Source organism: Ensifer sp. Root558 (genome assembly GCF_001427045.1).
Lineage (GTDB): Bacteria > Pseudomonadota > Alphaproteobacteria > Rhizobiales > Rhizobiaceae > Ensifer > Ensifer adhaerens.
Window position 1 is genome coordinate 1 of record NZ_LMGC01000005.1, and the last position, 55,941, is coordinate 55,941.

The window sequence follows — 55,941 nt, forward strand, 5'->3', positions numbered from 1 at the left end:
CCAGGCAACCGGAATTCGATCGCACCCGTTGTCCGCGACTTAGAGCCAGGCAACCGGAATTCGATCGCACCCGTTGTCCGCGACTTAGAGAAACGCTTGTCCGCGACTTGCTGAAATGACTGTCCCGATCTAGCGAAATCCGCAGAGTGTCGAGAGTGGAACGGCAATGGCAAGGTCTGAGGACGCCGGTTGTTCGGCGCCGGGTTGACGGGCCGTTTGCCTGTCGGGTCCTACCAGAGCCTGGCTTTTCGCCGTTGGAAGTGACGCTGTCGCAAGCGCAGAGGAGGCTGATAATCGTTCGAACGCGACGGACCGGTTAAACTTGCGGCCGCAAAGGAGGTCGAACTCACCCACGCTCGTAGTGTCGTGGAGACATTGTATTCCGGAAGCGGCTTCACGTCGGCCGGAACATGCAAAGTCTTGCCATTCGGGAAGATCTCGACCAATTCCTGGCGCGACATGCGCGGTCACGCGCGCACTAGCCCCACATCGGAGATGGACGAAAGGGCGCGCCCGATGTGGGATGGTAACCAACGCCGCCGACCTGCATCTGCAATGCCGCCAGTTTGGTGTCCCTTGGAGGAAGAAGTGCATCGCGGTGCCGAGCGTATGCTGGCCGTTTTTGGCGACACCGGAAATGCGCGAACGTCCGCGGAGCATGTTGTCGGTGGTCGGCGACCGGTAGGCGGAGACGACATCTATGTAGTATGTCGCGCCGTTGGGCAGATAGCCTTCCCAGACGAGATCAAGCAGACGAGCAAACATGCGGGCCGGCTCGTTGCGGCGCCTTGAAGTGTCTGAAGGAGTTGCGGGGCGGCGGCATTGGGATGCGAGTGCCGAGGATTTGCCGGGCAATCGCTTCGCGTACCGGGGCAAACACTGCGCATGGCCGACCCAAGCGCTAGGCCGACCTAAGCGCCGGCCGGCAAATGAGGTTCCTTCTGCCGGACCCGGTCTTGCCGGCCGGCGCACAGATGAGGCCAGACCGGCCGACGGCACATCGCGCCGCCGGAGACGCACCACGATCCCGATTGAGGGCGGTATACAACCGAGACGGGACGTATTCTCCTAAGCGCGCCGGCGATAAGCGACGTACATTCCCAGCAGCCAGATAACTGACATGACGATATGGGCGATATTGGCTCCCATAGCACCTAATTGTGGGATAAAAATCAATGCCGTGGCGTAGAATCCGACAACCGCGACGAGTACGCTCGAGAGGATCTTGTTCTCCTCACCCATCGCCAGAAGCGCCGAACGAAAGACGGCCCCGACCAGCGTAAGGGTTACTGCAATGGACTGAACCATCACAAGGGGTGCGGCGCCGGCGAATTGTGGCCCCGCCGTCCATTTCAACACCGGTTCAATGCCAAGGTAGAAACCGATGATCATCGCGACGCCAAATGCAAGAAGTAGCCATTGCGTCTGCGACACCGCGCGACGGAACTCGGAATGGACGCCTGAGACCCACACACGAGCGAGCTCAGGATAGAGGACGGCCTGGACCTGCACCCCAGCCTGTTGTGCAAGTCGGCCGAGACGCTTGGCGATATGAAACATTCCGGCTGAAGTCGGATCGGCGAGATAGCCAACAAGCAGCGTGTCGAGCTCATTGGCGCTGGCGCGAATGGTAAGCGACACATTCGCCGAGATCGCGAAACGCCACAGCCCGGGAAAGCGCGTTCGGAGCCGCGCCAGCGAGACCGATGCCAGCCCGGAAAGCAGGCCTTCGCGTTTGAGGGCAAGGAGACAAAAGGCAACCAGCGAGATGGAGTTCAAGATCTGTGTGGCCATCCAGATCAATGCGAACTCGAAGAGTCCCGCCCCGGCAATATAGCCGAGAAAACAAAGGGCGACACGCAAGAGGCTGGATATTACCTGGCCATAGGCAAGTGACGCGTACCTACCGAACAGCCTGAGGACGGCGGTCGGCATGCCGGAAATCTGGAAAGGCAGGACAAAGCAATAGACAAAAGCCAATCCCTTGATTTGCTCCGAAACGCCCATGAAAGGAGCAGCGAAAAGAACCAGCATGATCGCTATGAGGCAGGCTGCGATTGCAGCTGCCACATCAAGCAGCAACCCGAACTTCAGGATTGCTCGCAGATCACCGTCGCGCCCGGCCTCCTTCGCTTCGGCTCCGAACTTGATGAGCGGCTGCCAGGACTGAAAGCTGACAAGTCGCTCGACCGCTCGGGTGAAGGCAAAGCATAGCGCCAAGGTGCCGTAGTCGGCCGGGCCGAGCGCCCGTGCGGTCAAAGCGAAACCGGCGAGCCCTACTATTGAGCCAAGGAAGTTGCCGGCCAGCAGATGCGCAACCGCCTGCAGCCTATCCTTTAGGCTCCTTTCTTTACTTAAGACTTCTTTGAACGCCTGCCTGGCGCGTCGGAGTTTCTTGCGGATGGTCACGCGCGTTCCAGAGTGCAATACCAGCCATGCTGGCGAGCGACAAAAATTTTCGGTAAGCCGTTAGCAGTAATCCGCTAGGATATTCACAAATGCAATAATCTATAAATTCGTAGTTGTACTATGGTGTCATCAGGCGCCGAAATCATGAGATCATTCTCCAGAGTAGCGCGGCATCCGAATATATACTCGCAGTGATGCGATTTGGAGCATCGTGACAGCGCCTATAAATGTACCCGCGCGATCAAGTCGAGCGCAAGTCGAGGCCTGAATGGGAAACCAGGTCTTTTGCACCCGGTGAAAGCCGTAATCGACATAGTTGGAGAATACGCTCCGCCTGTTTCGCGCTTAGATAATCCATAAACCCATGCGCTTTTCCTCGACGCATGCGCAGGCTTTCGTCATCGCTGCGGTCGTAATCGTGAGCGGGTATTCCCTCAACGCGCTCGCGGCTTTGCATCGCATCAAACTGCGCCGCACGCACCGCCTTTTCGAGGTTGACGTCATCGACCGTGCAACCTAGAAACTGAAGAACGTTGCGCGTGTGGCGGCTTGGATCTGCAGAAAGGTCCTCGTAGCTGAGAATATGGTGCCTCCGGCGCTGCAAGCCGCTCGCCCAGCCGTTAAGGTAATCTATCAGGCTAGGAGCACCTTGGATGGCATCTTCAATAAACGCGTCAATATTACCGTCGAAGCGATGCTTGTGTCGCGTCGCATGAAAGTAGGCTGATACCAGCACGTCGCGAGGGTCCCTGATCATCAAGATTGCTGGACGCATGAGGAAATGGCTCGTTCGGTACTCGAGATGGCTGACCAAGATTTTCGGGATCTGACCATTTTCGAAGCGAAATGCGGGAATGCCTCTTATCCCATCGAGATCATAGTTGGGGATAATCGAAAACATGTTGTGAAGATTTACGGCTTCGCCTTCGCCGGCGACCCCAGCGAAGTATTGAGACAGGAGGAAGCGAAACCAAGTCCTTCCTGATTTCGGGTAGGAAATCAGAAAAGCGTCCGCCGATATCGCATGAGAGGTTAGGCTCATACGCTTGCGTATTCGCCTGGCAACACGCTTCAGAATGCTGCTCATCCGCATCCCCCTGATCGCGCGCTGAAGACCGTCCCCGCAGCGGCTAAAACAGAATGTACTTCAACAGCGATCGGGAATCTAGCTGCGGTTCTAGAATTGAATGCGACGGGAAATCACAACGGAATGGCTATGCGACGATCGGTCAGCTCGGAGACCAGGGCTGGACCGTCACGGGCGCCGAAAAGCTGCCGCCCCGACAAGCAGGAAAAGACACCAGAGGGCAACAAAGCAAATGGACCGCTCAAGTAACGCTCGTTTGTTCGGTGGCATAGATCATTCTTGTCATTTGAGGCTTGCTTGCGCAGCCTGCTCTGTATGTTGCCGGGCTGAGCGCGGCATCGGTTGAGAAAATACGACCGTGACAACAGAAAATCCAGACAGTCGCTTCAGTTCGGCTTTCGCACGACGACGAGCTTCGCCTTGAGGATCTGCACGACCTCGTTGCGCTGGTTGATCGTCTGGCTGACGACGACGGCGATGCCGCGGTCGGGTTTCGAGCGCGAGGGAATGATCTCGACCACCTCGCTTTCGACATGCAGGGTATCGCCGGGCCGCGTCGGGGCCGGCCAAGTGATGTCTCCGCCCGCGCCGATGAGGCCACCGGCGAAAGGCAGGCCGGTCTCCACGTTCAGCCGCATCGTGATCGCCGCCGTGTGCCACCCGCTTGCGGCCAGGCCCTTGAAGAGCGTGTCACTGGCGGCCGCCTCGTCCAGATGAAACGGCTGCGGGTCGAACTGTGCGGCAAAAGTCTTGATCTGCGCCTCGTCGACCGTATGCGTCGCGCTGGTAAAGCGCTGTCCGACGTGAAGATCCTCCAGATAGAGACTACCCGGTCTGGAACCTTGCATGGGCCTTCCTCCCTCCATCGTATCTTCAAATTAGTGTGCGCCACCCGCGCCGGCGCCGCCGAGTTGGATCTTTCGGGTAAAGAGCAGCGCGATGGCTGCAAGCGCCAGCACGATCCCGATCACCGCGAAGGTATCACTGAAACCGAGGATCAGCGCCTGCCGGCGAACCGTAGCACCGATCACGGCGATCGCCTTGTGCTGTGCGACGGCGGCATCGGTGACGCCATGCGCCATGAAATGCCGCGTCAGATCGCCGATCCGGTCGCGGACTTCGTCGCGATAGACAGTCACCGACTGGCCGATGATGTTCGAGTGAAACTGCTCACGCTTGGTCAGCACCGTCGCAAGAGTGGCCGTGCCGACGGCGCCGCCGAGATTGCGCAGCATGTTCGACAGGCCCGAGGCGGCTGCCGCATCGCTTGGAGCGATACGGGCGGTGGTGATCACCGTGATCGGCGTCAGCACCAGCGCCTGACCGATGGCGCGTACGATATTCGGGATGAAGAACTGGTCGCCGGCACTGTCCAGCGACAGCGTCGTGTTCATGAAACAGCTGGCCCCGAAGATGCTTATGCCGACGAAACCGATGTAGCGCACGTCGAACCGCTTCATCAGCGCCGGCACGAGCGGGATGATGAGAAGCTGCGGCAGCCCGGTCCAGGCAAGCACGAGGCCAATCTGCTCGGCATTGTAGCGCTGCACCTGGCCGAGATACTGCGGCAGGATGTAGACCGTGCCGAACAGGGCGACGCCGACAAGCACGTTGACGAGAACGCCGACCCCGAAATTGCGCTGCTTGAGCAGGCGTAATTGCACCAGTGGCTTTTCGACCTTGAGCTCTATGATGATGAAGGCGATCAGGAACACGGCCGCCGTCAAAGCGAGCTTGACGATGAACGGCGATTGGAACCAGTCGTCCTTGTTGCCTTCCTCCAAAACCGTCTGTAGCGCCGAAAGGCCGATGGCCATGGTAATAATGCCGGCCCAATCGCCCTCCTTGAGCAGGGACAATTGCATCGGCTTCTTCTCAAGGGTGAAGTAGAGCGCAATTACCATCACCAGGCTCGGCGGGGCGTTGACGAAGAAGATCGACTGCCAGCCATAATTCTCGGTGAGATAGCCGCCGATCGTCGGGCCAATCGCCGGGGCGAAGGTGACCGAGAGCGCAAACAGCGCCAGGCCGAGCGGCTGCTGCGCTTTGGGCAGGCGGGTCAACACCATGGTGAAGGCCATCGGAATGAGCACGCCGCCGGCAAAACCCTGCAGACCGCGCAGCGCAATCATCGAGCCTAGATCATGGGCAAACGCACAGGCCGCCGAAAACAGCGGAAACAGGATGGCGTTCGTCAGCATATAGCGCCGGAACGAGAAGACGCGGCTCAAATAGTCGGTGAGCGGGATCACGACGATTTCGCCGATGAGATACGAGGTCGATATCCAGGCGCCGTTGTCGACGCCGGTACCGATGCCGCCTTCGATATCGAGCAGCGAGGCGTTGGTAATCTGGATGTTGAGGATCGCCATGAAGGCGCCGATCAGGCCTGCAAGAACGGAAATCCAGGCCGTCGTACTTGCCTTGTCGGGCGACGTTGCTGCGGGCTCACGCACGCCGGGTGAAAACATGGGCATCGTGGTGGTGGACATTGCATCCTCCTGCCAGCCCTCAAAGCTGGGAACGGCGCCTGAGCGTCCTTCAGTTTATGCTTGCCGACACGGCGGCCACCGCCGTTCCTGCGGTTCGGGTGTCGATCGTCGGGTAGACGGACATGCCGGGCCGCAGCACCACGTCGAGCGGACTGTCGCGATTGATCACGATCTTGACGGGGATGCGCTGCACCACCTTGGTGAAGTTTCCCGTCGCATTGTCGGGCGGCAGCAGCGCAAATTCCTGGCCGCTTGCCGGCGAGATGCTGTCGACGTGGCCCTCGAAGACCTGGCCCGGGAAGGTGTCCACCTCTATCGCCACGGTCTGGCCGGGAACGACATCGGCAAGCTGTGTTTCCTTGTAGTTGGCAACGATGTAGGCCGCGTGCGTGGGAACGACTGCCATCAGCTGCGTTCCGGCCTGCACATATTGGCCGACGCGCAAGGTGCGGTTGCCGATCACGCCGTCGATCGGTGCTGCGAGCGCGGTGTAGGATAGGTTGAGCTCGGCCTGATGCTCGGCCGCTTTCGCGCTGTCGAGCGCGGCCTTTGCCTGTGCGACTTCGGCTTTGATCACGTCGAGCTGCTTGACCGCGCTTGCGAGCGCTGCCGTGTCGCGCGTCACCGCGGCCCTTGCAGCGGCAATGCGTGAGGCCGCCTGTTGCGCGTTCTGCAGGGTGCCGAAGCCTTGCCTTGCGAGCTCCGAATAGCGCCTGTCGTCCTGCTCGGCGAATGTCTGATCCGCCTTGTCGGCCTCGACCGTCGCCTTGGCCGAATCGATCACGGATTGCTGTGCGATGAGAGCCGATTGCTTGTTTGCGATATTGGCCTCGGCGGCTTCGACGCCGGCCCTGGTCTGTTCGAGGCTGACCGTGAAGTCGCGATCGTCGATGCGGGCGAGAACCTGTCCGGCCTTGACCTGCTGGTTGTCGGTGACCAGTACCTCGGCGATATGGCCCGAGACCTTCGGGGCAATGGTCGTGCTATCGGCCTTCACATAGGCGTCGTCGGTCGACACCTCGAAGCGACCCGTCGTCCAGTAAGCCCAACCGAAATCGGTGGCGCCGGCGACGGCGGCGATGGCAACGGATGCGAAAAGCACATTGCGAAGCCAGCGCCTGCGGGTTCCGATAGCGTTCGTGGCGTTCACAGTCGGGATGACAGGCAGCGTCCGCTGTGCCTCCACGCCGGGCACGGACTCCATCGGTTCCACGGGCTGGGCATTTTCGATGCTGAATGACTGCTGGCTCATTTCCGGTTCCTTTCACCGGTGCGGCGCGCGTCGAAATGAACGGTTGGCCAAATAAGGAAACGTTATACTTTCCAAAATATTCGCGCCGCCGATTGCTGTCAAACGAATTTGGAAAGTTTGGCCGTTCCATAATCTGAGCTGTCACCCAGGTAACATGATTACGAGGCGTTCGGGATCGACGGCGCCCGCGCCATCTTCAGTTGGCCGAACATGACCGCTATCTCAATGCGGCTACCGGGGCGCATATTCCGCGTGAACCTCACGACTCGGTTCTGAGGTATTGTCACGCCGAGCCCTTAAAGCCCGGCCTGTCGCATCTCGCTTGCCAGAAACTCGGTGAAGGCCTTCACCTTCGGCAGCAACAGCCGATTGGTAGGATAGACCGCGTAGATGCCGCGTTCGGCGAGCTTGTGACCAGGCAGCACCTGGCAGAGCTTGCCCTCGGCAAGCAACGGCGTGGCGATGAAGGAGGGCAACACGCCAATGCCGATGCCCGCCTGAATCATTTCGCTGAGCATCAGGCTGTTGTCGGCGACGAAACGTGCCGGCAGGTCGATCATGACGGCGCCGTCAGGCCCTTCCAGCCTCCAGCTGCCGGGCTGGTCGGCCAGGCGATAGGTGAGGCAATGGTGACTCTTGAGATCGGCAACGGTCGCGGGCGTGCCATTGTCTGCGAGATAGGCCGGGGCGGCGCAGATGACTTGGCCAATGTCGCCGAGCCGCCGGGCGATCAGCGATGAATCCGTCAGAGCCGCGCGCACCCGGATGGAAACGTCAAAGCCTTCCGAAACGACGTCGAGCACGTGGTCGTCGAGCGTCATGTCGACCTTCAATTGCGGATGAAGTGTCATGAAGCGCGCGAGCATCGGCGCAAGCACGGTCAATCCGAAGGAGAGAGGCGCATTGAGCCGGAGCCGGCCGTTGATCTCGCCTGCCTCGCCGGAGGTGGTGCGCTCCAGATGATCGAGCTCGTCGAGAAGCCGGCAGCATTCGGAAAAATAGGCGCGTCCGTTTTCCGACAGGCTCATGCGCCGGGTCGTGCGCACGATGAGCACGGCCCCGAGCCGTTCTTCCAGTTGCCGGACCTGCTTGCTGATCGACGCGTTCGACTGTCCTAGCTCCTCCGCCGCCTTGTTGAAGCTCTGAAGTTCGATGACGCGCCGGAACGAACGCATGGCGGAAAGCAGATCCATATTTTCTCCAAAGTAAATTATGTTTTCAATTCATCGCTGATTATGCGCTGCAGCGCCAGCAATAAGGTGAGCCCAGCTTCCTGATGTCGTTGGAAGATCAGAAAAAGGAGTTCATCATGTTCAACACCGCAGTCCTGGAGCGTGTCTTGATCGCTTCTCTTGTCGTCAGCCTCGTCGGCGGCGCGGCCTTCGCGCAGGAGGTCGGCAAGAGCCCGTGGGGGCCGAAGGACGAGATCGGGCGCCTCAACCTCATCACGCCGGAATCCCGGGCCGCCATTTTGTCGCGGATCGAGGGAAGCAAGTCCTACGACCTCGCGGTCGAGTATTTCATCGGCATGCCCAGCTGGGAGGCGGCCGGCGACCCACCCTACCAGATGTGGATGACGCACACGCCGAATGGCACTCTGGTCTCCGATCCGATGAAGGTCGGCAAGGAGATGAACGCCCATGTCAGCTACACCGGCTCGGCGGTTTCGATGTATGCGCACATGGGCACGCACATCGACGCGCTCAATCACTTCGGCCTGAACAGCAAGATCTGGAATGGCTATGCCGCCGCCGACCACCTTGGAGATCAGGGCTGGACGGTCACCGGCGCCGAAAAACTGCCGCCGATCGTCGCGCGCGGCGTGATGATCGACGTCGCGGCAGCCAAAGGCATGCAGATGCTGCCCGACAACTACCGGATCACGCGCAAGGATCTCGAAGACGCGCTGAAAAGCCAGGGCGTGACGCTGGCGGAGGGCGATGTCGCCTTGATCCGCACGGGTCGCATGCAGAACTACGAAGACAAGTCCGCCTATACGAGCAACCCTCCCGGCCTCAGCATCGACGCGGCACAGTTCCTCGTCGAGGACGGCGGCGCCATGGTGGTGGGCGCCGATAACCTGAGCTTCGAAGCCTTCCCGGCCGAAACGGGAAACAACTACATTCCCGTTCATACCTACCTGCTCGCGCAGCAAGGCGCTCCGATCATCGAGCTCATCAATCTCGAACAACTGTCCAAGGACAGGGTCTACGAGTTCGCCTTCGTTGGTGCGTCCTTGAAGTTCCGCGGCGGCGACGCAGCTCCGATCCGGCCGGTCGCCTTCCCGTTGCGATAGGCAGATGCCGTTAGGCCATAATCGGCTGACCCGTGTGCCGCGGGATTGCCCCCGCGGCACTCGCCGTTTCCGCAACAAACACCGCCCGATATCCCTGCCGTATTGCGACGTCCGTACACGAAAAATCTTGACATTGCACACAAATGCACGAAATTGCACGACCGCATGACAGCCATTATCAATGGAGGGCGCATGAGCATTGCACACCGAATTCAAGTGGAAGACGTCACTATTCTCTCGGATGATTGGTACGTCCTGAAGAAGACCACCTTTTCCTTTCTGCGCGGCGACGGGAGCTGGCAGCGGCAATCACGGGAAACCTACGATCGCGGCAACGGCGCGACGATCCTGCTCTACGATCCGGTCCGCCGCACCGTGATCCTGACCCGACAGTTTCGCTACCCAGCCTTTGTTAACGGCCATGACGATCTGCTCGTCGAGGCCCCGGCGGGACTGCTCGACAACGCCGAACCGGAAGCGCGCATCCGCGCGGAAACGGAGGAGGAGACGGGCTTTCGCGTGCACGACGTGCGACAGGTGTTCGACGCCTTCATGAGCCCAGGCTCGGTGACCGAGCGCCTGCATTTCTTCGTTGGCGAGTACCAGCCCGGCGACCGCACATCGCAAGGCGGCGGCAACAAAGACGAAGGCGAGGATATCGCAGTTCTCGAACTTGGCATAGACGAGGCGCTTGCCATGATCCGCTCTGGCGCCATCCGCGATGGCAAGACGATCATGCTTCTGCAGTACGCCGCCTTGAACCTGTTCTCCAGCTCAATGCCCATTGGGGTCCCGGCAGGCTGAAGCGATGGCGGTCGCCCGAACCGGCGGTCGGGACACCTCCCAGTAACCGACTACCTTGCCCTTGCCCTTGCAGCAGCGTCTGCGGATATCCATGCCGCTCCTGTCTGACGGTGGTGGAAACCATTGGAAAACGGCCTGTTTGGGTAAACGCCACCAAGATCCGCCTGTGCTTCACGTGGTGAGCATCGCCCGGCGATGACATCGTCGAAGATGCGGGCCACGGCCGCCATGTCGCAATCCTGCGGCGACAGCCGAATGCGGGAAACGCCGCCGGCGGCAAGCTCCGGCAGTTCCTGCAGCAGCGCCTGGCAGGTGTGCGACATGGTCTGTACGCCGTTCAGCGCCAGAAAAGGCTGGCTGTCGAGGGTCTCGACGGTCAGGCCGTCAGGGTCTTCGCCGCAGATGAACTGGCAATTGTCCTTGATCAGCCCCTTGGAGCGGGCATGGGCGCAACGCGCCGAAATCGCCAGCGGTACGCGGCCGAACGCGAAGACCTCGAAGTCGACCCCCGGACTTTCCTCGATAATGCCGCGCACCGACGTCATCGGCAGTTCAGGCGGCAGACAGATGCTCGTCGCGCCCCTCGACCCCAAGAGCCGGGCGGTCGCGCCGTTATAGACGTTGACCAGCGGCCCGATCGAATGCGGCTTGCCGGCAAGCAGGTGCAGCGCGGATAGGTCATTGACCTCGATCGGATGGGCGCTGTCACGCACAAGCCCGCGCACCAACTGGCTTTCACGTTCCAGCGTCACCAGCGCGAGCGAGGCGAGGCTTACTTGCTTGCCGGCATTCTCCAGCCGTTCGATGACCTCGCCGACAAAGGGCTCGATGAAATGCAGCCGCTTCGAGCAGACGGCCTCGCCGATCGTGACGTGGGCGATCGGCGCTTCGTCGGCAATGCGGAAATAAAAATCGCGCCATTTGGGGCCATCCCAGAGATAGTAGACCGGGCCGAGGCTCAGGACGGGCTTGGATGGGCTTGTCGATATGGTCATGGGCCGATTACCTCCAGCGCTTTTCGTAGGCGCCTGTTGTCGTCTTCTGGCCTTCGCTGAGCGCCTTCAGCCGCGACACCAATGCGGGCCGCTCGGTGGCGCTGGCGGTCAGTGCCCGCCGCATCACTGACACGACCTCGGCGACATAGGCTTTGCCGCGCTGCCGGCCCTCGATCTTCAGCGCGCTGACGCCGGCGCTGCGCAGGGCATCGATATGGTCCATGACGTCGAGTGAAACCGGGTCCTCGAAGGCGTAGCCGCGGTCCTCCGCAATGTCGAAGCGCCCCTTGCAGAGCGTCGGATAGCCAGCGGCTTCGCCCGCCGGGAAGCGGTTGATAGTGTAATCGCCGAGCTCAGACACCAGCTCGCGTCCGTCCTGGCGATAGCGCACGTGGCTTGCGGGCGAGCAGACACCGTTCATGTTGGGCGACTTGCCGGTGGCGTAGGAAGAAAGCGAACAGCGCCCCTCGGCCATGACACAGAGGCCGCCGAAGGCAAAGACCTCGATCTCGCAATCGATCTGTTTGGCAAGGCGAGCGATGTCGGCGATCGTCAGGGTGCGCGGCAACACAACGCGTTTTGCCGCGAAGGTCTCGACGAGGAAGCGCACGGCGTCGGCATTCGAGGCCGAGGCCTGGACGGAAACGTGCAGCCGCTGCTGCGGATGGCGTTCCACCGTATAAGCCATCAGGCCGAAATCGGCGAGGATGACGGCATCGGCACCAAGCGCCACGGCGTCATCCACCGCCTGATGCCACAGCGTCTCCTGGCCGGCGCGCATGAAGGTGTTGATCGCAACGAAGGTCATCACCCTGCGCTGTTTGGCATAGCCAATTGCCGTTCGGAGTTCGTCGCGTGAGAAGTTCAACCCCGGAAAATTGCGGGCGTTCGTCTCGTCGCGAAAGCCGCAATAGACCGCGTCGGCGCCGGCATCGACGGCTTCGCGGAAGGCAGCGGGTGTGCCGGCGGGGCAGATCAGTTCCATTGGGGAGCCTCCTCCTTGAGAACGCGGCCAAGCGCCCGTTCGCGGATCTGTTCTCCCGCGCGACGCACGAGCGGCGCCAGCGGTCCGGCCATCTCAGCGAGATCGCTTGGAAGGTCGATCTCGCAATCGTCGAGTGCGTTGCGCAGCGCCAGCATCGCCTCCATGTCGCCGCTGACGGCAAGATCGCGCGAGAAGAACACGGCGTCGCCGTCGATGCGGCCCTCGAGCAGCGCCAAGAGCAGTACGAGCTCGCCTTCCATGCAGGCATCGGAAACCGGCGCGCGCTCCTTGCGATGTACGGAGATGCGCGGCACGGCCGGTTCGACAAGGAAGCCGATCGGCAGGTCAGACGGCTGGAAGGCGTAGCGCTTGGCTGCATGATCCGCGAGACGGTCGAAGAGGCCCGGATGGCTCGCGATCACGCGGGCAAAGACGCGCTGCACCACGCTTTCGATGGCGATGATGGGAACGAAGCTAAGGGGGGCGGTGATCGCGAGCGGAAGTGTCATTTGCTACCTGTGGAGCGTCGGAATCGAACGATGCGGCGCATGCTAGTCGCCTGCTGCCGGTCGTTGTTTGCGCCACGTCAAAGACAAGGACCATTCGCCGCCACAAACAGGCTCCATGAACAGGACCTTTCGCCCGTCAAAGGGCTTTGCAACGCTTCAGGATTTTATCGACGCGCTCGAGCGCGAAGGCGATTTGAAGCGGATTTCGCGACCGGTTTCGCTGGTGCATGAGGTGACCGAAATCCACCGCCGCGTGCTTGCCGCCGACGGGCCGGCGCTTCTCTTCGAGCGGCCGGTCGATGCGACAGGCGCCGCACAACCGATCCCGCTTCTGACCAATCTCTTCGGGTCGGAACGCCGGATCGAGCGTGGTTTCGGCCTGGCGCCGGGCGGGCTCGATGCGCTTGCGGGTGAACTTGCGGAGCTGCGCGATCCGAGAGCGCCGCAGTCGCTGCGCGACGCCTGGGATCGGCTGCCTCTGCTCCGATCGGCGATGTATATGCGGCCACGAAAGGTAACGCGTGCGCTGTGTCAGGAGGTCGTCTGGCGCGATCAGGAAATCGACCTTGGGCGCCTGCCGGTTCAATGGTGCTGGCCGGGAGAGCCGGCGCCGCTGATTACCTGGCCACTGGTGATCACGCGCGCGCCGGATGATCCGTTCGATGTCAATGTCGGGATCTATCGCATGCAGGTGCTGGGGCCCGATCGCGCCATCGTGCGCTGGCTCGCCCACCGCGGCGGCGCCCGCCACCAGCGTCTCTGGCAACGCCTGGGTCAGGACATGCCGATCGCGGTCGTCATCGGTGCCGACCCAGCGACGATCCTTTCTGCGGTCATGCCGCTGCCGGACGGACTGAGCGAGCTGAATTTCTCAGGCCTGCTTCGACGCGGCAGGACGCAACTCGTGAAGGCGAAGACCGTGCCACTTTCAGTGCCGGCCAATGCGGAGATCGTGATCGAGGGTACGGTCTCGGCGAGCGAGACCGCGGAGGAGGGCCCCTATGGCGACCATACCGGCTATTACAATTCGGTGGAGCCGTTCCCGGTCATGCGTCTGTCGGCGATCACCATGCGTCGGAATCCGCTCTATCTTTCCACCTATACCGGCCGACCGCCGGACGAGCCTTCGCGGCTCGGAGAGGCGATGAACAGGCTGTTCGTGCCACTGGTTCGCAAGCAGTTTCCGGAGATATCCGATCTCTGGTTGCCGCCGGAGGCCTGCTCCTACAGAGCCATGGTCGTCGCGATCGACAAGCGTTATCCCGGTCAGGCCAAGCGCGTGATGATGGGGCTTTGGTCTGTCTTGCCGCAGTTCAGCTACACCAAGCTGATCATCGCCGTCGACCCGGATATCGACGTGCGCAACTGGTCCGACGTAATGTGGGCTCTTGCGACCCGCTTCGATGCCAGCCGCGACGTGACCGTGATCGAGGGCACGCCGATCGACTATCTCGACTTCGCGTCGCCACGCTCCGGCCTCGGTGGCAAGCTCGGGCTCGACGCCACCAACAAGATCGGCGCCGAGACCGACCGTGAATGGGGGCGGGTGCTCGAAATGTCGCCGGAGGTCGTGGGTCAGGTCGATGCGATCTGGGCCGGTCTCGGGCTTGGAGGGCTGACCCGATGAACCGGTTGAAGATCGTCCTCGGTGTCACCGGGGCTTCGGGTGCTGCGATTGCGGTGCGCATCGCGGAGCGGCTCAGCGAAATCGAAAGCGTCGAGCTGCATCTGGTTCTGTCGCCGGCGGCGCACCGCACGCTCGCGCATGAGGTCGGCGCAGGCGCTCTTCCATCCCTGCTGCGTCTGGCCGCGCGGACCTATGACCACGCCGATATCGGCGCGGCGATTGCGAGCGGATCGTTTTCGACGGCCGGCATGATCGTCGCGCCGTGCTCCATGCGCTCACTTGCGGCGATCTCTGCCGGCATGGCCGATAACCTCGTGGTACGGGCAGCCGACGTGCATCTGAAGGAGCGGCGCAGGCTGGTGCTGATGGCACGCGAGACACCGCTGCATCTCGGTCACCTGCGCAATATGTGCACCGTCACGGAAATGGGGGCGATTATCATGCCGCCGGTGCCGGCCTTCTATCATCGGCCTGAGAGCGTCTCGGCCATCGTCGACCATCTGGCGGCCCGAGCGATCGACCTGCTGGCACTGCCGATCACCCCGCAGGCTATGGCCTGGCAGGGTGAGGACCAAAAATCATCGTGATCTAGGAGACGGTGGCCTGAAGCAGCGGATCGGCGCCGAACAGGACCTCGTGACCGCCAAGCAGCAGCCACACGGCAATCGCGACGGTGGCAAAGGCGGCGATGATCATCACGGGATCGGCGCGCAAACGGGTTTCGCCTCGAATGATGGCCGCAAAGGGCCAGACTGACGTGCCCTTCGAGGCCGCTTGCCAGTTGTCACCCAAACGCCGGCGGGCACGCTTTTCAAGCATGAAGAAGCCACCGGCGGAAAACAGTGCGAAACCGCCGAAAAGAACCAGCGCGCGCAAGTCGCCATTGGGCACGATGTGACCGGCGGCCCAGAGCAGGAAGCCCCAGAGCACCGGGTGACGGGTGATCGTTACGATGGCGCCGGGCCGCTCGTTTCCCTGATAGATGGAGATCGACAGCGCGTTTTCGCTGAAGAGGCCAGCCAGCACGAGAAAGATGCCGAGTGGCGCCAGCACGAAGGTTACCCAGGCCTGCCAGGCCGCCGGTTCCCAAAGCGGGATGAAATCGAGCTGAAGGGCCGCGTGAAAGACGAAGCCGAGAGCAAGCACGGAAAGAAGCGAATACACCGCGAAATAGGTCGAGCGACCGAGCCGGTCGATCAGGCCCTGGCGTAACGCCGGCCAGGCCGGCACCAGATGGAGCAGCAGGAAGACGGCGAAGGCGAGGAGAAAATAGGTCATATCGGTTGTCTCACGCATGGCGCCAGAGAAGCAGGCGCTCCGTTGCGACATGGCGGCGAACAGTTTCGAAGAAGCCCCGCAGCATGTAGCCGATCGCATCCCAGCTGAGCGATGGCCTGTTGTCGAGAACCGCCTTCAGCACACGTACCAGCTCGACGGCTGCCCGATCGTCCTGGTCATGCTCGGCGCGCAGCCGTGCGATCAAGGCGTAACGGCCGTCGTCTGCCCGCTGAATTTCGACTGCTGGAAACAGGATCATTTCCTCCAGCGCGTGGACGCGCCTGAGCTTTTCCGGCAGCTCCGTCAGGATCACGCGGCAGCTCGTCAGGTCGATGCGGCGCGGGATGGAATCGGCCAGCGTCTCGAGGCGATCACACAGGGATAAAAGCTCGCGGTAAGCCTGCCCCAGCTCGTGATGTTCTGAAAATTGCTGCTGCATCGATCTGCTCCGTTGAGTGTTGGTTCGAACTACACCCGACGGCAATGATCCTCTTTGACATTTCTCAAAGTCTGCAGATCAGCGATCGAGAAACAGAACGATGGCGATCGCAACGGAGGAGAGGATCGCCGACAGCGTCGCGCCGCGCTGAAGCACGCCCATGCGATAGAGCACGAGGGCGAAGACGATGATGATGGGGGTGGCGACGGAAAGGCCGATCTGTGCGTCTGTCATCGGAAGGCTCCTTTGTTGTCAGCCAATAGCCCCGCCCCCTGCCGGCTTCTTTGCTCAATCGCAAAGACAGGGTGCGCGCTCGCGCCTAGCTCGAACGATGTTTTTTGAACGGAGGCGCTGACATGGATGCCCGCAGTCATCCGATTGCCGCAACGGTGGAAGAGGATACGACGGACGCCTTGCTGCTCTGGGTGCTCGTCTGGAGTGAACTTGCCGCGTTCGGTATTCTGCTTGTCGGCTTCCTGATTGTGGGTCTTCTCCAGCCGGACGCGTTTGCCGCCGCCCGCTCGCATCTCGATCCGCTGCTTGCCGGTATCAACACGCTTGTTCTTTTGACAAGCGGCTGGCAGGCGGCCTTGGCGACGAGGCCGAGTGCATCGCTTAAGCAGCGTCGGCGGGCGCTGGTGAATGCAGCACTTTTCGGCTTCGCCTTCGTGGGGATCAAGCTCTTCGAATATAGCGCCGAGGCCGGCGTTGCCGGCGATCCTCAGTTCGGCTCCTTCTTCGAGCTCTATTTTCTCGTCACGGGCTTCCATCTGCTGCACGTCGTCTTCGGTGCCTTCGTGCTCATCATCGTTGCCTGGCGACCGAAACCCGGCAATGTCGAGCTTATCACCACGCTCTGGCACGTGATCGATCTGGTCTGGATCGTGATGTTCCCGCTCGTCTATCTCGTGTGAGTGCCATGACCGATCGCAATCCCAGACAATTGTTCAAGACCTGGCTGCTGCTTGCCGTAGCCGTGATGTCGGGCATGGCGCTGATGGCGGTCGCCGGGCCGGCCACCCTCGTCATCGTCGTGTTGCTCGGGCTCGCCATCGTCAAAAGCCGGTTCGTCGCGCTCGATTTCATGGGGCTCCGGCAGGCGCCGTCGGCCCTTCGTCTTGGCCTTTTGATCTGGCCCGCAGCACTCGTCCTCGTCGCTGCAGCGAAGCTGGTCCTGAGCACTGCTTTCATCAGCTGAGGCTAGCCGCGGACTTGTTTGCCGAAACGCAAAGAAGCCGCCGCCGATTTCCCTAGACATGAGGTCGCCCCGATTGTTGCCGGCTGCGCCGCACGGGGAGGGATCAGATCAGCCGGCCGCACTCTCAGCGGCCAACTGAAATCGAAAGGACCACGTGATGGCAGAACGCCTCACCAAAACCGGGGCCCGTAACGTCTTTTACGGCGGGTCCTTCTTTTTCTTCGCAATCTTCGTCGGGCTGACCGCCCACAGCCACTATTACATGCGGACGACTTCGACGGATGAGTCGACGCTGACCGATGCGGTCGCCCGCGGCAAACACGTCTGGGAAAAGAACTCCTGTATCAACTGCCACACGCTTCTCGGCGAGGGCGCCTATTTCGCGCCTGAGCTCGGCAACGTCTGGAAGCGATTCGGCGGCGAGGCCGATCCGGATGGCGCCCGCGATACGCTTAAGGCCTGGATGGCTGCCCAGCCGACCGGCATCGAGGGACGGCGGCAGATGCCGCAGTTCAATCTCACCGAACAGGAACTCAACGACCTCGCTGACTTCCTCGAATGGACGAGCCGCATCAAGACCCAGAACTGGCCGCCGAACGAGGCAGGTTAAGCGAACCGAGTGGAGTGTGACACCATGAAATACCAAACCCAAAAGGTCGCGATGCTCTATTTCTACGGAGCGCTTGGCCTGTTTCTCGCCCAGGTGCTGTTCGGCGTGCTTGCCGGCACCATCTACGTCCTGCCCAACACGCTCTCCGAGCTGCTGCCCTTCAACATCGTGCGCATGGTCCACACCAACGCGCTGATCGTCTGGCTGCTCATGGGCTTCATGGGCGCGACCTACTACCTGCTGCCGGAAGAGGCAGAAACCGAGCTCTACAGCACGAAGATCGCCATCGCGCAGTTCTGGATCTTCCTGATCGCCGCTGCCATTGCCGTCGTCGGCTACCTCATGCACATCCACGAGGGGCGTGAGTTCCTCGAGCAGCCCTTCGCGATTAAGGTCGGTATCGTCATCGTCGCGCTGATGTTCCTCTACAACATCACGCTGACGGTGTTGAAAGGCCGCAAGACGACCGTCACCAACATCCTGATCTTCGGGCTTTGGGGTGTCGCGATCTTCTTCCTCTTCGCTTTCTACAATCCGATCAACCTGGCGCTCGACAAGATGTACTGGTGGTACGTCGTCCATCTCTGGGTCGAAGGCGTCTGGGAACTGATCATGGCATCGGTGCTCGCCTTCCTGATGATCAAGCTCAACGGCATCGACCGTGAGGTCGTCGAAAAATGGCTCTATGTCATCGTCGGCCTGGCGCTCTTCTCCGGCATCCTCGGCACGGGCCACCACTACTACTGGATCGGCGCGCCGGGCTACTGGCAGTGGATCGGTTCGCTGTTCTCGACGCTGGAAGTGGCCCCCTTCTTCACCATGGTGGTCTTCACCTTCGTGATGACCTGGAAGGCCGGCCGCAAGCATCCGAACCGCGCAGCCCTCCTCTGGTCGATCGGCTGCTCGGTCATGGCCTTCTTCGGCGCTGGCGTCTGGGGCTTCCTGCACACGCTGTCTTCGGTGAACTACTATACCCACGGCACCCAGGTGACCGCGGCCCATGGACACCTCGCCTTCTTCGGCGCCTACGTGATGCTGAACCTCGCGGTCATGGCCTATGCCATCCCGGAGATCCGCGGCCGTGCGCCGTATAACCAGTGGCTGTCGATGGTGAGCTTCTGGATCATGTGCACCGCCATGTCGGTCATGACCTTCGCGCTGACCTTTGCCGGTGTTCTCCAGGCGCATCTGCAGCGCGTGCTCGGCGAAAGCTACATGGACGTCCAGGACCAGCTGGCGCTGTTCTACTGGATCCGCCTCGGTTCCGGTGCCGTCGTCCTGATCTCGGCGCTGATGTTCATCTGGGCCGTTCTGGTGCCCGGGCGCGAGCGCAGCGAGAACCTCGCCGGTGTCGTCCAACCCGCTGAATAACCGACCAGCCGGCGCGGCTCGCCGCGCCGGCATCTCCCCAAGAATTCCAAGCATGGAGACTTGCCATGAGCCCTGTCCAATCTGCCGTCAGTCGCGCGGCGCTCGATATCCCCGCCTATAGCCCCTCCGGCAATGAATGCGCGTTGTTCGAAAGCGCCTGGGTGCGCCAGCTGCCGCTGCTCTTGAAGGGACCAACAGGATGCGGCAAGACCCGCTTCGTCAGCCACATGGCAGCGAAGCTCGGCCTGCCGCTTTCGACCGTTTCCTGCCATGACGATCTGGCTGCCGCCGACCTTACCGGTCGCTATCTGCTCAAGGGTGGCGACACCGTCTGGGTCGACGGCCCCCTGACCCGGGCCGTGCGCAACGGCGGCGTCTGCTATCTCGACGAGATCGTGGAAGCCCGGAAGGACGTGGCCGTCGTCCTGCATCCACTGACCGACGACCGCCGCATGTTACCGCTTGAACGGACCGGCGAACTGCTCGAAGCACCGTCGAGCTTCATGCTGATCGTGTCCTACAATCCCGGCTACCAGAACCTTTTGAAGAGCCTGAAGCCGAGCACCCGTCAGCGCTTCGTGGCGATCGAGTTCGATTTCCTGCCGCGCAACGCCGAGATTTCAGTCGTTTCGCAAGAGAGCGGACTGCTGGAGAGCCAGGTGGCGCCGCTCGTCAACCTCGCGCAGCGCCTGCGCGCTCTGAAAGGGCATGATCTCGAAGAAGGCGTGTCGACCCGGCTGCTCGTCTATTGCGCCTCGCTGATTGATGCCGGAATGCCGGTGAAGGATGCGGTGCGGGCCGCGATGATCGAGCCTCTGACCGACGAACCGGATGTGCGCTCAGCACTTCTCGAAGTGGCCGGTTCTCTGATCGCCTGAGGTGAGCCATGCTTGATTTCCTCGAGCTCGAAGAAACCGTCGGACGAGCCTGGCACCGTTTCGTCGGCAACACCAGAACCTGGCGGCGTTATCCGGAGGAGGCGGTGAAGCTCGCCGACATGCTGCCGGTGCTCGGCGTTTGCTTTCGCGGACATGGCGGCGAGCCAGCGGTGCAGATCGTGCCCGCCCGCGGGCGCACGTCGACCCATCGCTTGCGGTGGCGGCAGCGCATGGGACTTGGCGAAGAGAAACTCGTCCAGCCGGCGCGCGACCACGCGTCCTTGATGCTGCCGGGCGAGATCGACATTTTTCCGACGAAAGACCTGAACCGGGATCTCTATCACTGGCTCGTCGCCTATATGGCGACGATGCCGGTCGACCCCGTCAGCGAGACCGATCCGCTCCGTCGTGACCTGGCGCTGATATCGCGCGCGCTGGAGACGGTCGAGGACGTCTTCCAACGGTTCCCAGGCCTTAGGCGGCGCTATCGGCGTCTGGCCGAGGCGACCCTTGCCGAGCGGAAGCGGGGCGCTCTGCCGTCGATCGAGCAGCATCTTGAAAACCGCATCCTGCGGCTGTTGCGCAGGGCCACAGGCGAGGCAGATACGACGCTGCCGGTGATCTTCCCACATCGTGCGCCGCCCGGCTACCTGCCGATGCTGCCGATGCCGCTATGGCCGGACACGCTGTTGCGGGGCGAAACCACGACCGTGCGTGACGAAGATGTGGCCGCGACAGCGGGCACCCAGAGTGAGGGTGTCGAGGTTGAGCGCCACGTGGCGGTGCGCGAAAACCCGGAGAACCGCAAGGGCGAACGCAGCCCGTTCATCCTCAATCGCTTCGAGAAGATCCTGGCCATGGCCGAGATGGTCAACGTCGACCGTCCCGGCGACGACAGCGACGACCACGACAGCAAGGCTGCCGAGGAACTCGACGACATGACGCTCGGCGAGCGCAAGGGACGGCCCTCGGCGCGATTCCGCTTCGATCTCGATCTGCCGCCGGAAGCCGTCGATCCGACGCCGCTGACGGCCGAGCTGACCTATCCCGAATGGAACTACCGGACCGGTCAGTACCTCAAGGACCATTGCCGCGTGCTGGCGATGCCGGCTTCCGCCCAGGAAGAGCGGAGCGAACTGACCGAGGAAAGCCGGAGCTTGATCCGCCGGGTGCGGCGCCAGTTCGAAGTGCTGCGCCCGCGGCACGAGATGCTGCGTGCACAACTTGACGGCGCCGATCTCGATCTCGACGCGGTCGTGCGTGCCCGCACCGATCTCGCCGCCGGCGGCCAGGGCAGCGACCGCATCCATCTGATGAGTCGGCCGCAGGTGCATGACCTGGCGGTGACGATCCTCGTCGACGTGTCGCTGTCGACCGATTCCTGGTCAGACAACCGGCGGGTGCTCGACGTGGAAAAAGAAGCTTTGCTCATCCTTGCGCACGGGCTGTCGGCCTGCGGCGACAACCACTCGATCCTGACCTTCACCTCAAGGCGGCGTGACTGGGTGCGGGTGGAAACCGTGAAGGCCTTCAACGAGGCTATGGGGCCGCTGGTCGAAGCGCGCATTGCCGCACTAAAGCCCGGCTACTATACCCGCATCGGTGCCGCGATCCGGCATGCCTCGGCCGAGCTTCGTCGGCAGCCGAACCGCAAGAAGCTCTTGCTTGTTCTGACCGATGGCAAGCCCAACGATATCGATCACTACGAGGGGCGTTTTGCGCTCGAGGACAGCCGTCGCGCGGTCACGGAGGCACGGCGCAGTGGCATAAACACCTTCGCTGTCACGGTCGACCGGGAGGCGAAGTCCTACGTGCCCGCCATGTTCGGCCAGAACGGCTATTCCGTAGTCGGCAACATCTCGCGGCTGCCGGCGGCACTGCCGGCGATCTACCGCAATCTGGTGGGGTAGGGCGGTCCCCAAGTCGAGAGAGAAGCAAGAGGCCCGGCAACCGCCGGGCCTCTTTGATTCAACGGAAGCCGTTTGCCAGCCGCGCGTGCGCCGTTTCGCGGCCATTCGGGACGGATTTGCCGATCCGCTCGCGGCTATTCTCGGGGGAGGAGGCTGGGTCTCGATGCTCGGAAAAAGCCGGGCATGACGTGTTGGATGGGCAGTTTTGCCAAAGTGTATCGCTGAGCTGCCAGCGATGGCTGCCGGCGACAAGCTTGGAAACGGCTCGTTTTCAGTGAGCGCAGTTGCCGCAAACTTCGTCATCGTCACCCTTGAGGCGAGGATCCAAGGCGCATCCGAACGTATTTCGTGGCACAAAACAACGAAGTGCTCGGGTCGTGCCCGAGCATGACGGAAGAGACGGATGACGCTTTGCCGGCGTGATTGCGCCGGGAAGGCTCGCAATATCAAACCTTCCCGGCGATCAGCGCACTCAAGCCGCCTTGCTGTGCACCCTCTGGGGCTCGTCGATATAGGCATCGAAGGCCGCCGCCACCGCGCGGATGACGAAGCGGTGCTCGGGATGCACAGTGATGACGCCATCAGCGATATCGATCACGCTATCCTTTCGCAGTTCGGCCAGTTTGCTATTGCTGTCGACGAACGATTGCCAGTCCCGGCCATGCGCTGCGGCGATTGCGGACATATCCGCGCTGAAATCGCACATCAGCCGCTCGATGATCGCGGCGCGCAAACGGTCCTCGTCGGTCAGTCGGTAGCCCTTGGTGGTTGCGAGCCGTCCCGATGCGATGCGGCTTGCATAGACGCCGGGGGGCACCTCGTTCTGGACATAACCGTCGCGCGAGCGGCCGATTGCCGAGGCGCCGAAACCGATCAGCGTTTCGCAAGTGTCGGTCGTATAGCCCTGGAAGTTGCGGCGGAGCTGCCCAGCCTCCTGGGCGGTGACGAGATCGTCGTCAGGAAGCGCAAAATGATCGAGGCCGATCTGGCGGTAGCCGGCTTTGACCAACGCTTCGCTGATCGCCATCGCCTGTTCGGCGCGGGCGGCACTGTCGGGCAGCGCGTTCTCGTCGATCATGCGCTGGTGCTTCTTGAAGCTCGGCACATGGGCGTAACCGAAAACCGCGAACCGTTCCGGTCGCATCGCCGCGGCCGCTTCGACCGTCTCGACGCAGGAGCGCACCGTCTGATGCGGCAGGCCGTAGATCAGGTCGAAATTGATGCCACCGATGCCCGCGCCGCGCAGATGGTCGACGGCTTCGGCCGTCTGCTTCTCGCTCTGGATGCGGTTGATCGCCTTCTGCACGACGGGATCGAAGCTCTGCACGCCGAGGCTGGCACGCCTAACGCCGCCTTCGCCGAGTGCCTCGGCCATGGCAAGCGTCAGCCGGCGCGGATCGATCTCGACGGCGACATTGGCCGATGGTGACAGCGCGAAGCGCTCGCCCATCAACGTCATCAGCGCAAGGAATTCACTTGGCTCGATGATCGTCGGCGTGCCGCCGCCAAAATGTACCTCCGAGACCGGAAGCGGCTGGCCAATGGTATCGGCGACCATGCGGATCTCGTCTCGGAGTACATCGAGATAGTCGAGGATCGGGTCGTCCTTCTTGGTGATCGTCGTGTGGCAGCCACAGTACCAGCACATGGAACGACAGAAGGGGATGTGCAGGTAGAGCGACACGTTCTGCCCCTCGGGGATCGCCTTCAGCCAGTCGCCGTAGGTGTGATCGTCGACATCAGCGGCAAAGCGCGGTGCAGTCGGGTAACTCGTGTAGCGCGGCAGGCGCATTTCACCGTATTTCAGGAGCGCGGAAGCTAACATTTCGTCCTCATCTGGGTGGCGATGGATACAGCTTTTGTAGGCCGCGCCGGCAGGCACCTCTTTGCGAAAAGTCAAGGATGGGGTTGGTCGAGGCCAAAGCGAGATTTGTTTGCGCTTCGACAAAATGTCGCGGCGGCGCTGTCGCTAGGTTGCGGAAATCCGGGGCGTGTGCGCCGGCGCTTCCCGGATCATCATCAAACCACGGCGCTCAGAAGCGGACAACCATGACCATTGCAGAGACCGACAAGCCCTTTATCGATGTGCGGACGATCCCGCCGGTAGAACGCCATCCGAAAATCTTCGGCATGTTGAACGCGCTTGCCGAGGGTGGCGCCTTCATCATCGTTAACGACCACGATCCGCGTCCACTGCACTACCAGCTGGAAACCCGCTATCCGGGCGAATTCACCTGGGAATACCTCGAGCAGGGGCCGGAGGTATGGCGAGTCGAGATCGGTCGGCAACAGTCCTCCGGCTGTGACTGCTGCTGCGGCGGGCACTGAGCCCCTGGTGTCCTTCAAGAGCGGGGTGAGAAAAAGCGTGCGTCATTTTCCGCTCTCATCCCGCTCCCACTTAGCAGAATCGATCACGCTTGTTCGGCTCGACCAGAGCCATCGTGATCCAAGGGTTGAACCACCATGTTCGCAGCCACGCTATCCCGCTGGACCATGTCCTATTTCGCGGCCGCGCTGATTTTCCTCGTCCTTGGCGAGACCATGATGGTTCTCGGCTTTGGTTATCCGGTCTTAGCCCTTGAGGCGCCTGAAACGCTGGCGCTCGTCCATATTGTCGCTCTCGGTTGGCTAAGCCTGCTGATGACCGGCGCATTGCTGCAATTCGTGCCTGTTCTCGTCGGCCAGCCGCTGTCCTTGCCGAGCGTCGCCCTGCCGGCGCTCCTGATACTTATTGGCGGCATCACCACCCTGACCCTCGGCTTCGTCGGTCTTTCCGGTGCGATCGATGTTCCCGTGACGCTGCTTCCTCTTGGCGCCGCTTTCTCGATTGTTGGCTTTTCGGTGCTGGGCTTTTCCTTCGCGGTCACGCTTTGGCATGCACGCCCCCTGCCACTACCGGCCCGCTTCGTCGCGGTCGGCCTTGCCGCTCTCTTCGGCACGATGCTGCTCGGCGGCGTCTATGCTGGCGTGCTCTCGGGCCTGATCGACGCGGCGGGCGCGATCGACCTCACCGTCGATGGTCTCTCGCTTCATGCCTCCCTCGGCCTCTGCGGCTGGTTGAGCTTCACCACCATGGGCGTCAGCTATCGACTTTTGACCATGTTCATGCTGTCGCCAGACAAAGAGCGGACAAGCAGCCGTGTTGTCTTCATGCTTGGTGCCTTTTGCCTCAGCGTTCTGGCGGCCGCAGTGCCCGTCATTCTCGTGGGCACCGTTGGTCGCTCGCCGCTTTTCCTCCTTGCCGTCGGTTCCGGCGCGGCCGTGGTCGCGATCTATGTCGGCGATATCCTGCGTATCTATCGGGAGCGCCGGCGCAAGGCGATCGAACTCAACAGCCGCGCCAGCATCGGCGCCTTCGTGTCACTGGTCGCCGCGGCTATACTCTTCGTCGCGCTGCTCTCGGCCGGCCGCCTTGATGAGGCTATCGGCGCCGTTATTTATCTCGCCACCTTTGGATGGCTGACGGGCATGGGGCTCGCCCAGCTCTACAAGATCGTGCCGTTCATGACCTGGCTCGAATGTTACGGGCCGGCGCTTGGGCGCATGCCGACCCCGAGGGTCCAGGACCTCGTCAGCGAAACGTCCGCCCTTCGCTGGTTCCGGCTCTTTTATCTGACGGTCGCGGTTGGCTCGCTCGCCCTCCTGATCGGCAGCGCGCCTATTTTTCGTTTTGCAAGCCTCGGCCAGTTGATTGCCGTCAATGCGCTCATCCTGGAGTTCGTGCGAACACGGCGACTGATCAACGTTCCGGCCGAACTTCGATTGCCTGATGGACTTGTTCGACCAGGCCTGTTTCTGCCATCTTTTCCTCACGGAGGTTCCCATGAGCCAAGATCCTTATGAACTCGACGTCCGACCGCACTTGCGCGGCGGCAGCGACCCGTTCCAGGCCATCATGAATGCAGTCGACAGCCTGGCGCCGGGCCAGGCGCTGAAGCTGATCGCGACCTTCCGGCCCGTTCCGCTCTTCAGCGTCATGGCGGGTCGCGGCTTCACCCATCAGGACCGCCCGCTCGACAATGGCGACTGGGAGGTTCTGTTTACGCCCGAAGGCGAGGTCGAGGGGATCAGGCTTTCGGTCAGCGAAACGGATCTCGACGCCTGGCCCGACCCGAGCCGCCAGCTCGACCTGACGGAGCTCGATCCGCCGGAGCCTATGGTGCGCATTCTGGCAGCGGCCGAGAAGATGGCCGAAGGCGAGGTTCTGTTCGCCTTGCTCGCGCGCGAACCGCTGTTCCTTTATCCGGAGCTCGCCAAGCGCGGCCACAAATGGGCCGGCAATTTCGATGCGACCGGCGAGACCTACCGGATCCTCATCCGCATCGGTGGGAGGCGCTCCCATGTCGGCGCCTGAAACCCTGGACCTCGAGGCGAGGATCCGCGATGCCTTGCGCATCATCATCGACCCCGAAATGGGCAAGAACGTCGTCGATCTCGGCCTGATCTATGACATCGACGTTCAGGAGGGCGGCATTGCCCGCGTCACCATGACGACGACGATCAAGGGCTGCCCGGCGACCGCCTTCCTCAAGGAAGCGGTGCAGAACTGCGTCTGGTATGTGCCGGGTGTCGAATATGCCGAGGTCCGGCTGACGTACGAGCCGCCGTGGACGCCTGACATGATCGCCGACGGCGCGTTGGAACTTGGCCACGGCAGCATCTTCTAGGACCAGCCTTCTAGAAAAGAAAAGGCGCCGCATCTGCGGCGCCTTTTGCGTTGGGTATCGACGTGCGGTCAGGGTGAGGCGCGCGGCGAGCGGCGCTCGCGCACCAGCATCGGTCCGTATTCGAGCGTGAACAGCACAAAGGCCGCGATCCACAATACACCCGAGAGCGCGATCAGGTGATGATAATGCTCCGGCAGCACCTCGGCGAGCGGCCGGATTAGCGCGGCGCCCGCGATCGCGACATAGGAGGCGCTGGTGAGTGCCGATCCCACCAGCGGCCGCCCGGTATGGCCGCGAGTGGCGCGCGTCATCACGGCGAGCATCATGAAGGCGATCACGCCGACGGTCAGCACATGCATGACCGGGTAGTCGCTGAGGAGCTCGATCGCGCCGGCCGATATCGCCAGGAAGCCGAGCGGCACGAAGGCGTAAGCCGCGTGCAGAACGAAGAGCAGCTTCTCCGGCCAGGTCGGTGATCCGTGCCAGCGCAGCAACCGTACCGTATGAAAGGCGCACGCGATCACCGCAATCGCTGCGGTGACGATGTGAACGGGCGCGAAGGTCCAGGCACCGAGCGCTGCAACGCCGATCAGGATCGCCGCGGTGTCGAACCTGTTGTAGGGCACGGGGAAATCGGTGCGGCCAACCTTGTTCAGCCAGTTGCGAGTGAAGCTCGGCACGATGCGTCCGCCGACGATCATGATCAGCATCGTGTAGGCCCCGATCGCCAGCCGCGCTGCGGCGTCGACATCGAGATTGCCGAGGACCGAGAGGTGGAACCAGATATTGGCGGCCGACAAAATTATGAGCCCGCCGATCACCTTGAGGTCCTTCCACTTGCGACCGACGATCACCTCGCGCGCGCAGATCAGCAACAGCACCGGCAGAAACAGCGCCTCGACAGCGGCTGCGACGGGTAAGCCGATGATACCACTCGACAGGAGAGCAACCCGACCAATGACCCAGAGCCCGAAGAGGGCAGCGAGCGGTCGGCCGGAAACCGGCAGCCTTCCCGTCCAGTTCGGGATCGCCGTCAACAGAAAGCCGCCGAGAACGGCGGAGGAAAAGCCAAACAGCATCTCATGCGCGTGCCAATGGGCGGCACCGTAGTCGCCGGCTAGGTCTAATCCGAGAATCAGTGCGGCGATCCACAGCGCCATGGCGCCGATCGCCCAGAGGGCGGCTGCGAGGAAGAACGGCCGAAAGCCATAGGAGAAGAGCACCGGGCCGGTGGTCGAGAGTCCGCGCGGAATGCCGCCGCTCGGTTTCGGTCTTATCAATCTGTCCAACATGGTCGTGGTCCTCGTCGTGCGTCCTTGCGGACTTGCGGATGAGGCTTGATCTATCAATGGGTTCGAAGGCCCTCTTTGCGAAAACGCAAGTATCGCTGCCCGGTCGGACCACCGACGTCGCAAGGCGTAAAGAAAAGCGATCTCCTCCCAACGATTTGTTCCAAGACAAAGACGAGATTCGTCTGTGGTTCTACTTCTCTAGTGACTGCTGGGGGACCGGTGGTCGAGACCGGAGGTGAGGCCGCCCAAGTCGGCGCCGCCCACCCTAACTCGTTGAATACAGGTGCGTTTCGCAGAAGGCCAATCCCGGCCGCTGGAACGCGCCGAAGGAGAGCAAGATGACTGAACAACTTCAGATGACCCGCCGGACGATGCTTGCCGGCGCTGCCCTGGCGGGCGCGGTTGCGCCGCTTCTCCACACCGCTCAGGCGCATGCCGCTGGCGCTGCCGCGGCAGCCGGTGCTGCCCCCGTCGATATCTCGACCCTGCCTCGCGTGAAGGTCGACCTCGTCAAGCCGCCTTTCGTGCACGCCCATGACCAGGTCGCCAAGACCGGACCGCGCGTCGTCGAGTTCACCATGACGATCGAGGAAAAGAAGCTGGTGATCGACCGCGAGGGCACCGAGATCCACGCGATGACCTTCAACGGTTCGGTGCCTGGTCCGCTGATGGTGGTGCATGAGAACGACTATGTCGAACTGCGGCTGATCAACCCTGACACCAACACGTTGCTGCACAACATCGACTTTCACGCCGCAACCGGTGCGCTCGGCGGCGGGGCGCTGACCCAAGTGAACCCGGGCGAGGAAACCACGCTTCGTTTCAAGGCGACCAAGCCCGGAGTCTTCGTCTACCATTGCGCGCCGGAGGGCATGGTGCCCTGGCACGTCACATCGGGCATGAACGGCGCCATCATGGTGCTGCCGCGCGACGGACTGAAGGACGAGAAGGGCCAGCCGCTGACGTACGACAAGATCTACTATGTCGGCGAGCAGGACTTCTACGTGCCGAAGGACGAGGCCGGGAACTACAAGAAGTACGAAACCCCCGGCGAAGCCTATGAAGATGCTGTCAAGGCGATGCGCACGCTGACCCCGACCCACATCGTCTTCAACGGTGCGGTCGGCGCGCTGACCGGCGACCATGCTTTGACTGCGGCCGTGGGCGAGCGTGTGCTCGTCGTCCATTCGCAGGCCAACCGCGATACGCGGCCGCACCTGATCGGCGGGCATGGTGACTATGTCTGGGCGACCGGCAAGTTCCGCAACCCGCCGGATCTCGACCAGGAAACCTGGCTCATTCCGGGCGGAACCGCCGGCGCTGCCTTCTACACCTTCCGCCAGCCGGGTGTGTACGCCTACGTCAACCACAACCTGATCGAGGCGTTCGAGCTGGGTGCCGCCGGCCACTTCAAGGTGACCGGCGAATGGAACGACGACCTGATGACATCGGTCGTCAAGCCGGCGTCGATGTAGCCGGGTGACAGCGGATGATCGTGGGGCCGCGCTCACAGCGACCCCACGCGCGAACAAAGGCACGCGCTTGCCGGCGCGTGCCACTTCCCCCGGAGACCTTCCATGCCCACCACCAAGAAAACTGCGGTTTCGCTCCTCTCGCTAGCAGCACCGGTCGTCCTTTTGGCGGCAATCGGCGGCGTACTTTCGGCGAAGGTGGGGCTGTTCGACGATCTCAAGGACGGCATCGATCCGTCGATCAGGCCGCCGGTGACCGTGACGATCGCGCCGCGACAGATGAGCTATCGGGCGGAGGGACACTTCCTGAAGAACGGTTTTGCCGTCGACGCGCCGATCGTGGTGGCAGCTATCAAGCAGCCGCTCGAGATCATGAAGTATCAGGTGACGCGCGACGACTACGAGCGCTGCGTCGCCGATGGCGGCTGCCAGCAGCCGGAGGGCGGCCATGGCGCCGGCCTGTCGGGTGTGCCGATGACCGGGGTCAACTACACGGACGCGACCGACTATGCGGCATGGCTGACCAAGAAGACCGGCGAGGTCTGGCGCCTTCCGACCGACCAGCAATGGGCGTTTGCCGCCGGGTCCAAATTCCCCGACGATGCGCTGGGGATCGACGGCACCAAGGACAATCCGGCGCTGCGCTGGCTTGCGGACTACGAGCGCGAATCCAGCCGGCAGAGGGCGAAGAACCCGATGCCTCTGCCCACGGGCGCCTTCGGTGAGAACGAGTATGGGGTTGCCGATCTCGACGGCAATGTCTGGGAATGGACCGAGACCTGCCACCGCCGCGTCACCCTCGGCGACGACGGCGAGGTGCTGAAGGAGGCTCCCGCTTGCGGCATCTTTGTCGTCAACGGCAAGCACCGGGCGTCGATGAGCTTCTTCATCCGGGATCCGAAAAGCGGCGGCTGCGCCGTCGGCGTGCCGCCCGATAATCTCGGTTTCCGGCTCGTGCGCGACGGCCGCTGGTATTCGGGCTACCTCTATACCTTTGAACGGCGGCTCCACGGTGCGGGCTGAGATGAGACGGCCGATGAAATTGCTGGGAAAACCGTCGCTCGGGCATAAATGCCGGGTCCTTTTGCAGGACCCGGCACTATGCTAGAGCAAAGGCAATTTCAAATCGGCAGGATATAGGGCCAACGTGGCTGCACTCGATCGCACACTCGTCAAATCGCTTCCCCTGTTTCAGAAGATGAGCGACCCGGAACTGGACACGCTGCTGACGCGCGCCACGGTGCGGCGCGTGCCGCAGAACGAAGCCGTGTTCGAACAGGGGGCGACGGCCGATTTCTTCTTCCTGCTGCTGAATGGCCGGCTGAAGGTGACCCAGGTCACCAAGGACGGGCAGCAGATCATCGTGCGGGTCGTCAATCCCGGCGATCTCTTCGGTTTTGCCCGAGCGCTCCAGCGCAGCGACTATCCGGGCACCGCAACGGCGGCGACCGAAAGCCTGGTTCTCGCCTGGCCGACGGAGCTCTGGAACATCTTCGTCGAGAAAAATCCTCACCTTGCGGTCAATGCCCTCCACACCATCGGCCAGCGGCTCGACGAGGCGCATACCCGTATCCGCGAGATGTCGACCGAAGAGGTCGAGCGCCGCGTCGCGCACACGGTGCTCCGGCTCGCCGAACAGGCTGGTAAACCCGAAAGCGGCGGCATCCGCATCGACTTTCCGATCTCACGCCAGGATATCGCCGAGATGACCGGGACAACGCTGCACACGGTTTCGCGCATCCTCAGCGCCTGGGAGGGGCAGGGTCTGGTCGTCGGCGGACGGCAGAAGCTGACGCTGAAGGACATTCCCGGGCTGCGGCGCCTGGCGGAGCGCGCCGACAACTAGCCCGACCCTTGATTGCCTCTACATGGGGCGAGGCCGTCCGTCCCAAGAACGACAGATCACCAGCCCCTCAACGACCGGTCGTTTCTCGAACCCTGGTGATGCAGGTCCATGAATGGTTGAATCGGCTCGCGTAATTCACCAGTATCGGCAATTGCATGACAATGGCCATGACACGGGGGATGGTGTGGTTCGACTTAGCATGCGTGCCGGCCGCCGGCGGTGGACGATCGGGCGCGCACTTTTATCGGTGGGGATGCTGACGGCCGCGGGGTGTGCCCGGGATCCGCTTGCCCCTTCGATCGTGGTGTTTGGGTCCTACTTTCCAGCCTGGCTGCTTTGTGCCGGGCTTGGTATCGTCACCACGGTTGTCGCAAGGCTGATCCTCGTCCACGCCGGTATCGACGAACACCTGCCCGTGCCGCTTCTCGTCTACCTTTCGCTCGCGCTCACCACCAGCATCGTCTACTGGTTTCTGGCCTTTGGCGGAGCGCCGCATTGAGTGCCGGTGACGTCTTCCGGCGTGCAGTTGCACGCACTCTCGGCCCGCTCATCATCGCCAGTGCGGCCGTTGCAGTCTATTTTACCTTCTGGCAGGTCGATCGCAGCCCGCGCACGGACGTCGCTGAAATCGATGCGCCGACGGTTGCGATCGCCGCGAGCGTCCCGGGCCGGATAATCTCCGTCGAGGTGCGTAACAATGCGAGCGTGAAGAAGGGCGACGTGCTCTTCCGCCTCGATCCGGAACCCTATCGCCTGCGTCTCGAACAGGCGCAGGCCGAACTGAAGGCGACGCAGTCGGAAGTGGCGCAGGGAGAGCGCAATCTCGATCTCGAGCGCGCCAATGCCGACGTTGCGGACCGGCAGATTGCCCGTGCTCAGAACAATGTCTTGCTTGCGCGCCAGACACAGGAACGGCTGGAGCCGCTCTTGCCGAAGCGCTTCGTGACGGCGCAGCAAGTTGACGAGGCGCGAACCGCCGTCAAAGACGCCGAAGTCAGCCTTGCTCAGGCGTTGCAGTCGGCCCACGGAGCCAACCGGGTGATCGGTACCCTCGACACCCGTAAAGCCCAGGCGGATGTCGCACGCGCGACGGTAGCACTTACCGAGCGGGACCTGGAGAACACCGTCGTGCGGGCGCCCTTCGACGGCAAGATCGTCGGCTTGCGCACGACGGTCGGCAAGGTCGTGGTTCCCGCCGAAACGCTGTTCACTCTGATCGATACCGCCGAATGGGAAACCGTCGCTTTCTTCCGCGAAACAGATCTCAAGGCGATCGCCATCGGCAGCCGCGCCGATGTCTTCGTGATGGCGGATCCGGAGCGCCGTATTTCCGGCACGGTCGAGGGTGTCGGCTGGGGCGTGCGTTCGGAAGACTCCGCCACGATCCTCGGCATACCGATCGTTTCCAACTCGCTGAATTGGGTGAGGGTCGCCAAGCGCTTTCCCGTGCATGTGCGGCTTGAAAATCCGCCGGAGGACCTGATGCGCGTCGGCGCCTCCGCCGTCGTCGTCATCGGGCCCGCGCATAACGACGCCGATGCTGTTCCAGCCGCGAAGTAGCGTCCGCTACACGTCGATCCTCTGGGACGAATTGCAACCCTATCCGGGCCGGCTGGACCTTTCCCTGCGCATGGCGCTGGCCACCACGCTGGTTGCTGTAACGGCGATGGCGCTGCGGGTCCCCGAAGCGGCGATCTCCTGTTATCTCGTCTTCTTCGCGTTCAGAGCTGATGCCGGCTCCGGCATCCTGATCGCCATCGGCTTGCTTGTCGGGGCGACGATCGGAATTCTGCTGGCCATCGTCTGCCTGATGGTGGTGGCGGACGAACCGGCACTGCGCCTGGCACTTGTCGCCTTTTTTACCTTCGGCGGCATGTACCTGACGCAGGCAAGCCGTGCCGGGCCGCCGATCGGTACGGTCGCCATGGTCTTTGCCTTCGTCATGACGCTCTACGATATCGTGCCGATCCCGGAACTGCTGATCCGAGGGCTCGCTTGGATGTGGGTGGTCGTGTTCTTCCCGGTGGTCTACCTGATCGCGATCCATCTCATCACCGGCCACAGCCCGGCGCGACGGCTACGCTCGGCGATCGCCGAGCGGTTGGAGGTGGCGGGCCAGCTCCTGTCCAGTGGAGACCACGCGGCGAAACGCGTGGCTGCGACGTTGCTGGCCGAAGGCAATGGCGAGCTCAAGAAATATGCCGGGTTCTCAAAGCTTCTGGCGTTGATGGACAAGCACGACGTGCCGCGCATGCAGGCGGCGACGGACGCGTCCTATGATTTGCTGACGCTGGCACTCGCCCTATCGCTTGATGAACGAAGGCCGCGGGAAAACGCTGCGGCGCCGGAGGTTCTTCGCCGCATTGCCGAAGCGATCCGCAGGCGGAAGCCGCCGGAACAGACGCTGCTAAGCTCACCCGATTTTCGCGCCTTTGAAGCCGGTGATGCCCTCCCGGCGCATCAGGTCGAAAGGATCGTCGATATCTTATCGGGGGCAGACCCGCCCGGGCCGGTGTCAGATGCGCATAAGGAAGGGTTCTTTCTGCCGGATGCTTTCAGCAATCCGCTCTACACGCAGTTCGCGCTGAAGGCTCTGCTTGCGGTGATGATCACCTACATCACCTACACGGCCCTCGATTGGTTTGCGATCCACACCGCCCTGATCACCTGTTTCATGGTAGCGCTTGGAACGACGGGCGAGACCATGCACAAGCTGGCACTGCGGCTGACGGGCTGCCTCTTTGGCGGCGCCGTGGCGATTGGCTCGACGATCTGGCTCGTGCCGCACATGACGGATATCGGCCAGCTCGCCTTTCTTGTCGGTGCGGTCAGCCTCATTGCGGCATGGATCTCCGTCGGCTCGGAGCGCATTTCCTATATCGGCTGGCAGATGGCGCTCTGCTTTTTTCTCGTCGTGCTGCACGGCTTCGGCCCGAGTCTGGATCTCAACGAGGCGCGGGATCGCATCATCGGCATCGTCTTCGGCAACATCGTCGTTTCGGTCGTTTTCTCGACGATCTGGCCGGTCGGCATCGGGCAGGGAATACGCAAGAGCCTTGCCACGAGCGGTGCCACGCTTGCCGATCTGTTAGCGCGTCGCGGCGGCCCCACCGGCGACTATGCCGACCTGATCAGCGGTGTCTCTGGCGCATTGCGCCAGAGTGAACTGCTACGTTTCGAGCCTGCAAACGTGCGACGGGGAGACATCGATGCCCGGACGACGGAGCGCATTGCCCTCAGCCTGCAGGAACTGGCCGCCCCCATCGTCGAATTGCGCGAACACGACCGGGCCTTCGGTCCGTTGCGGGGCGCGCCGGCGCCGCTGAAGCGCGCGGTTCTCGGCTATGAACACGCGGTGGCGCAATGGCTGAACGATCAGGCCGAGGGATTAGAGGCATGGCACCGGCCGAAGCCCAGTGCGGATCTGGCCCTGGCGCTTCGGCGGCTGAAAGCGCGTCTCGCCCGCGCCCGGAAGGCAAGCATGCATGCCGGAGGTTTTCCCCGGCGAATTCGCGACGAGCTCGCCTGGAGGCTTGCACTCTACGAGAAGATCGAGACTGTGGTTCGGCGGCTGGCAGCGGGGGATGCCTTGGAATGATGGTTTCTGCGGGGGCGAGGTGGGTTTCGGTAGGGGTGATCGCCCTTTGCCGAAGCATGTGCCGTGCTGCCCAAGGCTCTCTTCTCCTTGGCGCATTGTCGATCCCGGCAGCCTGCACGTCCGCGGCACTCGATGATCTGGCGCCACCGAGCGCCGACCGGCCGGCCGTTTCGGGAGCGGGCACCAAGGACGCCTCGAAGGTGAGTGCCGGCGCGCCGGATTTCTCTCTCGCGCCGAACCCTGAGATCCCGATTACGATCGCGACGCCGTCGATCGATCCGAAACACGATTACAGCTTGCCGGAACTGGTCGATATTGCCCAGCGAACCAATCCGATCACGCGTGCCGCCTGGCAGCGCGCCCGGCAGGCGGCGATTGCCGTCGGCATCACCGAAGCGGTGTACCTGCCTCTCCTGACGGCCGATGTACTCGCCGGTCTTGAGCAGACGTCGGCGACTGCGCCCGGCATCGGCGGTCCCATACCGATCGCCCCGGGCACGCTGACGACAACTGGCGCGCAGTTCATTCCATCCCTTACGGTCAAGTGGCTGCTTCTCGATTTCGGCGGGCGGGATGCGGGGAGAGAGGCGGCAACGCAATTGGCGTTTGCTGCAAACGTGACCTTCAACGGTACGCACCAGAAGCTGATCTTCGATGTTTCCAACGCCTATTTCGTCCTGACGGCGGCGCGTGTTCAGCTGAAGATCGCCCGCCAGACGGTGCAGAATGCCGAGCTTGTCCAGGCAGCCGCCAAGGCGCGCATGGGTCGCGGCATCGCCACATCGATCGAAGTCGCGCAGGCAAACCAGCAAGTGGCGCAGGCGCGCTTCAACCTGACCCAATCGCAAGGGCACGAGCGCAATGCCTATATGACGCTTCTCGAAGCGGTCGGGGTCTCGCCAACGCTCGAGATCCGAATCGCCGACGGCAGCAATCGTGCTCTGCCGAAGGCTGTGCCCGAGGACCTCAACCGGCTGATTGCGACATCGCTCCAGCGTCGCCCGGATGTGCAGGCGGCTTTTGCCCGCCTGCAGGCCGACAAGAACGGTATTGCGGCCGCCCGCGCGGAGTTCATGCCGAAGGTCGCGCTGGTGGGCAACGTGAACCGCAATATCGGCTCGCTCAGCGTCGAAGACACCCGTTTCGACCAGCGCTCGACGATCCGCGTCAACCAGCCGAACGCCAACCTGATGATCGGCCTGAGCTTCCCGATTTACGATGGCGGGCTGCGCGACGCGCGGTTGCAGTCGGCGATGGCGCAGGTCGGCGCTGCCGAGCAGGAGATGGCGCAGTTGCAAAACAGTGCGGCGCGGGAAGTCGTCGTCGCCTATGATCTGCTGCGCACCAGCCTGGCCGGCTATGCGGCCGCAAGCGAGCTGACGACGGCCGCTCAGACGACCTACGATGCTGCGGTCGACTACTACAAGCAGGGCCTGGGCACGATCACCGATGTCAGCATCGCGCAGACGGCGTTGCTCCAGGCGAAAGTCGCAAAGGCGACCGCCTACAGCGACACGCTTGTCGCCGCGGCAAGCCTTGCTTTTGCAACGGGAACGTTGACGAACCGCAATGCGGTCAATCGCTTCTGACGGCCTGAGGCGACGGGTCGCCCAGTGCCGAACTCACCAGAGGTTCGACGACGCCTCGATCAACAGTCCATCGAATCCGCCGGCAAGAATGCCTGCAACGGCCGTCGTCCCGGCGTACGCGGCAAGAACGACCAATCCCAGCATCGAGATAGCCGATCCGATCCGGATTGCCGAAGCGCTTTCGCTTTCAACGGTCAGTGAAATGGCTACCGGCGCGAACGATATCGGCCGTGGCGCACCTCGGAGGTTCTGGTTGGCAGCACGCAGGAGGCGGGGTGGCCGCGGATACTTCAGGCGGCTTTTTTCGCATATTCCGGGATAGGTTTCGCAAACTGAGCTTGGCATCTGACGTGTCCCTGATCAACTGGATTTAAAGCGATCTTAAGCGCTCCGTCCGCATTGGCCGTTCCCGGGGGAACTTCTAAGTTGAGGGCTTGTTGCCTTCGAGGAGCGGCCGATGTTTCGCGAGCGCCTGGCGAACAAATTCGGTGAAGGCGCTGACGCGGGCCGTGCGCCGCAGATCCTCGTGTGTGAGAAGCCAAAGCTCTCTCGTCATATCGGCGACCGGTGGGCCGATGCGGATGAGACCGGGCGTCGTGTCTCCGAGATAACAGGGCAGGGCCGCAAGACCGATGCCGGCCTTTGCCGCCTCGCGGGCCGTGACCAGCGAATCGCAACGCAAGACCGCGGGTGCCACGAGCGTCGCGCGCATCCATCGTGCCACGCTCGTGGACGCAAGCGCGTCGCCAAGCCCGATCCAGTGCTCCCGTGCAATGTCCAGCGTGGCGGCTGTCAGCTCCCGCACGTCGAGATAGGACGGCGCCGCATAGACGGCGAAAGCGACCTTCGCGATCCGGCGACCGACCAATGCATCCGGTGAATCGACCGCGGGGCGGATGGCAACGTCCGCGTCGCGATGCGAGAGGTTTGCGAGCGCATTCGAGGTGCTGACCTCGAGCAGGACGCCGGGATGGCGTTGACGGAAATCCGCCAGGATCGACGGCAGGATGGACGCCATCAGCGTATCCGTGGTGGTAATCCGCAGGCTACCCTCGAGCCGCAGATCCTGACCCGTCAAGCGGCGCTCGAGCTCCGTGACCGTTTCAGCCATCTGCCGGGCCACGGCTAGCAGCTCCTCGCCGCCGGCGGTGAGCATGTAGCCGGACGGGAGGCGGTCAAACAGCCGGACCCCGAGCTTCTGTTCGAACGACCCGACACGCCTTAACACTGTTGTGTGATTGACGCCAAGCGCCCGGGCAGCAGCAGCAAGGGAGTTCGCCTCTGCGACTGCCAGAACGAAGCGGAGGTCTTCCCAGTCGATACGGTGATGGCTGTGCATGATTGGGCAAACCTAAGACAGGTTGTTCATCGGATGAGCGAATTTGCACCGCTATCACCGCGTATTGTCAATCGCTCTGCGCAATCAAGCTCCACGGTCAAACGCCTTATTCGCTGTGGTACCGTCATTGAAGCGGCTGTGCAAATATGCAGAGGCAGTAGGCGAAACGACAGATCGCTCTGCAACCGAGCACCGTCTAAAGATGGTGTCACGATCGGATGGGCCGATCGGTGGAGCGACGCAAGATGATCCCATTCTTCAGCGATCTGGTGCCTGAGACGAGTGATCACTCGACCGTCCCGCACCTTCCTCAGGTCCGGGCGCACCAGAGCGCGTCCACCTGACCAACCCTTCCTCCATTTTCAACTCACTCTCGTCAAGGAGGTCCCTTCATGGAGACCCTGTTCGTCCCATTGGCCTTGTTTGCGGGTGGTCTGCTCGCTGTCCAGGCGGGTGCCAACGCACAACTTTCCAAAGCTGTCGGATCGCCTTTTGCGGCGACCACACTTCAGCTCGCGATTGGTACCGGTCTGCTGCTTCTCGTCACCCTCCTGACGGGAACAATCGCCGCGCTTGGTGCAATCCCCGCGGTCAAGTGGTGGCATCTCGTCGGAGGCACCGCCTCAGCCGTCTATGTCGTCTCGACCATCGTTCTCTTCCCCCGCCTTGGCGCCGTCGTTTCCGTCGGATTGTTCATCGCCGGACAGATGCTGGCCTCCCTGACGCTCGATAGTTTCGGCCTGCTGGGCGTTCCGCCGACGGGACTGCGGGTCGGGGCCGCCGTTGGCACGCTCGTCGTGCTCCTCGGGGTTGCTATGGTGGTGTTCGGGCAAGGCGGAAAAGACAATGTTAAAGCCGACCGGCTTGGCTGGATTGCCCTTGCGCTGATGGCAGGGGCCGTGCTCCCGGTCCAGGGCGCCGTCAATGCGCTCCTGCGCCATGATCTCGGGGGTGCGCCGTTCGCGGTGGGTGCGATCTCGTTTCTCGTCGCCACGCTCGCCATGGCCGCGGTGATGCTTCTGGTGCTCGCCGGGCAAAAGACATCCCGTCCCAACATCACCGGCGTGCAGACGATGCCCTGGTGGGGTTGGCTCGGTGGTTTCGCCGGAGCGACCTATGTCACCACGGTCTTTACCGCAATCCCAGCGATTGGTGCGGCCGCGGCGGTTGGTCTCACCGTGGCCGGCCAGCAGGTCGCAAGCGTCTTCGTCGATCGCTATGGCTGGTTCCGTCTGCCGCAGAGGTCCGTGTCGGGGCTACGCCTGGGCGGCGTGGTGCTGCTGTTGGCCGGTGTCGCCGTTATTAAACTCGTCTGAAGCCGCAACCGATCGCGATCTGCCGAACGCCGGAGAATTGCCATGTCATCCACATCGCTTGCCTGGATCTACCTCGTTCTATCCGGCGTTGCAGACGTCGCCTGGGCCGTCAGCACCAAGTTCTCGAACGGTTACAGCCGCCTGTCCTGGACGCTGGTCTCGATCGTTGCCTTGGTGATCTTTCTGTCCCTGCTCACTCAGGCGCTCAAGACCTTGCCGCTCGGAACAGCCTACGCGGTCTGGACCGGCATCGGCGCCGTCGGTTCCGTGCTCTGCGGTGTGCTGCTCTTCGGAGAAACCATCACAGTCTCGCGGGCAACCGCAATGCTGGTGATCGCCGGCGGCGTCATCGCGCTGAAGGTCGTGCCGGCCTGAATTCCGCCGGTGTCGGCATTAAAACATAGTTTCTTCAATATATTGATCGATGTTCCTTAACAAAGTTCTTGAGAACGTCAGCCGGCCGACCGGCATCGTGTATGGTACGGCGCCAGCATCTCGTCACGACAGTTCGCCGCCCCACTAGATAGGCAATCGCCTTTACAGAAGCGGCCGCGCAAGCATTTCGGCGCCGAGGACGAGCAGACTGATGAGGAACCAGCGCCGGAATACGGGCGGGTCGACACGGTTGCGAACGACTTGCCCCGCCCACATGCCAGCGAGCGACGGCGCAATCGCGAGGCCGGAGAAGAGCAGATTGTCGGCCTCGAAAGCGCCCCGCCAGACGAGCCCGGCGGTGAGGGCGACTGTGGAGACGGTGAAGGAGAGGCCGAGCGCCTGCACCAGTTCGTCCCGTTCAAGACCTAGCGCCTGCAGATAGGGCACGGCCGGGATGACGAAGACGCCGGTTGCGCCCGTGACGATCCCGGTTGCCGCGCCGACCACGGGAGACAGCCACGGCTCCCACTTCGCCGGAACGCGAAGCTGGCGCGCAAAGAGCGTGAAGGCGGCGTAGAGAAAGAGGGCCGCACCAAGTGCGCCCGTCGTGAGCGCGGTGCTGCCACCGGCAAGCACCGAAGAACCGCTGAGCGTGCCAAGAACGACCGCCAGCATCATCGGCCAAAGCCGGAGCGCAAGCGCGCCGAAGCTCGGGCCCGCGAGAAGCTGCCAGACATTTGTCACGAAGGACGGGGCAATCAACAGGCTGGCGGCCGCAAGTGGAGAGATGAGCGTACCGAGCACGCCCATCGCCAGGGTCGGCAATCCCATGCCGGTGACGCCCTTGAGGATGCCGGCGGCGAAGAAAGTTGCGGCAATCGCAACGACGAGGGACGGAGCAAGATCGAGCATGCCATCGGCATAGCGTATACCCGCATGGGCACAATGCGGATCATCCGCAGTCAGACTTCGGCTGGTCCGAAGGCTGTTTTTCCGTTAGCCTCCTTTGCATGCGTTTCGATCTTATCGACCTTCGTCTGTTTCTTGCCGTGGTGGATGCCGGCAGCATGACCCATGGTGCTGCGGATGCCGGGCTTTCGTTGCCGGCGGCAAGTGAACGTCTGCGCGACCTGGAGATGATCGGCAAAGTCAAACTGCTCGAACGTGGTCGCCGCGGGGTGCAGCCGACACCGGCCGGAGAAGCGCTCGCGCATCACGCCCGGCTGATCCTGCGCCAGATGGCGCGGATGCGCGGCGAGCTTGGTGAACACGCCGATGGCCTTCGAGCAACAATCCGGCTTGCGGTGAACACGGCCGCACTCACAGAGTTTCTGCCACAGCGGCTCGGCGCCTGGATGACGGCGCATCCGCGGATCGACGTCGATCTGAAGGAACGGCAAAGCATCGAGATTGCGAGAGCCGTCGCCGCCGACCTCGTGGAGATCGGCATTCTTTCGGACGCGGTCGATACTGGCGGCCTGCAACTGCGTCCCTTTGCCGTCGACCGGCTCGTCGTCGTCATCCCACGCGATCACGTATTCGCGGCACGCAGGCGAGCACTCTTCGCCGACATTGCGGACCAGCCTTTCGTCGGCTTGGCAGATGGCGCATTGCAGAGCCATATCGATGCACAAGCTCGGAGATTGGGGCTGACGCTGAAGATGCGCTCGCGCATGCGTAGCTTCGAAGGCATGTGTCACATGGTTTCGGCGGGTGTCGGCCTTGCCATCATGCCGGAGACGGCGGCACGGCGCGGCGGCAGATCTGCCAAGACCGCGTTCGTGCGCCTTGCTGATGACTGGGCGACGCGGCGGCTGTCCGTATGCGTGCGCGCGGAAGAGGAACTGTCCCCGCCGGCGCGAGACCTGTTCGAGCATCTGGGCTCGAGCGGTTCGCATTGACCTTAGAAACGCGCCGGTAGCCTCACGCGCTCCGTTCCATGCGTTTGGCGTCGTCGCGCGAAGGCGGCCTTTGATCGCAAAGATTGATTTTCCCTTGGAACTCTTCGCGCCTTTGGCGGTTGGGCTCCCATAGGGATATCGTTCGGCCCGATCCTTTCCGGGCCTATAGCGTGAGAAGGAGATGGAGCATGATACTTTTCCGAACAGGACAGGACACGCCCCGGACTCCCACCTTCTCTCAGACGGACCGCCCGTGCGTTCCAACGCACGAGACACCATGCCGGACCTCTTCTGCAGGCAGCGGGGCATCATCATGATCGGAAAATCGATGCCGGCCTATGTGATCGATCTCGCCTTTGTCGAACGGATGCTAGAGATGGCGGAACGGCGTATCGCCGAGCCCACGTCGAGCGAAGCTCTCTACCGAGAGATCGCCGACAAACTTGAGCGAACCGAAGGGGATCCGAAGATGGCGCGCATCCTGCTCGTCACCTTTACCAATTCCTACGCCGCGCACGTCACAAGCGGCGATCGCCTCCGAAAGCTGAGAATTGAAGCCGAATGGGGATCTTTCTTGCGCCGAAGGTGGCTTTGAGGCCGCGAACGGAGCGCGTCCACGACAGGCGTCCTGAAACGCGGCAGTCGAGCTTAGCAGAGCAACAGGAATACGGGCATCAGCGCGACAAGATAGGCTAGACCGTCGGCCGCCAGGCGATCGCGCAGGTTATGCGCAGCGAAGGAGTTGCCCGATAGGCGTCCATTATTGTTCATTTTTATTCTTCCTGGGTCGTTGTTGTCGAGCCCGCCGGGAGGAGAGGCCGGGCTCGTCGCATATGGGAGACAGCTCGGTCGGGATCAACGAAGAGCGCCAGGCAAAGCAGCGCCCACTCGAAATTCCGACGTCGACCGCTTGCTGATCTTCCAACGCGGTGCTTGAGGAGCCGGGTGTTAGCAGGGTTTCGACCCGATGCAATCCTTTGCCGGTCACGTCCTTGCACGTTTGCGTGAGCCCTGCGGTTTGCGACTGGAAACCAGGTGCGCCCTAGCCGGCAAACCTGACGACTATTTGCACTTGCGCTCAGTTCGCCAGGCCGATCGGATTTGCCTTCGGACGGGAGGCATCGCACGTGGCCATCTGGCTTCCCGACATGACCGCGTGCGATGGTTATGGTTGGTTTAGGCTCGCTGTGCCAGCGACGCCCCTTCAGGGATTCGGCCTTTTTCCCGCCGGATCGCCAACTTCCGCACCAGGACATAGAACACCGGTGTCAATACGAGGCCGAACAAGGTAACGCCGAGCATGCCGGCAAAGACGGCGATGCCCATGACGTGGCGCATCTCTGCGCCTGCACCTGTTGCAATCACCAGCGGAACGACGCCTGCGATAAAGGCAAGCGACGTCATCAGGATCGGTCTGAGCCGAAGGCGGGCCGCCTCGAGCACGGCGGACAGAGGGTCGGCGCCTTCATCCTCTTTCGCTCGCGCGAACTCGACGATCAGGATCGCATTCTTGGCCGCGAGCCCCACGAGAACAACAAAGCCAATCTGCGTGAAGATGTTGTTGTCTCCGCCCGTAAACCAGACGCCTGCGATTGCGGAAAGCAGCGCCATAGGCGCGATCAGCAACACGGCGAACGGCAAAGACCAGCTGTTGTACTGGGCGGCGAGAATGAGAAACGCCAGCAGGACAGACAGAGGGAAAATGTACATCGCCGTGTTTCCGGCCTGCTTTTCCTGATAGGCGAGATCCGTCCATTCGAAGGTCATGCCGGGTGGCAGCGTCTCCGCCGCAATCCGTTCTATGGCTGCGGTTGCTTGGCCGAACGAATAGCCGGGCGCCGGGCCGCCGCTGATATCGGCCGACGGGAAGCTGTTGTAATGCATGACGCGATCCGGTCCCGAACTGTGCTTGACCGTCAACAGCGCCGACAAAGGTATCATCGCGCCCGCCGCGTTGCGCACCTTCAGCCGGCCAATGTCTTCCGGCTGCATGCGGAATGGCGCGTCTGCCTGGACCACCACGCGATAGGTCCGGCCGAAGCGGTTGAAATCGTTGGCGTAGAGAGAACCGAGGTTGACCTGCAGCGTTTCGAAGATGGTGTTGAGCGGCACCCCTTGAGACTTGGCTTTCACCCGGTCGATGTCCACCTGCACCTGCGGCGCATTCACCTGAAAGCTTGCAAGCATGCCGGCAAGCTCCGGCGTCTGCATCGCCTTGCCCATGATCGCGCCCTGCGCTTCGGCGAGCGCCGCAAAGCCGAGACCGGCCCTGTCCTCGACCTGGAACTTGAAACCGCCGGTCGTACCGAGACCCGGGACGGGCGGCGGCGGGAAGATGCCGGCAAAACCGTCGGGTATCTGGCTGAACTTACCCATCAGGCGACCTGCGATCGCGAATGCGGACAAGGAGGGATCCTTCCGTTCGTCGAAGGGCTTCAACATCGTGAAGATGACAGCGGCATTGGGAATATTGACCATGCCGTTGACCGAAAGCCCCGGAAAAGCGACGACGCTTTCGACGCCCGGTTCCGCGAGGGCTATCTCCGACATCCTCTTGACGACCGCCTCGGTCCGGTCAAGCGAGGCTCCCGTCGGCAATTGGGCGATGCCGACCAGGTAGTATTTGTCCTGCGCCGGGACAAAGCCGTTCGGCACGGTCTGGAAGCCCAGCCATGTCGTGGCGACCAGGCCGGCGTAAACGAGAAGGACGAGTGCGCTGAACCTGACGGCGCGGCGCACGGACCAGACATAGGCGTTCGAAGCGCGCTCGAAGAACCGGTTGAAGAGCCGGAAGAACCAGCCGAACAGGCCGTCTATCACGCGCGTCAGGAGATCGCGCTTCACTTCGCCGTGGTGTGGCTTCAGAAGCACGCCTGCAAGTGCCGGGGAAAGGGTGAGGGAGTTGACCGCGGACAGGATCGTCGAGATTGCGATCGTCAAGGCGAACTGACGATAGAACTCGCCTTGCAGGCCGGATAGGAACGCTGACGGAATGAACACGGCCGAGAGCACGGACGTGATCGCTATGATCGGCCCGGTCACCTCGTCCATGGCCTTGCGCGCCGCTTCCTTCGGCGTTTCGCCAAGCGCGATGTGACGCTCGACGTTTTCTACGACGACGATCGCGTCGTCGACCACGATCCCGATCGAGAGCACCAGGCCGAACAGCGACAGCGTGTTGAGCGAAAAGCCGAACATGTACATCAGCGCGAATGTGCCGACCAAGGAGATCGGCACGGCAACCAGCGGGATGATCGACGCGCGCCAGGTCTGAAGAAAAAGCACGACCACGATGACGACCAGCACGATCGCTTCAAGTAGCGTCATCACCACGGCCTCCAGCGAGGCCTTCACGAAGACGGTGGGATCGTAGGCGATGCGATACTCTATGCCCTCAGGAAAGCCTTTCTGCAGGTCTTCCATCGTGGCGCGAATGGAGCTCGCCACGTCGAGCGCGTTGGCGCCGGGGCTTTGGATGATCTGCAGCGCCAGCGCCGGCTTGCCGTCAAGAAGACTGCGCAGCGCATAGGAGTCGGCGCCCAACTCGATGCGGGCAATGTCGCGCAGCCGGGTGACCTGGCCATCGGCGCCGGTCTTGACGACGATGGCGCCGAACTGCTCTTCGTTGGATAGCCTGCCGAGCGTGTTGACCGTGACCTGCAGCGCTGCCGAGGCATCCGGTTGCTGGCCGACGGAGCCGGCGGCCACCTGAGCGTTCTGCTCCTGGATTGCAGCAACCACGTCGGAAGCGGTCAATCCGCGCGCCGCGACCTTGGCCGGATCGAGCCAGACCCGCATGGAGTATTCGCCGGCTCCCCAGACGAGCACGTCACCCACACCCGACAGGCGCGCGAGCTGGTCGCGGACCTGCAGCGTCGCGAAGTTCGATAGGTAGAGAGGATCGTAGCGGTCATCGGGCGAAACCAGATGCACGACCATCAGGATGTCGGGCGAGGTCTTCTGCGTCACGACACCGATGCGCTGAACTTCCTGCGGCAGACGCGGAAGCGCGCGCGAAACCCGGTTCTGAACCTGGATCTGCGCCATGTCGGGATCGGTGCCCTGCTGAAAGGTCACCGTCAGCGTCATGCGCCCGTCGGTTGCGGCCTGCGAGCTCATGTAGAGCATGTTCTCGACGCCGTTGATCACCTGCTCCAGCGGAGCCGCCACCGTTTCGGCGATCACTTCGGGGCTGGCACCCGGATAGCTTGCGGTCACCTGCACGGTCGGCGGCGTCACCTGGGGATATTCGCTGAGCGGCAGCTTTAGGAGGGTCAGGCCACCGCCGATCAGCATCAATACGGAGAGAACGACCGCAAAGATGGGGCGGTCGACAAAAAAGCGTGGAATGTTCATCGACGCGCCTCCTGCGAAGCGGCGGCCGCTAAGTCACCTTCGGCCGCCTCGCCCGACACCATCGAAACCGTCTGCGGGTCAACCTCCATACCAGGGCGCACGAGACCCTTGAGAATGATCTTCTCACCCGGCCTGAGACCGCTTGCGACGACACGCAAGCCGTCGATCATCGGACCGAGTTCGATCGGCCGGTACTCGGCCTTGTTCCCCGAGCCCAGCGTCAGCACATAGCGGCGACCCTGGTCGGTACCGATCGCCTGATCGTCGATCAGAACGGTGCGGGCTGGCTGGGCCGTCACAAGGTTCACCCGAGCAAAGAGGCCCGGGGCCAGCAGTCCATCCGGATTCCGGACGATCGCGCGGGCCCGGATCGTGCCGGTGCTGCGTTCGACCTGGTTGCTGATGAAGTCGAGCACACCGGCATGGGGGAAACCGGCATCCGTCATGAGGCCAATCCCGACCGGCAACTTCTCGGTTCCGCCTTCTCCCTTGTCAGGACGCGCTCGCCCGCCAAAATCGAGAAACGTCGCTTCGTCGATGTCGAAGTAGACGTAGAGCGGGTCCGTCGAGACGATGGTGGTGAGGAGCGTGCCGGCACCCGCATTGCCGCCTGAAACAAGGTTGCCCTCGGTCACCCGGACACGATCGACCCGCCCGCCAATCGGGGCTGCGACGCGCGTGAAGGAGAGATCAAGCTCTGCCGCAGCCACTGCCGCCTTGGCGATTTCGACCTCGGCCTGCCGTTGGCGCCGCACTGCCTCGGCATCGTCATAGGTCTTGCGCGACACGGTCCCGTTCGGAGCCAGGGATTTGGCGCGCTGGAACGCGATGTCGGCGTGATCGAGCAGAACGATCGCCTGTTTCAACCGCGCCTTGGCGGCGTCCAGGGCGACTTGGAACGGTCGCGGATCTATCTGGAACAGGACCTGTTCCGGTTTGACGAGAGCGCCTTCGGGAACACTCACCCTGTCGATGGCGCCGCCGACACGCGGACGCAGTTCAACGGATTTTGCCGCCTCGAAGTGGCCCGTGAACTCTACGGCTGGCGCAACCTCGCGCGTGATGACCTCGGCGACCGGAACCTTGGGCATGGGCGCACCCGTGGTTCCGGTCGCCGCGACTGCCTCCGACGCACTGGTCGAGGAGGCAAGCCCAAGAAGCCCGCTGGCGAAGGTTCCCATTCCATCGCCGTCGGCAAGCGCAAGCCCTCCAACGGTTGCGATACCGGCTAGGAACAGGGCGGCGGCCTTTTTACTCATTCTCGTTCACCTTCATTTTGTTCACGCTTGCGGCCGGAGCGGCCACGGCAGCGATCAGTTCATCGCGAAGGTGCGGTTTCCAACGATGGAAAGGTCAAGACCTCCTGAAACTTCTTTCGCTCACCCTGATACGAATGGTCAGGTTCTGCCGATAAGAGATTGGCAAATATGGATTTTCGTCTTGTGTATTCCCCGCGGCTGGCACTCAGGCGGGGGCCGCCGACCACGACTGAGCTGTGCTCTTTGCTGGCGCCACGCCACCGTCATGTGGTCGCGCCGAGAGTCCCACTAGGCGATCGGTCCAGGTTCGCCTCGCATTCCAATCTCCGAAACTGAGAACGTCGGCGGTGATCCGATATCCCTTGACCTTACCAGCGCTGGAAGCCGCAGCCTGCGGGCATTTTCGCTTGCCGCCGTCAGGAACCGGCCCGCGAGAGAATTCGAACTCTGTGAGGAAACATTTGATATGACCGTCAAACGCATAGACATACGATCGGCACGAACAAACCTCGAAGTGCACGCCGACCAGACCATTCTCGACGCTGCGCTCGCCGCCAAGCTTCCTTACCCCCATGGCTGCAGATCCGGGCGGTGCGGCGCTTGCAAGTCTCGGCTGATCGAAGGCGAGGTGGAGCTTCTCCAGCATTCGCCCTTCGCCCTCACCGATGAGGAGAAAGCCGGCGGTCTCATCCTTGCCTGCCGGGCGCTTCCGGTAACGGACACCGCCGTGGCATGGCTCGGAGGCGGCGAAGAAGATGCCGTCCAAACGCCCCAACGGCTAAGCGGCATCGTTACGCATCTGGAGGACCTCACGCACGACATCAAGCTGGTGCGCATCGATGCGGAAGATGGGGGCAGCTCTCGTTTCGTCGCTGGACAATATGCACAGGTGAGTTTCGACGGGGTCCCCGCCCGCAGCTATTCCATGGCCAACCGGCATGGCGACGGCCGGGTGGAGTTCCACATTCGCCACGTGGTCGGCGGAGCGACCTCGCAATATGTGCACGGCGCTCTGAAGGCCGGGGACAAGGTGACCCTCGAATACCCGATGGGATCCTCCTATCTGCGGGAGAACCACTCCGGCCCGATCCTGTGCATCGCCGGCGGCTCCGGCCTCGCCCCCATCAAATCGATCGTCGAAACCGCCCTTGCCCACGGCCTGAAGCAGCCGATCCATCTCTACTTCGGCGCACGCAGCGAGCGTGATCTCTACCTCGTCGATCATTTTCGCGCGCTCGCCGAGTGGCACGCCAATCTCGTCTTCCAGGCCGTGTTGTCGGAGGCGGATTCGGCAGGATACCGCCGTGGATTCGTGACGGAGGCAGTGGCCGAGGATCTGTCTGACCTCGACGGATGGAAAGCCTATGTCGCCGGCCCGCCGCCGATGGTGGATGCGGCAATGGAGGTTGCGTTTGCGCGCGGCCTGAACCGCTCAGACATGCATGCCGACGTGTTTTTCACGCCCGAGCCGGCGGAATAGCCGCTCTCGGGCGCAAAATCGGCGGCGCAACTGCTTCATCTCAGCCTGGCGGAAGCTCAGCGAAACTGGGCGTGAACAGTTCGTCCTCCGTCGCCCGCTCCGCGATGACATCGGCCGTTTCGCCGAGCGACGTCTCGCTCTTGCGTCGACCGAGGAGGGAGAGAACGGCATTTGCCGTACGCTCGCGCAAGTCACCCGTCGTCATGAAGCGTTCGCGGTTGCGGCGTCCGATCTGGTTGAAGGCCTCGATCAGCACCGAAAAGCCGATTGCCGCATAGAGGTAGCCTTTGGGGATATGGAAACCGAACCCTTCGACGATCAAGGAGAAGCCGATCATCATCAGGAAGCCGAGGCAGAGGATGACGACGGTCGGGTGTTTCGACACGAAGGCCATCAGTGGTTTGGACGCAAGCAGCATCACGCCGACGGCGACAATGACCGCGATCATCATCACGGAGAGATGCTGAACCATCCCGACGGCGGTGATGACGCTGTCCAGCGAGAAGACGGCATCGAGGACGACGATCTGCACGAGGACCTGCCAGAAGACCGCATGCTCCACCTTGCCTTCCTTGTGACCGGCATGGCCCTCGAGGCGCTCGTGCAGCTCCATCGTCCCCTTGAACAGAAGGAACAGGCCGCCGAACAGAAGGATCAGGTCGCGGCCGGAGATCTCAGCGCCGAGCACTGTGAACAACGGAGTGGTCAGCGTCACGATCCAGGCGATCGAGGCAAGCAGGACGAGACGCATGCCCAGCGCCAGTCCGAGGCCGATCAGTCGGGCTCTTTCCCGTTGATGCTCTGGAAGCTTGTCCGCGAGGATGGCGATGAAGACGAGGTTGTCGATACCGAGCACGATCTCGAGAACGATGAGGGTGGCGAGACCCGCCCAGGCGGCCGGATCAGACATCCATTCGAACATCATTGGGTTTAAAGGCCAGCCCTCAAGGCAAGGCCAATCCTTCTATTGTTGATGGGAAAAGAAAAAGCGTCGCCCGCCCGTCTGGTCGACGGTTGCGGGCGCAAAGTAGGTGACCGCGAAACCGCTTCAGCGGAGCCGCGCTTGTAGGGTCTGATGAACGTTGGTCAGGGTCGGCGTCGTCAGGCATGCCGCGTGGTCCGCCTTGTCGGATAGGCCATGGAGCGGGCGGCAAACAGCAAGCCGAACTCCGCCCACCCTGCGCGACCGACAAGGTGGCGGGTCGTCGTGACCGGATGGGGGACAGGCGGTGGGCTTGTTGCAGCTGGGATCATGAGAAAGGGTTGGCTCTGAGGGAAGGCTGGCTTCCGGGGGAGGGGGATGGTCCCCGGAAGCCAAAAGCGGCGTCAAATATCTTCGTCGCCGCCGAAATCCATGTCGTCAACGGGCGCTTCCGGCTCCGGGGCAGGGGCGGCTGGTTGAGCGGCCTGGGCCTCGTTACCACCCAACATGCCGGCAATCGCATTGCCGAGCAGGACGCCACCGGCGACGCCCATTGCGGTCTGCGCGGCGCCCGCGAGGAAGCCGCCGCCGGTGCGCTGTTGCATCGGCTGGCCGTAAGCCTGGCTCTGGTTGCCCCATGGCGAGCTCGGGGCCGCACGGCCATACCCGGCCTGTTGTGGCGCCGGGCGCTGAGGAGCAGCGTTGCTGCCGAACATCGAGGAGAAGAAGCCGCCGCGCTGCTGGATTTGTGCGGTGTGCGCTTCCAGTTCTTCGATACGGCGTTGAGCCGCCTCCAGTGCCTGTTCCTGTACGACGATCGTCTGCGCCATGTAATAGGGCGCGCCCGGCTGCTGGCCTATCCGCTCTTGAATGAAGCGGTCGGCTTCCGCGTCGCGCGGAGCGGATTGGCGCTCCGCCTGGGCGAGCTTGGAGAACAGGCCGTCTATGGCCTGCTGATCATTGCGATCCATAAGATATGTCCTTGATATCGGCGACTGTTACTCTTCGCGCTGGCCGGTGAAATTCAGCAGCAGCTGGAAGATGTTGACGAAGTTCAGGTAGAGCGAGAGAGCGCCGAAGACCGCCAGCTTCTGCTGGGATTCCTGGTCGAAGTTGTCGGCATACTGCTCCTTGATGTTCTGCGTGTCCCAGGCGGTCAGACCGACGAAGACGACGATGCCGATCACCGAGACGGCAAACTGAAGGGCGCTGGAACCGAGGAAGATGTTGACGATCGAGGCGATCATCACGCCGATCAGACCCATGATCATGAACGAACCGAACTTCGCGAGGTCCCGTTTCGTCACATAGCCGTAGAGGCTCGTCGCTCCGAACATGGTGGCGGCGATGAAGAAGGTGCGGGCGATGCTGGCGCCGGTGAAGACCAGGAAGACGGAAGCGAGCGACAGGCCCATAACGGCGCAGAAGGCCCAGAAGGTCATCTGTGCCGAGGATGCCGACATCGAATGCATCTTAAAGGAAAAGAAGAAGACGAAGGCGAGCGGCGCCAGCATCACCACCCATTTCAGCGGCGTGGAGAAGATCGGCACGTAAAGCGCCGGCGTGGTGCCGACGATGAAGGCGACAAGGCCCGTCACGACGAGGCCGAGGCCCATATAGTTGAAGACGCGCAGCATGTGCTGGCGAAGGCCCTCGTCGAGGGCGGCGGCCGAAGCCTGACTCATGCCGCCGAAGCGGTTCTGGTTCTGATACATGAAGGTTTCCTCAGTAAAGTGAGTTCTTGAGAAGCTCGGCCTCGTCGCTGAGGCCGATGCCCGGCTTGCTTGAAACGACGGCATAGGCAACCTCGCCGACCTGCCACCAGGCAGCCTCGGCATTGGAAAGGTTGAGATCCTTCACGGGTTCGACCGCGAAACGACCGGGCCTGCCGGCGAAAAGTGAAATGACCGTGCCCGCGTCGGTCTTGACGCTCATCTCGACGCTGGGTCCGAATTCCGAGGGGAACACCTGGACATCGACGACGTTCCAGCCCTTCGGGAGCTCCGGCATGACGATGGCGGTCGCGGCACGAATGTCGTCCCGGTCATAGGTCTGAACCTCAGGCTGCGACGGCATTCCAGCCCTGACGACCGAGGTCTGATGGGCGCGGATGGCGTGCTCCACGAAAGCCGGCGGATGGGCCGAGGCATTGACTTCGCTCGGGCCGACCGCCGAATGGGCAATCCACCCGACCGACACCATCAAGCCGACCGCCGCAACCTTTTGCAGCGCGTTCCAAACGCGCGCATTCGCAAGCCCAGAAGAAAGGCGCCGGGCCGCCTCGCGCGTCTCTGGACGACCGGCAACGACATCCGACGTCATCGCCAGTTTGAGCGTGGTGCGCATGCCGAGGTCGGCCATGACGCGCGCCGCCGCATCCGGATTCCTGGCAAGCCAGGTCTCGACCCGCAGCCGACCGGTCGCGTCGAGCTGATTGTCGATGTAGGCGTCGAGATCGCCATCGGTAATCGTATCGACGTCAGTCATTGTCGCCTCCGACAAGCTTCAGATGGTTAGGCTTCCTCCGTCCGCTTTCGAAATCTCTGAGCGCTGCTCGTGCGCGGGAGACGCGCGACATCAAGGTCCCGACGGGGATGTCGAGTATGTCGGCGGCCTCCTGGTAGGAGAGATCTTCGACAGCAACCAGATGTAGGGCTTCGCGCTGCTCCTCCGGCAGCAGCATGAACGCCTCGCGAACCTGAGCGAGCCGGACGCTGTGTTCCTGGTGGGCCGGGTAGGATGACACGGCTTCCTGCGCCGTCTGGCTGTCACGCTGGCCGCGCGACATCGCCGATCGTACGCGGTCGATATGGGCGTTGCGAACGATGGCGAAAAGCCAGTTTCGAAGGTTCGCTCCCGACCGGAACGTCGAGCGCCGCTCGTAGGCTCTCACCAAGGCATCATGAACGAGATCTTCTGCGTCGGGCGAATTGCGCGCAAGCGAACGCGCGTAGCGCCGCAGCGCGGCCAGCTGCCCAATAACGTCGAAAGCGCCTTTTTTCGATTCCATACCCGCATATACGGAGCCGATGCGATTTCTCATCCATCGTCGACGAAAAAAATATCATTCAGCCGGATGCAGCAGTTTCAGAGTGCATGCCCGCTGGCAACACCGAAGCGCGCCTGCGCTGGCTATAGGGGCGGCGAGCCGCACCCGCGCCGCGCTCTATGCGCTCGCAGCAAACGCTTCGAGGGTCGCGGCAAGCAGCATACGGGCACCTTCGATGGAATGCGCGGGCTCGACATATTCCGCTTCGTTGTGGCTAAGCCCGTCGCGGCAAGGCACGAAGATCATGGCTGCCGGCGCGACACGACTGACGAACAAGGCATCGTGGAAGGCGCCGGAGAGCATACGCTTGGTCTTCAGTCCGAGCGATGCGGCAGCGCGATCGAGGCAGGCGAGCAGGTCGTCTGAAAAGAGGGCCGGCGGCATGTCGAAGATTTGCCGCGTTGTGCTCTGGCAACCGTTGGCTTTAGAGGCGTTGTCACATGCCTGCCGGACCCGCTCTTCCAGGTCGTCGATGGCGTTGGTCTCCGGGTGGCGCAGATCGACGGTGAACGTGACCGACCCCGGAATCGAGTTCACCGAACCTGGTTCGACTGCGAAGCGGCCGACGGTAAAGCGTGCGCGCGGGTCGCCCGGCATGGCGCTCCTATACAGTGGTTCAAGCGCGGTAACGGCCGCGGCCATCGGGTCGCGACGGAATTCGAGCGCCGTCGTGCCCGCATGCGCTGCCTGCCCATCGATCCTGACCTCCAGCCACCGCGTGCCCTGGATGCCATAGACGATGCCAACCGGTATGTTCTCCCTTTCGAGCGACGGGCCCTGTTCGATATGAAGCTCAAGGTAGCCGGTGATCGGGAAGCCGAGCGGGCGCATTTCGGCTTCCGGCAGGGCTTTCAGTGTTGCCTCCAACTCATCGACGAACAACGCTCCGTCGCGGCCGCGAAGATCGGACCAGGCCTCGGGGATGGCACCGGCGGCAAACGCCATCGATCCCATCGTGCCGGGGGCAAAGCGGCTTCCTTCCTCGTTCGTCCAGGCAACGACCTCAAGCGGAAAATCAGTCTCGATGCCGGCATCTTCGAGACTTTCCATCACCTCAAAGGCCGCCAGGGTGCCGAGCGCTCCGTCAAAGCGCCCGCCGGTCGGCTGGCTGTCGAGGTGGCTGCCGATCACGAACGGCGGCCTTTGGGGAAAAAGGCCCTCCCGCCGGATGAACAGGTTTGCCATCGGATCCTGGAAGACGCGGAAACCGCGCGCAAGCGCGAGTTCCGCTAGCAGCCGGCGGGAGCCCCGATCTTCCACCGACAAAGCCTGCCGGTTGACGCCCCCGGCCGGCGTCCCGCCGATTTTTGCGAAGTCATCAAGACGCTTGAGCAGGCGCTTGCCGTCCACTGTGGTGCGAGAGGTCATGGTCGTTCCCAAATGTCGCCTTGATCAGACGTAGGCTGCGTCATGAAAGGCGATTTCCAGTTGCTGCGCTCGCCCGAAGATAGCGCTCAGGCGTTTGCGCTCGGAAGCCTCGAGCGCGTCGCCGGCAACGTCGAGTTCTTGCTTCAGCCACTTCGCCTGAGCCGCAAACTCATCATCGGCGTGCATTTCGACCCATTCCTTCAAATGTGGATCGGCAAACGATGAACGGGCGGCCCTTTTCGACCAGGTCCAGTACATCCACTCGGCCGCAAACATGGCAGCGACGGTATCGAGGAAACCGCCGTTGCGGGCGATGTCCAGCATACCCGTTCGGAAAGCATCGACCTCGACAACATTGAGATCATAGGCGCCGGGATCGATATTGCGTTCGGCAAAAATCCGTTCGAAGTAGGCGATCTGCTGGTTGGCGAGCGCATCCAGAACGGCAATCAGCCAGCGCTTCTGTTCGATCGTCTCGGCCTTCGCCGCCGCAAAGGCGAAGATCGAGATCGCGGTTTCGACGAAGGCCCCCTCATAGACGAGATAGCGTTCGAAAACCTGCGGGGACAGGCGCCCCATCACGATGTCCTCGACGAAGCGATGGTTCACCATGGCTTCGAAGACGGTGGCGTTTTCCCGCAGGATCTGTTCCGAAAGCGTTTCAGCCGCCATCGTCACGCCTCCAGCGCGGGTTCGGCAGCGGCGCGGAAAGCCTTAACCCGCTCGATATCGACCGGGTTCCACCAGACCCCGCCCTGCTTCAGAGACGAGGCGACGATCACGCCGTTGGTGCGCTTGAGGATTTCGACGATGTTGTCCTTGGTCACGCCCGAGCCGACCAGAAGCGGTAGGTGCGTCGCCGAGCCGATCTCCTCGATCTCCTCGATGGTTGCCGTATTGCCGGTGCGCTGACCGGTGGCGATCACACCGTCGGCGTCGAAGAAGGCGAGGTCGCGCGTCAGTTCCTGGATCGATCGGTCGGCCACGATGGCGTGGGCGCCGTGCTTCACATGGCTGTCGGCAAAGACCTTGATGTGCTCGGCACGCAGCAATGAGCGGTAGCGCATCGCTTCTGCGGCCCGCCCCTCCATGAAGCCTTCGTTGGCGACATAGGCGTTGGCCCACTGGTTGACGCGAATGAACTTGGCGCCGCCCGCAATGGCTGTGGCAAAGGCCGGGATCGGCGCATTGGCAAGGACGTTGATGCCGAGCGGCACACCTGTCGCCCGCGCGATCCGGTCGGTGACGACCGACATGAAGGCTGCCGTTTCGTGGCCGATATCTTCCGGCTTGGAGAACGGCACGTCGCCATGATTTTCGATCATCAGGCCATGCAGGCCACCCTCGACCAACGCCTCGGCGTCACGCATGCAGGCATCGTAGATAACAGACATATCGGCACCCCGATAGCGCGGCGCACCGGGGAAGGCCGGGCAATGGATCATGCCGATCAGAACCTTGTCAGTCCCAAATATTTCCCTTATGGCGCTTGTGGACTTGTCAGATATTTCCTGCATTTCTCTCCCTTTCGAAGGTATGTTCATGCACGCTTACGTAATCGGTAATGTGACGGTGGACGAGACCATCGCCGTGTCGGAAATGCCGGCCGCGGGCGCATCGATCCACGGTAGCCAGCGGTCCCGGGACCTCGGTGGCAAGGGCGCGAACCAGGCTGTTGTCATGGCCCGCACCGGCCTGCCGACGAGCCTTGTCGCAGCCTTCGGCGACGGCTTTCGCGCCGACATGATCCGCCAGCATCTGGCAAGCGAACCGGTGGTCAGCAGACTTGTGCCGGTCCTCGGCAAGTCCACCGACTTCTCGATCGTGCTGACCACGCCGGATGGAGAAAACGTCAACATCACGACCACCGACTCTGCCCAGAACCTCACGCTTGCCGACGCCGTGGCAGCGCTGGCCGACGCGGTTCCCGGCGACCTTGCTGTGCTCCAGGGAAACCTGTCGGACGAAACGA

General features: G+C 62.5%; 53 protein-coding genes and 2 pseudogenes (1 of these 55 only partly in view). 27 read left to right on the forward strand and 28 right to left on the reverse strand.

The genetic code is table 11. The features are described from left to right. Positions 1-234: 234 nt before the first annotated feature. From ASD63_RS33985 to ASD63_RS08765, 7 genes and pseudogenes are all read right to left on the reverse strand, one after another. Positions 235-786, reverse strand: a pseudogene (locus ASD63_RS33985) (DUF882 domain-containing protein); the annotation flags it as partial. A gap of 282 nt (positions 787-1,068) precedes the next feature. After that, positions 1,069-2,409, reverse strand: coding sequence for an oligosaccharide flippase family protein (locus tag ASD63_RS08740; RefSeq protein ID WP_060529027.1), 1,341 nt, complete (start codon positions 2,407-2,409; stop codon positions 1,069-1,071). A gap of 241 nt (positions 2,410-2,650) precedes the next feature. Beyond that, positions 2,651-3,496 (reverse strand): sulfotransferase domain-containing protein, encoded by an 846-nt coding sequence (locus tag ASD63_RS08745; RefSeq protein ID WP_082572824.1) that lies wholly within the window; start codon positions 3,494-3,496, stop codon positions 2,651-2,653. Between the two features lie 386 nt (positions 3,497-3,882). Next, positions 3,883-4,344, reverse strand: coding sequence for a MaoC family dehydratase (locus ASD63_RS08750; protein WP_060529029.1), 462 nt, complete (start codon positions 4,342-4,344; stop codon positions 3,883-3,885). A gap of 30 nt (positions 4,345-4,374) precedes the next feature. Next, positions 4,375-5,967 (reverse strand): DHA2 family efflux MFS transporter permease subunit, encoded by a 1,593-nt coding sequence (locus ASD63_RS08755; protein WP_156623685.1) that lies wholly within the window; start codon positions 5,965-5,967, stop codon positions 4,375-4,377. A 70-nt stretch (positions 5,968-6,037) separates the two neighbouring features. Then, the gene (locus tag ASD63_RS08760; protein WP_060529031.1) at positions 6,038-7,240 is read right to left on the reverse strand and encodes an HlyD family secretion protein; all 1,203 of its coding nucleotides are present in this window, start codon (positions 7,238-7,240) and stop codon (positions 6,038-6,040) included. Positions 7,241-7,536: 296 nt separating this feature from the next. Further along, entirely contained in the window at positions 7,537-8,433 is an 897-nt protein-coding gene (locus tag ASD63_RS08765; protein ID WP_060529032.1) for a LysR family transcriptional regulator, read from the reverse strand. A 116-nt stretch (positions 8,434-8,549) separates the two neighbouring features. Between ASD63_RS08765 and ASD63_RS08770 the strand changes: the two genes are divergently transcribed. Then, on the forward strand, positions 8,550-9,536 hold the full coding sequence (locus ASD63_RS08770) for a cyclase family protein (RefSeq protein ID WP_060529093.1): 987 nt from the start codon (positions 8,550-8,552) through the stop codon (positions 9,534-9,536). A 192-nt stretch (positions 9,537-9,728) separates the two neighbouring features. Next, on the forward strand, positions 9,729-10,340 hold the full coding sequence (locus tag ASD63_RS08775) for an NUDIX domain-containing protein (protein ID WP_060529033.1): 612 nt from the start codon (positions 9,729-9,731) through the stop codon (positions 10,338-10,340). 50 nt (positions 10,341-10,390) lie between these two features. On the opposite strand, the gene ASD63_RS08780 is transcribed toward ASD63_RS08775, so the two are convergent. The 3 genes from ASD63_RS08780 to ASD63_RS08790 are packed head-to-tail and all read right to left on the reverse strand — an operon-like array spanning position 10,391 to position 12,829. Next, on the reverse strand, positions 10,391-11,335 hold the full coding sequence (locus ASD63_RS08780) for a U32 family peptidase (RefSeq protein ID WP_060529034.1): 945 nt from the start codon (positions 11,333-11,335) through the stop codon (positions 10,391-10,393). 7 nt (positions 11,336-11,342) lie between these two features. Then, entirely contained in the window at positions 11,343-12,320 is a 978-nt protein-coding gene (locus ASD63_RS08785) for a peptidase U32 family protein (protein WP_060529035.1), read from the reverse strand. After that, positions 12,311-12,829, reverse strand: a complete 519-nt coding sequence (locus tag ASD63_RS08790) for an SCP2 sterol-binding domain-containing protein (RefSeq protein WP_060529036.1) — start codon at positions 12,827-12,829, stop codon at positions 12,311-12,313. The genes ASD63_RS08785 and ASD63_RS08790 overlap by 10 nt, the downstream gene beginning before the upstream one ends. Before the next feature lie 115 nt (positions 12,830-12,944). On the opposite strand from ASD63_RS08790, the gene ASD63_RS08795 reads away from it, so the two are divergent. Continuing rightward, entirely contained in the window at positions 12,945-14,456 is a 1,512-nt protein-coding gene (locus ASD63_RS08795; protein WP_060529037.1) for a UbiD family decarboxylase, read from the forward strand. Further along, complete coding sequence (locus ASD63_RS08800; protein WP_060529038.1) at positions 14,453-15,043, forward strand: UbiX family flavin prenyltransferase; 591 nt, start codon at positions 14,453-14,455, stop codon at positions 15,041-15,043. The genes ASD63_RS08795 and ASD63_RS08800 overlap by 4 nt, the downstream gene beginning before the upstream one ends. Before the next feature lies 1 nt (position 15,044). Here the strand turns inward: ASD63_RS08800 and ASD63_RS08805 are convergent, their stop codons facing one another. The 3 genes from ASD63_RS08805 to ASD63_RS35620 all read right to left on the reverse strand — a co-directional run bounded on the left by ASD63_RS08805 (position 15,045) and on the right by ASD63_RS35620 (position 16,407). Beyond that, on the reverse strand, positions 15,045-15,734 hold the full coding sequence (locus ASD63_RS08805; RefSeq protein WP_060529094.1) for an NnrU family protein: 690 nt from the start codon (positions 15,732-15,734) through the stop codon (positions 15,045-15,047). Between the two features lie 10 nt (positions 15,735-15,744). Then, positions 15,745-16,173, reverse strand: a complete 429-nt coding sequence (locus tag ASD63_RS08810) for a hemerythrin domain-containing protein (RefSeq protein ID WP_051659203.1) — start codon at positions 16,171-16,173, stop codon at positions 15,745-15,747. A gap of 78 nt (positions 16,174-16,251) precedes the next feature. Then, the gene (locus tag ASD63_RS35620; RefSeq protein WP_089044838.1) at positions 16,252-16,407 is read right to left on the reverse strand and encodes a hypothetical protein; all 156 of its coding nucleotides are present in this window, start codon (positions 16,405-16,407) and stop codon (positions 16,252-16,254) included. Positions 16,408-16,529: 122 nt separating this feature from the next. Between ASD63_RS35620 and ASD63_RS08815 the strand changes: the two genes are divergently transcribed. From ASD63_RS08815 to ASD63_RS08840, 6 genes are all read left to right on the forward strand, one after another. Beyond that, on the forward strand, positions 16,530-17,087 hold the full coding sequence (locus ASD63_RS08815; protein ID WP_089044839.1) for a cytochrome c oxidase subunit 3: 558 nt from the start codon (positions 16,530-16,532) through the stop codon (positions 17,085-17,087). A 5-nt stretch (positions 17,088-17,092) separates the two neighbouring features. After that, positions 17,093-17,371 (forward strand): cytochrome C oxidase subunit IV family protein, encoded by a 279-nt coding sequence (locus ASD63_RS08820; RefSeq protein WP_034790601.1) that lies wholly within the window; start codon positions 17,093-17,095, stop codon positions 17,369-17,371. A gap of 157 nt (positions 17,372-17,528) precedes the next feature. Continuing rightward, positions 17,529-17,981: a cytochrome c gene (locus tag ASD63_RS08825; RefSeq protein ID WP_060521133.1), complete on the forward strand. Its 453-nt coding sequence runs from the start codon at positions 17,529-17,531 to the stop codon at positions 17,979-17,981. Positions 17,982-18,005: 24 nt separating this feature from the next. Beyond that, complete coding sequence (locus tag ASD63_RS08830; RefSeq protein WP_060529039.1) at positions 18,006-19,352, forward strand: nitric-oxide reductase large subunit; 1,347 nt, start codon at positions 18,006-18,008, stop codon at positions 19,350-19,352. A gap of 65 nt (positions 19,353-19,417) precedes the next feature. Then, a complete protein-coding gene (locus tag ASD63_RS08835) occupies positions 19,418-20,230 on the forward strand; it encodes a CbbQ/NirQ/NorQ/GpvN family protein (RefSeq protein WP_060521135.1) in 813 nt (270 codons plus the stop codon). A gap of 8 nt (positions 20,231-20,238) precedes the next feature. Beyond that, positions 20,239-22,140 carry a nitric oxide reductase activation protein NorD gene (locus ASD63_RS08840; RefSeq protein WP_060521136.1) on the forward strand — a complete coding sequence of 634 codons (1,902 nt, stop codon included), beginning with the start codon at positions 20,239-20,241 and terminating at the stop codon, positions 22,138-22,140. A 472-nt stretch (positions 22,141-22,612) separates the two neighbouring features. Here ASD63_RS08840 and hemN read toward each other — a convergent pair whose 3' ends face one another. Continuing rightward, complete coding sequence (hemN, locus tag ASD63_RS08845; protein WP_060529040.1) at positions 22,613-23,965, reverse strand: oxygen-independent coproporphyrinogen III oxidase; 1,353 nt, start codon at positions 23,963-23,965, stop codon at positions 22,613-22,615. 224 nt (positions 23,966-24,189) lie between these two features. Between hemN and ASD63_RS08850 the strand changes: the two genes are divergently transcribed. The 4 genes from ASD63_RS08850 (at position 24,190) to ASD63_RS08865 (ending at position 26,807) form a co-directional block, all read left to right on the forward strand. Then, positions 24,190-24,468: a DUF2249 domain-containing protein gene (locus tag ASD63_RS08850; RefSeq protein ID WP_034790571.1), complete on the forward strand. Its 279-nt coding sequence runs from the start codon at positions 24,190-24,192 to the stop codon at positions 24,466-24,468. Positions 24,469-24,603: 135 nt separating this feature from the next. Next, positions 24,604-25,983 carry a hypothetical protein gene (locus ASD63_RS08855; RefSeq protein WP_060529041.1) on the forward strand — a complete coding sequence of 460 codons (1,380 nt, stop codon included), beginning with the start codon at positions 24,604-24,606 and terminating at the stop codon, positions 25,981-25,983. After that, on the forward strand, positions 25,964-26,494 hold the full coding sequence (locus ASD63_RS08860) for a DUF2249 domain-containing protein (RefSeq protein ID WP_034790568.1): 531 nt from the start codon (positions 25,964-25,966) through the stop codon (positions 26,492-26,494). Before ASD63_RS08855 ends, ASD63_RS08860 begins: the two co-directional genes overlap by 20 nt. Beyond that, positions 26,481-26,807 carry a metal-sulfur cluster assembly factor gene (locus ASD63_RS08865; protein ID WP_034790566.1) on the forward strand — a complete coding sequence of 109 codons (327 nt, stop codon included), beginning with the start codon at positions 26,481-26,483 and terminating at the stop codon, positions 26,805-26,807. The genes ASD63_RS08860 and ASD63_RS08865 overlap by 14 nt, the downstream gene beginning before the upstream one ends. Positions 26,808-26,875: 68 nt before the next feature. Here the strand turns inward: ASD63_RS08865 and ASD63_RS08870 are convergent, their stop codons facing one another. After that, entirely contained in the window at positions 26,876-28,099 is a 1,224-nt protein-coding gene (locus ASD63_RS08870; RefSeq protein WP_060529042.1) for an NnrS family protein, read from the reverse strand. Between the two features lie 338 nt (positions 28,100-28,437). Here ASD63_RS08870 and nirK point away from each other — a divergent pair, with 338 nt between their 5' ends. The 7 genes from nirK (at position 28,438) to ASD63_RS08905 (ending at position 36,604) form a co-directional block, all read left to right on the forward strand. Next, positions 28,438-29,574 carry a copper-containing nitrite reductase gene (gene nirK / locus ASD63_RS08875; RefSeq protein ID WP_034790564.1) on the forward strand — a complete coding sequence of 379 codons (1,137 nt, stop codon included), beginning with the start codon at positions 28,438-28,440 and terminating at the stop codon, positions 29,572-29,574. Between the two features lie 102 nt (positions 29,575-29,676). After that, on the forward strand, positions 29,677-30,594 hold the full coding sequence (locus tag ASD63_RS08880) for a formylglycine-generating enzyme family protein (protein ID WP_060529043.1): 918 nt from the start codon (positions 29,677-29,679) through the stop codon (positions 30,592-30,594). Positions 30,595-30,718: 124 nt separating this feature from the next. Further along, a complete protein-coding gene (locus tag ASD63_RS08885) occupies positions 30,719-31,417 on the forward strand; it encodes a Crp/Fnr family transcriptional regulator (protein WP_034790556.1) in 699 nt (232 codons plus the stop codon). 184 nt (positions 31,418-31,601) lie between these two features. Next, entirely contained in the window at positions 31,602-31,916 is a 315-nt protein-coding gene (locus ASD63_RS08890) for a YtcA family lipoprotein (RefSeq protein ID WP_234824515.1), read from the forward strand. After that, positions 31,913-32,977 carry a multidrug transporter subunit MdtN gene (gene mdtN, locus ASD63_RS08895; protein WP_060529045.1) on the forward strand — a complete coding sequence of 355 codons (1,065 nt, stop codon included), beginning with the start codon at positions 31,913-31,915 and terminating at the stop codon, positions 32,975-32,977. Before ASD63_RS08890 ends, mdtN begins: the two co-directional genes overlap by 4 nt. Further along, positions 32,955-35,015, forward strand: a complete 2,061-nt coding sequence (locus tag ASD63_RS08900) for an FUSC family protein (RefSeq protein WP_060529046.1) — start codon at positions 32,955-32,957, stop codon at positions 35,013-35,015. Before mdtN ends, ASD63_RS08900 begins: the two co-directional genes overlap by 23 nt. After that, positions 35,012-36,604, forward strand: a complete 1,593-nt coding sequence (locus ASD63_RS08905; protein ID WP_082572820.1) for a TolC family protein — start codon at positions 35,012-35,014, stop codon at positions 36,602-36,604. Before ASD63_RS08900 ends, ASD63_RS08905 begins: the two co-directional genes overlap by 4 nt. Before the next feature lie 421 nt (positions 36,605-37,025). Here the strand turns inward: ASD63_RS08905 and ASD63_RS08915 are convergent, their stop codons facing one another. Continuing rightward, positions 37,026-37,943 carry a LysR family transcriptional regulator gene (locus ASD63_RS08915; protein ID WP_060529049.1) on the reverse strand — a complete coding sequence of 306 codons (918 nt, stop codon included), beginning with the start codon at positions 37,941-37,943 and terminating at the stop codon, positions 37,026-37,028. Between the two features lie 392 nt (positions 37,944-38,335). Between ASD63_RS08915 and ASD63_RS08920 the strand changes: the two genes are divergently transcribed. Together ASD63_RS08920 and ASD63_RS08925 are read left to right on the forward strand one after the other, a co-directional pair. Beyond that, positions 38,336-39,259 carry a DMT family transporter gene (locus ASD63_RS08920; RefSeq protein ID WP_060529050.1) on the forward strand — a complete coding sequence of 308 codons (924 nt, stop codon included), beginning with the start codon at positions 38,336-38,338 and terminating at the stop codon, positions 39,257-39,259. A gap of 42 nt (positions 39,260-39,301) precedes the next feature. After that, positions 39,302-39,634 (forward strand): multidrug efflux SMR transporter, encoded by a 333-nt coding sequence (locus tag ASD63_RS08925; protein WP_060529051.1) that lies wholly within the window; start codon positions 39,302-39,304, stop codon positions 39,632-39,634. Between the two features lie 162 nt (positions 39,635-39,796). On the opposite strand, the gene ASD63_RS08930 is transcribed toward ASD63_RS08925, so the two are convergent. Beyond that, positions 39,797-40,546 carry a sulfite exporter TauE/SafE family protein gene (locus tag ASD63_RS08930; protein ID WP_060529052.1) on the reverse strand — a complete coding sequence of 250 codons (750 nt, stop codon included), beginning with the start codon at positions 40,544-40,546 and terminating at the stop codon, positions 39,797-39,799. 98 nt (positions 40,547-40,644) lie between these two features. Here ASD63_RS08930 and ASD63_RS08935 point away from each other — a divergent pair, with 98 nt between their 5' ends. After that, complete coding sequence (locus ASD63_RS08935; protein ID WP_060529053.1) at positions 40,645-41,535, forward strand: LysR family transcriptional regulator; 891 nt, start codon at positions 40,645-40,647, stop codon at positions 41,533-41,535. A gap of 328 nt (positions 41,536-41,863) precedes the next feature. After that, positions 41,864-42,130: a hypothetical protein gene (locus tag ASD63_RS08940; protein WP_143106266.1), complete on the forward strand. Its 267-nt coding sequence runs from the start codon at positions 41,864-41,866 to the stop codon at positions 42,128-42,130. A gap of 53 nt (positions 42,131-42,183) precedes the next feature. Here the strand turns inward: ASD63_RS08940 and ASD63_RS36575 are convergent, their stop codons facing one another. The 3 genes from ASD63_RS36575 to ASD63_RS08950 all read right to left on the reverse strand — a co-directional run bounded on the left by ASD63_RS36575 (position 42,184) and on the right by ASD63_RS08950 (position 47,150). Continuing rightward, positions 42,184-42,306: a hypothetical protein gene (locus ASD63_RS36575; protein WP_255380984.1), complete on the reverse strand. Its 123-nt coding sequence runs from the start codon at positions 42,304-42,306 to the stop codon at positions 42,184-42,186. A 405-nt stretch (positions 42,307-42,711) separates the two neighbouring features. Continuing rightward, entirely contained in the window at positions 42,712-45,891 is a 3,180-nt protein-coding gene (locus ASD63_RS08945; RefSeq protein WP_060529055.1) for an efflux RND transporter permease subunit, read from the reverse strand. Next, entirely contained in the window at positions 45,888-47,150 is a 1,263-nt protein-coding gene (locus ASD63_RS08950) for an efflux RND transporter periplasmic adaptor subunit (protein ID WP_060529056.1), read from the reverse strand. The genes ASD63_RS08945 and ASD63_RS08950 overlap by 4 nt, the downstream gene beginning before the upstream one ends. Before the next feature lie 466 nt (positions 47,151-47,616). On the opposite strand from ASD63_RS08950, the gene ASD63_RS08955 reads away from it, so the two are divergent. Beyond that, complete coding sequence (locus tag ASD63_RS08955) at positions 47,617-48,630, forward strand: 2Fe-2S iron-sulfur cluster-binding protein (RefSeq protein ID WP_060521146.1); 1,014 nt, start codon at positions 47,617-47,619, stop codon at positions 48,628-48,630. Positions 48,631-48,724: 94 nt separating this feature from the next. On the opposite strand, the pseudogene ASD63_RS08960 reads toward ASD63_RS08955, so the two are convergent. From ASD63_RS08960 to ASD63_RS08995, 8 genes and pseudogenes are all read right to left on the reverse strand, one after another. Continuing rightward, positions 48,725-49,555: pseudogene (locus tag ASD63_RS08960) on the reverse strand (TerC family protein); the annotation flags it as partial. A 401-nt stretch (positions 49,556-49,956) separates the two neighbouring features. Beyond that, positions 49,957-50,523 carry a DUF2076 domain-containing protein gene (locus ASD63_RS08965; protein WP_060529057.1) on the reverse strand — a complete coding sequence of 189 codons (567 nt, stop codon included), beginning with the start codon at positions 50,521-50,523 and terminating at the stop codon, positions 49,957-49,959. 27 nt (positions 50,524-50,550) lie between these two features. Then, on the reverse strand, positions 50,551-51,267 hold the full coding sequence (locus tag ASD63_RS08970) for a Bax inhibitor-1/YccA family protein (protein WP_034790478.1): 717 nt from the start codon (positions 51,265-51,267) through the stop codon (positions 50,551-50,553). A 10-nt stretch (positions 51,268-51,277) separates the two neighbouring features. Beyond that, complete coding sequence (locus tag ASD63_RS08975) at positions 51,278-52,039, reverse strand: anti-sigma factor (RefSeq protein ID WP_060529058.1); 762 nt, start codon at positions 52,037-52,039, stop codon at positions 51,278-51,280. Continuing rightward, complete coding sequence (locus ASD63_RS08980) at positions 52,032-52,562, reverse strand: sigma-70 family RNA polymerase sigma factor (protein WP_060529059.1); 531 nt, start codon at positions 52,560-52,562, stop codon at positions 52,032-52,034. The genes ASD63_RS08975 and ASD63_RS08980 overlap by 8 nt, the downstream gene beginning before the upstream one ends. A 156-nt stretch (positions 52,563-52,718) precedes the next feature. Further along, the gene (locus ASD63_RS08985) at positions 52,719-53,969 is read right to left on the reverse strand and encodes a Zn-dependent hydrolase (protein WP_060529060.1); all 1,251 of its coding nucleotides are present in this window, start codon (positions 53,967-53,969) and stop codon (positions 52,719-52,721) included. Positions 53,970-53,993: 24 nt separating this feature from the next. Beyond that, the gene (locus ASD63_RS08990; RefSeq protein WP_060529061.1) at positions 53,994-54,641 is read right to left on the reverse strand and encodes a TenA family protein; all 648 of its coding nucleotides are present in this window, start codon (positions 54,639-54,641) and stop codon (positions 53,994-53,996) included. A gap of 2 nt (positions 54,642-54,643) precedes the next feature. Continuing rightward, positions 54,644-55,486 (reverse strand): BtpA/SgcQ family protein, encoded by an 843-nt coding sequence (locus tag ASD63_RS08995; RefSeq protein WP_060529062.1) that lies wholly within the window; start codon positions 55,484-55,486, stop codon positions 54,644-54,646. A 25-nt stretch (positions 55,487-55,511) separates the two neighbouring features. Between ASD63_RS08995 and ASD63_RS09000 the strand changes: the two genes are divergently transcribed. Continuing rightward, positions 55,512-55,941, forward strand: the start of a protein-coding gene (locus ASD63_RS09000; protein ID WP_060529095.1) for a ribokinase. It continues 470 nt past the right edge of the window; 430 of the gene's 900 nt are visible here — the first part of the coding sequence; it begins with the start codon at positions 55,512-55,514; its stop codon lies off the right edge, out of view.

Coding starts and splice junctions, on each gene's coding strand:
- ASD63_RS08745 (WP_082572824.1), bottom strand. CDS start 3,496: ATGAGCAGCATTCTGAAGCGTGTTGCCAGGCGAATACGCAAGCGTATG.
- ASD63_RS08750 (WP_060529029.1), bottom strand. CDS start 4,344: ATGCAAGGTTCCAGACCGGGTAGTCTCTATCTGGAGGATCTTCACGTC.
- ASD63_RS08755 (WP_156623685.1), bottom strand. CDS start 5,967: ATGTTTTCACCCGGCGTGCGTGAGCCCGCAGCAACGTCGCCCGACAAG.
- ASD63_RS08760 (WP_060529031.1), bottom strand. CDS start 7,240: ATGAGCCAGCAGTCATTCAGCATCGAAAATGCCCAGCCCGTGGAACCG.
- ASD63_RS08765 (WP_060529032.1), bottom strand. CDS start 8,433: ATGGATCTGCTTTCCGCCATGCGTTCGTTCCGGCGCGTCATCGAACTT.
- ASD63_RS08770 (WP_060529093.1), top strand. CDS start 8,550: ATGTTCAACACCGCAGTCCTGGAGCGTGTCTTGATCGCTTCTCTTGTC.
- ASD63_RS08775 (WP_060529033.1), top strand. CDS start 9,729: ATGAGCATTGCACACCGAATTCAAGTGGAAGACGTCACTATTCTCTCG.
- ASD63_RS08780 (WP_060529034.1), bottom strand. CDS start 11,335: ATGACCATATCGACAAGCCCATCCAAGCCCGTCCTGAGCCTCGGCCCG.
- ASD63_RS08785 (WP_060529035.1), bottom strand. CDS start 12,320: ATGGAACTGATCTGCCCCGCCGGCACACCCGCTGCCTTCCGCGAAGCC.
- ASD63_RS08790 (WP_060529036.1), bottom strand. CDS start 12,829: ATGACACTTCCGCTCGCGATCACCGCCCCCCTTAGCTTCGTTCCCATC.
- ASD63_RS08795 (WP_060529037.1), top strand. CDS start 12,945: ATGAACAGGACCTTTCGCCCGTCAAAGGGCTTTGCAACGCTTCAGGAT.
- ASD63_RS08800 (WP_060529038.1), top strand. CDS start 14,453: ATGAACCGGTTGAAGATCGTCCTCGGTGTCACCGGGGCTTCGGGTGCT.
- ASD63_RS08805 (WP_060529094.1), bottom strand. CDS start 15,734: ATGACCTATTTTCTCCTCGCCTTCGCCGTCTTCCTGCTGCTCCATCTG.
- ASD63_RS08810 (WP_051659203.1), bottom strand. CDS start 16,173: ATGCAGCAGCAATTTTCAGAACATCACGAGCTGGGGCAGGCTTACCGC.
- ASD63_RS35620 (WP_089044838.1), bottom strand. CDS start 16,407: ATGACAGACGCACAGATCGGCCTTTCCGTCGCCACCCCCATCATCATC.
- ASD63_RS08815 (WP_089044839.1), top strand. CDS start 16,530: ATGGATGCCCGCAGTCATCCGATTGCCGCAACGGTGGAAGAGGATACG.
- ASD63_RS08820 (WP_034790601.1), top strand. CDS start 17,093: ATGACCGATCGCAATCCCAGACAATTGTTCAAGACCTGGCTGCTGCTT.
- ASD63_RS08825 (WP_060521133.1), top strand. CDS start 17,529: ATGGCAGAACGCCTCACCAAAACCGGGGCCCGTAACGTCTTTTACGGC.
- ASD63_RS08830 (WP_060529039.1), top strand. CDS start 18,006: ATGAAATACCAAACCCAAAAGGTCGCGATGCTCTATTTCTACGGAGCG.
- ASD63_RS08835 (WP_060521135.1), top strand. CDS start 19,418: ATGAGCCCTGTCCAATCTGCCGTCAGTCGCGCGGCGCTCGATATCCCC.
- ASD63_RS08840 (WP_060521136.1), top strand. CDS start 20,239: ATGCTTGATTTCCTCGAGCTCGAAGAAACCGTCGGACGAGCCTGGCAC.
- hemN (WP_060529040.1), bottom strand. CDS start 23,965: ATGTTAGCTTCCGCGCTCCTGAAATACGGTGAAATGCGCCTGCCGCGC.
- ASD63_RS08850 (WP_034790571.1), top strand. CDS start 24,190: ATGACCATTGCAGAGACCGACAAGCCCTTTATCGATGTGCGGACGATC.
- ASD63_RS08855 (WP_060529041.1), top strand. CDS start 24,604: ATGTTCGCAGCCACGCTATCCCGCTGGACCATGTCCTATTTCGCGGCC.
- ASD63_RS08860 (WP_034790568.1), top strand. CDS start 25,964: ATGAGCCAAGATCCTTATGAACTCGACGTCCGACCGCACTTGCGCGGC.
- ASD63_RS08865 (WP_034790566.1), top strand. CDS start 26,481: ATGTCGGCGCCTGAAACCCTGGACCTCGAGGCGAGGATCCGCGATGCC.
- ASD63_RS08870 (WP_060529042.1), bottom strand. CDS start 28,099: ATGTTGGACAGATTGATAAGACCGAAACCGAGCGGCGGCATTCCGCGC.
- nirK (WP_034790564.1), top strand. CDS start 28,438: ATGACTGAACAACTTCAGATGACCCGCCGGACGATGCTTGCCGGCGCT.
- ASD63_RS08880 (WP_060529043.1), top strand. CDS start 29,677: ATGCCCACCACCAAGAAAACTGCGGTTTCGCTCCTCTCGCTAGCAGCA.
- ASD63_RS08900 (WP_060529046.1), top strand. CDS start 32,955: ATGCTGTTCCAGCCGCGAAGTAGCGTCCGCTACACGTCGATCCTCTGG.
- ASD63_RS08905 (WP_082572820.1), top strand. CDS start 35,012: ATGATGGTTTCTGCGGGGGCGAGGTGGGTTTCGGTAGGGGTGATCGCC.
- ASD63_RS08915 (WP_060529049.1), bottom strand. CDS start 37,943: ATGCACAGCCATCACCGTATCGACTGGGAAGACCTCCGCTTCGTTCTG.
- ASD63_RS08920 (WP_060529050.1), top strand. CDS start 38,336: ATGGAGACCCTGTTCGTCCCATTGGCCTTGTTTGCGGGTGGTCTGCTC.
- ASD63_RS08925 (WP_060529051.1), top strand. CDS start 39,302: ATGTCATCCACATCGCTTGCCTGGATCTACCTCGTTCTATCCGGCGTT.
- ASD63_RS08930 (WP_060529052.1), bottom strand. CDS start 40,546: ATGCTCGATCTTGCTCCGTCCCTCGTCGTTGCGATTGCCGCAACTTTC.
- ASD63_RS08935 (WP_060529053.1), top strand. CDS start 40,645: ATGCGTTTCGATCTTATCGACCTTCGTCTGTTTCTTGCCGTGGTGGAT.
- ASD63_RS08940 (WP_143106266.1), top strand. CDS start 41,864: ATGCCGGCCTATGTGATCGATCTCGCCTTTGTCGAACGGATGCTAGAG.
- ASD63_RS36575 (WP_255380984.1), bottom strand. CDS start 42,306: ATGAACAATAATGGACGCCTATCGGGCAACTCCTTCGCTGCGCATAAC.
- ASD63_RS08945 (WP_060529055.1), bottom strand. CDS start 45,891: ATGAACATTCCACGCTTTTTTGTCGACCGCCCCATCTTTGCGGTCGTT.
- ASD63_RS08950 (WP_060529056.1), bottom strand. CDS start 47,150: ATGAGTAAAAAGGCCGCCGCCCTGTTCCTAGCCGGTATCGCAACCGTT.
- ASD63_RS08955 (WP_060521146.1), top strand. CDS start 47,617: ATGACCGTCAAACGCATAGACATACGATCGGCACGAACAAACCTCGAA.
- ASD63_RS08965 (WP_060529057.1), bottom strand. CDS start 50,523: ATGGATCGCAATGATCAGCAGGCCATAGACGGCCTGTTCTCCAAGCTC.
- ASD63_RS08970 (WP_034790478.1), bottom strand. CDS start 51,267: ATGTATCAGAACCAGAACCGCTTCGGCGGCATGAGTCAGGCTTCGGCC.
- ASD63_RS08975 (WP_060529058.1), bottom strand. CDS start 52,039: ATGACTGACGTCGATACGATTACCGATGGCGATCTCGACGCCTACATC.
- ASD63_RS08980 (WP_060529059.1), bottom strand. CDS start 52,562: ATGGAATCGAAAAAAGGCGCTTTCGACGTTATTGGGCAGCTGGCCGCG.
- ASD63_RS08985 (WP_060529060.1), bottom strand. CDS start 53,969: ATGACCTCTCGCACCACAGTGGACGGCAAGCGCCTGCTCAAGCGTCTT.
- ASD63_RS08990 (WP_060529061.1), bottom strand. CDS start 54,641: ATGGCGGCTGAAACGCTTTCGGAACAGATCCTGCGGGAAAACGCCACC.
- ASD63_RS08995 (WP_060529062.1), bottom strand. CDS start 55,486: ATGCAGGAAATATCTGACAAGTCCACAAGCGCCATAAGGGAAATATTT.